The 57,671-nt window shown below is 44.7% G+C and carries 54 protein-coding genes and 1 pseudogene (1 of these 55 running past the window's edge); 28 read left to right on the plus strand and 27 right to left on the minus strand.

The features are described from left to right. From QVO88_RS08830 to QVO88_RS08865, 8 genes and pseudogenes are all read right to left on the minus strand, one after another. Positions 1 to 321 (minus strand): annotated as a pseudogene (locus QVO88_RS08830) (acetyl-CoA carboxylase carboxyl transferase subunit beta); the annotation flags it as partial. Beyond that, positions 321 to 1,691: an acetyl-CoA carboxylase biotin carboxylase subunit gene (locus QVO88_RS08835; protein ID WP_022288124.1), complete on the minus strand. Its 1,371-nt coding sequence runs from the start codon at positions 1,689 to 1,691 to the stop codon at positions 321 to 323. The gene QVO88_RS08835 and the pseudogene QVO88_RS08830, both read right to left, overlap by 1 nt. 38 nt (positions 1,692 to 1,729) lie before the next feature. Further along, positions 1,730 to 2,161, minus strand: a complete 432-nt coding sequence (gene fabZ / locus QVO88_RS08840; protein ID WP_022288125.1) for a 3-hydroxyacyl-ACP dehydratase FabZ — start codon at positions 2,159 to 2,161, stop codon at positions 1,730 to 1,732. Between the two features lie 20 nt (positions 2,162 to 2,181). Then, positions 2,182 to 2,658, minus strand: a complete 477-nt coding sequence (gene accB / locus QVO88_RS08845; RefSeq protein ID WP_022288126.1) for an acetyl-CoA carboxylase biotin carboxyl carrier protein — start codon at positions 2,656 to 2,658, stop codon at positions 2,182 to 2,184. A 15-nt stretch (positions 2,659 to 2,673) separates the two neighbouring features. Further along, complete coding sequence (gene fabF / locus QVO88_RS08850; RefSeq protein ID WP_022288127.1) at positions 2,674 to 3,906, minus strand: beta-ketoacyl-ACP synthase II; 1,233 nt, start codon at positions 3,904 to 3,906, stop codon at positions 2,674 to 2,676. A gap of 230 nt (positions 3,907 to 4,136) precedes the next feature. Then, positions 4,137 to 4,871 (minus strand): 3-oxoacyl-[acyl-carrier-protein] reductase, encoded by a 735-nt coding sequence (fabG, locus tag QVO88_RS08855; protein ID WP_022288128.1) that lies wholly within the window; start codon positions 4,869 to 4,871, stop codon positions 4,137 to 4,139. Between the two features lie 18 nt (positions 4,872 to 4,889). After that, positions 4,890 to 5,828, minus strand: coding sequence for an enoyl-[acyl-carrier-protein] reductase FabK (gene fabK / locus QVO88_RS08860; protein WP_022288129.1), 939 nt, complete (start codon positions 5,826 to 5,828; stop codon positions 4,890 to 4,892). 90 nt (positions 5,829 to 5,918) lie between these two features. Then, a complete protein-coding gene (locus QVO88_RS08865) occupies positions 5,919 to 6,926 on the minus strand; it encodes a beta-ketoacyl-ACP synthase III (RefSeq protein ID WP_022288130.1) in 1,008 nt (335 codons plus the stop codon). A gap of 413 nt (positions 6,927 to 7,339) precedes the next feature. Here QVO88_RS08865 and fabD point away from each other — a divergent pair, with 413 nt between their 5' ends. The 14 genes from fabD to QVO88_RS08935 all read left to right on the plus strand — a co-directional run bounded on the left by fabD (position 7,340) and on the right by QVO88_RS08935 (position 21,376). Continuing rightward, positions 7,340 to 8,263, plus strand: coding sequence for an ACP S-malonyltransferase (gene fabD / locus QVO88_RS08870; RefSeq protein ID WP_022288131.1), 924 nt, complete (start codon positions 7,340 to 7,342; stop codon positions 8,261 to 8,263). An 18-nt stretch (positions 8,264 to 8,281) separates the two neighbouring features. Beyond that, positions 8,282 to 8,809, plus strand: coding sequence for a hypothetical protein (locus QVO88_RS08875; RefSeq protein WP_022288132.1), 528 nt, complete (start codon positions 8,282 to 8,284; stop codon positions 8,807 to 8,809). Positions 8,810 to 8,827: 18 nt separating this feature from the next. Next, complete coding sequence (locus QVO88_RS08880) at positions 8,828 to 9,307, plus strand: dCMP deaminase family protein (protein ID WP_022288133.1); 480 nt, start codon at positions 8,828 to 8,830, stop codon at positions 9,305 to 9,307. A gap of 166 nt (positions 9,308 to 9,473) precedes the next feature. Next, positions 9,474 to 10,322: a shikimate dehydrogenase gene (locus QVO88_RS08885; protein WP_022288134.1), complete on the plus strand. Its 849-nt coding sequence runs from the start codon at positions 9,474 to 9,476 to the stop codon at positions 10,320 to 10,322. A 26-nt stretch (positions 10,323 to 10,348) separates the two neighbouring features. Further along, positions 10,349 to 10,864, plus strand: coding sequence for a shikimate kinase (locus QVO88_RS08890; protein WP_022288135.1), 516 nt, complete (start codon positions 10,349 to 10,351; stop codon positions 10,862 to 10,864). A gap of 29 nt (positions 10,865 to 10,893) precedes the next feature. Beyond that, positions 10,894 to 11,022 (plus strand): hypothetical protein, encoded by a 129-nt coding sequence (locus QVO88_RS08895; RefSeq protein WP_265290570.1) that lies wholly within the window; start codon positions 10,894 to 10,896, stop codon positions 11,020 to 11,022. A gap of 184 nt (positions 11,023 to 11,206) precedes the next feature. Next, positions 11,207 to 13,747, plus strand: a complete 2,541-nt coding sequence (locus QVO88_RS08900) for an EAL domain-containing protein (protein ID WP_022288136.1) — start codon at positions 11,207 to 11,209, stop codon at positions 13,745 to 13,747. A gap of 95 nt (positions 13,748 to 13,842) precedes the next feature. Continuing rightward, on the plus strand, positions 13,843 to 14,652 hold the full coding sequence (locus tag QVO88_RS08905) for a hypothetical protein (protein WP_288177940.1): 810 nt from the start codon (positions 13,843 to 13,845) through the stop codon (positions 14,650 to 14,652). Between the two features lie 202 nt (positions 14,653 to 14,854). Next, positions 14,855 to 15,430 (plus strand): xanthine phosphoribosyltransferase, encoded by a 576-nt coding sequence (locus tag QVO88_RS08910; RefSeq protein WP_022288138.1) that lies wholly within the window; start codon positions 14,855 to 14,857, stop codon positions 15,428 to 15,430. Positions 15,431 to 15,475: 45 nt separating this feature from the next. After that, positions 15,476 to 16,627: a BMP family ABC transporter substrate-binding protein gene (locus tag QVO88_RS08915; RefSeq protein ID WP_022288139.1), complete on the plus strand. Its 1,152-nt coding sequence runs from the start codon at positions 15,476 to 15,478 to the stop codon at positions 16,625 to 16,627. Positions 16,628 to 16,780: 153 nt separating this feature from the next. Beyond that, a complete protein-coding gene (locus QVO88_RS08920; protein ID WP_022288140.1) occupies positions 16,781 to 18,316 on the plus strand; it encodes an ABC transporter ATP-binding protein in 1,536 nt (511 codons plus the stop codon). Continuing rightward, positions 18,309 to 19,415: an ABC transporter permease gene (locus tag QVO88_RS08925; protein ID WP_022288141.1), complete on the plus strand. Its 1,107-nt coding sequence runs from the start codon at positions 18,309 to 18,311 to the stop codon at positions 19,413 to 19,415. Before QVO88_RS08920 ends, QVO88_RS08925 begins: the two co-directional genes overlap by 8 nt. Then, positions 19,408 to 20,367 (plus strand): ABC transporter permease, encoded by a 960-nt coding sequence (locus QVO88_RS08930; RefSeq protein ID WP_022288142.1) that lies wholly within the window; start codon positions 19,408 to 19,410, stop codon positions 20,365 to 20,367. The genes QVO88_RS08925 and QVO88_RS08930 overlap by 8 nt, the downstream gene beginning before the upstream one ends. Positions 20,368 to 20,545: 178 nt before the next feature. Next, the gene (locus QVO88_RS08935) at positions 20,546 to 21,376 is read left to right on the plus strand and encodes an AraC family transcriptional regulator (protein WP_022288143.1); all 831 of its coding nucleotides are present in this window, start codon (positions 20,546 to 20,548) and stop codon (positions 21,374 to 21,376) included. Positions 21,377 to 21,491: 115 nt separating this feature from the next. On the opposite strand, the gene QVO88_RS08940 is transcribed toward QVO88_RS08935, so the two are convergent. The 4 genes from QVO88_RS08940 to QVO88_RS08955 all read right to left on the minus strand — a co-directional run bounded on the left by QVO88_RS08940 (position 21,492) and on the right by QVO88_RS08955 (position 24,597). Then, positions 21,492 to 23,303 carry a beta-L-arabinofuranosidase domain-containing protein gene (locus QVO88_RS08940; protein ID WP_022288144.1) on the minus strand — a complete coding sequence of 604 codons (1,812 nt, stop codon included), beginning with the start codon at positions 23,301 to 23,303 and terminating at the stop codon, positions 21,492 to 21,494. Between the two features lie 188 nt (positions 23,304 to 23,491). Further along, positions 23,492 to 23,815, minus strand: coding sequence for a thioredoxin (gene trxA, locus QVO88_RS08945; protein WP_022288145.1), 324 nt, complete (start codon positions 23,813 to 23,815; stop codon positions 23,492 to 23,494). Positions 23,816 to 23,832: 17 nt separating this feature from the next. Further along, positions 23,833 to 24,030, minus strand: coding sequence for a ferredoxin-thioredoxin reductase catalytic domain-containing protein (locus tag QVO88_RS08950; protein WP_022288146.1), 198 nt, complete (start codon positions 24,028 to 24,030; stop codon positions 23,833 to 23,835). Between the two features lie 30 nt (positions 24,031 to 24,060). Then, on the minus strand, positions 24,061 to 24,597 hold the full coding sequence (locus QVO88_RS08955) for a flavin reductase (protein ID WP_022288147.1): 537 nt from the start codon (positions 24,595 to 24,597) through the stop codon (positions 24,061 to 24,063). Positions 24,598 to 25,071: 474 nt separating this feature from the next. Here QVO88_RS08955 and QVO88_RS08960 point away from each other — a divergent pair, with 474 nt between their 5' ends. From QVO88_RS08960 to argF, 9 genes are all read left to right on the plus strand, one after another. Continuing rightward, a complete protein-coding gene (locus QVO88_RS08960; RefSeq protein ID WP_022288148.1) occupies positions 25,072 to 26,307 on the plus strand; it encodes an argininosuccinate synthase in 1,236 nt (411 codons plus the stop codon). Positions 26,308 to 26,386: 79 nt separating this feature from the next. After that, entirely contained in the window at positions 26,387 to 26,821 is a 435-nt protein-coding gene (locus QVO88_RS08965; RefSeq protein WP_022288149.1) for a pentapeptide repeat-containing protein, read from the plus strand. A 107-nt stretch (positions 26,822 to 26,928) separates the two neighbouring features. Continuing rightward, a complete protein-coding gene (gene argH / locus QVO88_RS08970; protein ID WP_022288150.1) occupies positions 26,929 to 28,302 on the plus strand; it encodes an argininosuccinate lyase in 1,374 nt (457 codons plus the stop codon). Then, positions 28,283 to 28,726, plus strand: coding sequence for a hypothetical protein (locus QVO88_RS08975; RefSeq protein WP_022288151.1), 444 nt, complete (start codon positions 28,283 to 28,285; stop codon positions 28,724 to 28,726). The genes argH and QVO88_RS08975 overlap by 20 nt, the downstream gene beginning before the upstream one ends. A gap of 135 nt (positions 28,727 to 28,861) precedes the next feature. Continuing rightward, entirely contained in the window at positions 28,862 to 29,809 is a 948-nt protein-coding gene (gene argC / locus QVO88_RS08980; RefSeq protein WP_022288152.1) for an N-acetyl-gamma-glutamyl-phosphate reductase, read from the plus strand. A 464-nt stretch (positions 29,810 to 30,273) separates the two neighbouring features. Next, positions 30,274 to 31,530, plus strand: coding sequence for a bifunctional glutamate N-acetyltransferase/amino-acid acetyltransferase ArgJ (gene argJ / locus QVO88_RS08985; protein WP_022288153.1), 1,257 nt, complete (start codon positions 30,274 to 30,276; stop codon positions 31,528 to 31,530). 34 nt (positions 31,531 to 31,564) lie between these two features. Next, on the plus strand, positions 31,565 to 32,422 hold the full coding sequence (gene argB, locus QVO88_RS08990; RefSeq protein ID WP_022288154.1) for an acetylglutamate kinase: 858 nt from the start codon (positions 31,565 to 31,567) through the stop codon (positions 32,420 to 32,422). Between the two features lie 32 nt (positions 32,423 to 32,454). Then, positions 32,455 to 33,639 (plus strand): aspartate aminotransferase family protein, encoded by a 1,185-nt coding sequence (locus QVO88_RS08995; protein WP_022288155.1) that lies wholly within the window; start codon positions 32,455 to 32,457, stop codon positions 33,637 to 33,639. Positions 33,640 to 33,717: 78 nt separating this feature from the next. Beyond that, on the plus strand, positions 33,718 to 34,632 hold the full coding sequence (argF, locus tag QVO88_RS09000) for an ornithine carbamoyltransferase (protein ID WP_022288156.1): 915 nt from the start codon (positions 33,718 to 33,720) through the stop codon (positions 34,630 to 34,632). A gap of 120 nt (positions 34,633 to 34,752) precedes the next feature. Here the strand turns inward: argF and QVO88_RS09005 are convergent, their stop codons facing one another. The 4 genes from QVO88_RS09005 to QVO88_RS09020 form a co-directional block, all read right to left on the minus strand. After that, positions 34,753 to 34,974 carry a DNA-binding transcriptional regulator gene (locus QVO88_RS09005; protein WP_242843639.1) on the minus strand — a complete coding sequence of 74 codons (222 nt, stop codon included), beginning with the start codon at positions 34,972 to 34,974 and terminating at the stop codon, positions 34,753 to 34,755. Positions 34,975 to 35,073: 99 nt separating this feature from the next. After that, positions 35,074 to 35,586 (minus strand): hypothetical protein, encoded by a 513-nt coding sequence (locus QVO88_RS09010; RefSeq protein WP_022288158.1) that lies wholly within the window; start codon positions 35,584 to 35,586, stop codon positions 35,074 to 35,076. Between the two features lie 26 nt (positions 35,587 to 35,612). Continuing rightward, positions 35,613 to 38,072, minus strand: coding sequence for a cellobiose phosphorylase (locus QVO88_RS09015; protein ID WP_022288159.1), 2,460 nt, complete (start codon positions 38,070 to 38,072; stop codon positions 35,613 to 35,615). A 172-nt stretch (positions 38,073 to 38,244) separates the two neighbouring features. Then, positions 38,245 to 39,249, minus strand: a complete 1,005-nt coding sequence (locus tag QVO88_RS09020; RefSeq protein ID WP_265290569.1) for an aldose 1-epimerase — start codon at positions 39,247 to 39,249, stop codon at positions 38,245 to 38,247. Between the two features lie 275 nt (positions 39,250 to 39,524). On the opposite strand from QVO88_RS09020, the gene QVO88_RS09025 reads away from it, so the two are divergent. From QVO88_RS09025 to QVO88_RS09040, 4 genes are all read left to right on the plus strand, one after another. After that, positions 39,525 to 39,731 (plus strand): DUF378 domain-containing protein, encoded by a 207-nt coding sequence (locus QVO88_RS09025; protein ID WP_022288161.1) that lies wholly within the window; start codon positions 39,525 to 39,527, stop codon positions 39,729 to 39,731. 586 nt (positions 39,732 to 40,317) lie between these two features. Continuing rightward, positions 40,318 to 40,848 carry a cysteine hydrolase family protein gene (locus QVO88_RS09030; RefSeq protein WP_022288162.1) on the plus strand — a complete coding sequence of 177 codons (531 nt, stop codon included), beginning with the start codon at positions 40,318 to 40,320 and terminating at the stop codon, positions 40,846 to 40,848. 34 nt (positions 40,849 to 40,882) lie between these two features. Continuing rightward, entirely contained in the window at positions 40,883 to 41,593 is a 711-nt protein-coding gene (locus QVO88_RS09035) for an AzlC family ABC transporter permease (RefSeq protein ID WP_022288163.1), read from the plus strand. Beyond that, on the plus strand, positions 41,587 to 41,907 hold the full coding sequence (locus tag QVO88_RS09040) for an AzlD domain-containing protein (protein WP_022288164.1): 321 nt from the start codon (positions 41,587 to 41,589) through the stop codon (positions 41,905 to 41,907). The genes QVO88_RS09035 and QVO88_RS09040 overlap by 7 nt, the downstream gene beginning before the upstream one ends. A gap of 256 nt (positions 41,908 to 42,163) precedes the next feature. On the opposite strand, the gene QVO88_RS09045 is transcribed toward QVO88_RS09040, so the two are convergent. Further along, the gene (locus tag QVO88_RS09045; protein ID WP_022288165.1) at positions 42,164 to 42,955 is read right to left on the minus strand and encodes a Bax inhibitor-1/YccA family protein; all 792 of its coding nucleotides are present in this window, start codon (positions 42,953 to 42,955) and stop codon (positions 42,164 to 42,166) included. Between the two features lie 237 nt (positions 42,956 to 43,192). On the opposite strand from QVO88_RS09045, the gene QVO88_RS09050 reads away from it, so the two are divergent. Next, positions 43,193 to 45,871 (plus strand): cation-translocating P-type ATPase, encoded by a 2,679-nt coding sequence (locus tag QVO88_RS09050; protein ID WP_022288166.1) that lies wholly within the window; start codon positions 43,193 to 43,195, stop codon positions 45,869 to 45,871. A gap of 34 nt (positions 45,872 to 45,905) precedes the next feature. Here QVO88_RS09050 and QVO88_RS09055 read toward each other — a convergent pair whose 3' ends face one another. The 10 genes from QVO88_RS09055 to QVO88_RS09100 form a co-directional block, all read right to left on the minus strand. Further along, complete coding sequence (locus QVO88_RS09055) at positions 45,906 to 46,592, minus strand: ECF transporter S component (protein WP_022288167.1); 687 nt, start codon at positions 46,590 to 46,592, stop codon at positions 45,906 to 45,908. After that, positions 46,582 to 48,222, minus strand: a complete 1,641-nt coding sequence (locus tag QVO88_RS09060) for an ABC transporter ATP-binding protein (RefSeq protein WP_022288168.1) — start codon at positions 48,220 to 48,222, stop codon at positions 46,582 to 46,584. The genes QVO88_RS09055 and QVO88_RS09060 overlap by 11 nt, the downstream gene beginning before the upstream one ends. Next, entirely contained in the window at positions 48,195 to 49,061 is an 867-nt protein-coding gene (locus QVO88_RS09065) for an energy-coupling factor transporter transmembrane component T (protein WP_022288169.1), read from the minus strand. Before QVO88_RS09065 ends, QVO88_RS09060 begins: the two co-directional genes overlap by 28 nt. After that, positions 49,058 to 49,588, minus strand: coding sequence for a DUF4430 domain-containing protein (locus QVO88_RS09070; RefSeq protein WP_022288170.1), 531 nt, complete (start codon positions 49,586 to 49,588; stop codon positions 49,058 to 49,060). Before QVO88_RS09070 ends, QVO88_RS09065 begins: the two co-directional genes overlap by 4 nt. Further along, entirely contained in the window at positions 49,585 to 51,606 is a 2,022-nt protein-coding gene (locus tag QVO88_RS09075; protein ID WP_022288171.1) for a transglutaminase family protein, read from the minus strand. The genes QVO88_RS09070 and QVO88_RS09075 overlap by 4 nt, the downstream gene beginning before the upstream one ends. A 17-nt stretch (positions 51,607 to 51,623) precedes the next feature. Then, a complete protein-coding gene (locus tag QVO88_RS09080; RefSeq protein WP_022288172.1) occupies positions 51,624 to 52,592 on the minus strand; it encodes a DUF58 domain-containing protein in 969 nt (322 codons plus the stop codon). Next, complete coding sequence (locus QVO88_RS09085; RefSeq protein WP_022288173.1) at positions 52,589 to 53,521, minus strand: MoxR family ATPase; 933 nt, start codon at positions 53,519 to 53,521, stop codon at positions 52,589 to 52,591. Before QVO88_RS09085 ends, QVO88_RS09080 begins: the two co-directional genes overlap by 4 nt. Then, positions 53,509 to 55,239 carry a prenyltransferase/squalene oxidase repeat-containing protein gene (locus QVO88_RS09090; protein ID WP_022288174.1) on the minus strand — a complete coding sequence of 577 codons (1,731 nt, stop codon included), beginning with the start codon at positions 55,237 to 55,239 and terminating at the stop codon, positions 53,509 to 53,511. Before QVO88_RS09090 ends, QVO88_RS09085 begins: the two co-directional genes overlap by 13 nt. A 10-nt stretch (positions 55,240 to 55,249) precedes the next feature. Next, complete coding sequence (locus QVO88_RS09095) at positions 55,250 to 57,115, minus strand: DUF4430 domain-containing protein (RefSeq protein WP_288177943.1); 1,866 nt, start codon at positions 57,113 to 57,115, stop codon at positions 55,250 to 55,252. 195 nt (positions 57,116 to 57,310) lie between these two features. Then, positions 57,311 to 57,671, minus strand: the 3' end of a protein-coding gene (locus QVO88_RS09100) for an NPXTG-anchored protein (protein ID WP_288177944.1). The gene runs 1,928 nt beyond the window's last position; 361 of the gene's 2,289 nt are visible here — the last part of the coding sequence; its start codon lies off the right edge, out of view; it ends in the stop codon at positions 57,311 to 57,313.

The raw sequence follows: 57,671 nt of genomic DNA on the forward strand, positions 1-57,671 counted from the left end.
TGTCTTTTCCCTCAAAGCCTGCTGTTTTGCTTCATAGTCAGGGAAATCTATAGGATTTTTTGATACCATATCCTTATCAAATTCCTCAAAGCTGCCCTTATCTATGGTTATATCAAGACGTTCTTTTGCGGTAAGTCTTGAATGATAGTTACAGTGAGGACAAACCTTGCCGTTTGCCTGAAACTCCTCCATAAAAGTGACGTTTCTGCATCTTGGACACTTGAAAAGCAGACCCTTTGGGATATCGGTCTTTTTCTTGTCATCGTCCGCCTTATCGCCGTTAAATCTTACTTTAACGACAGAAAACAGATCTTCAAGCATTATTCCTTACTCCTCTCATCTGCCAAAATGTCGGTACGGTTAAGAAAACCGTTATCGTAATTGCCCTCTAAAAACTCAGGGCGTCTTATAAGCTTGAGCTGGAAATCAACATTGGTTGCAACGCCGTCTACGATAAACTCAGACAGCGCCCATGTCATTTTCGCAATAGCTTCTTCTCTGTTCTTACCGTGAACGATGAGCTTGCCTATCATTGAATCGTAATAAGGCGGTATCTCATAGCCCTGATAAACTGCGGTATCTACTCTTATTCCTGGTCCTCCTGGGATAAAGAGCGACTTTATCCTGCCAGGTGACGGTCTGAAATCAAGAAGCGGATTTTCCGCATTTATACGGCACTCTATTGCATGACCTGTCAGCTTTATATCCTCCTGCTTTATAGACAATCTCTGTCCTGATGCGATAAGAAGCTGTTGCTTTACAAGGTCAACGCCTGTAACAGCTTCTGTGATAGGGTGTTCCACCTGTATACGGGTGTTCATTTCCATGAAATAGAACTCGCCGTTTTTATCCACAAGGAACTCAATAGTGCCTGCATTCCTATAGCCGCAGACCTTAGCGGCTGTACAAGCGGCTTTGCCCATTTTCGCACGAAGCTCCTCATTCATAAAGCTTGCAGGGGAAGGGGCTTCCTCGAGGACCTTCTGATTTCTTCTCTGCATGGAGCAGTCACGCTCGCCCAGATAGATAACATCGCCGTAATTATCCGCAAGTATCTGTATCTCGATATGCTTAGGGTCTTCTATGAATTTCTCGATATAGATCTCGTCATTGCCGAAGCAGGCAAGAGCTTCCTGCTTTGCGGCGGTCATCTGTGATTCAAGCTCATCGTCGGAGTGAACGATCCTTATGCCACGTCCTCCGCCGCCTGCTGAAGCCTTTACCATAACAGGGTAGCCAAGATCTCTTGCAAGGGTATGCGCCGCATGGATATTTGAGATAGCACCGTCTGAACCCATTATAACAGGCACACCTGCTTCTTTCATTGTTTCCTTTGCCTGCGCTTTATCGCCAAGCATTTCAATAGACTCGGCTCTCGGTCCTATGAAAGTTATGCCGCACTTTTCGCACATTCTCGCAAAGGACGGATTTTCAGACAGAAAGCCAAAGCCCGGGTGGATAGCGTCTGCACCTGTTATCTCGCAGGCGGAGATTATCGCCCTGACATTAAGATAACTGTCCTTGCTTGGTGCAGGACCTATGCAGACTGCTTCGTCTGCTATCTGAGCATGGAGAGCGTTTCTGTCGGCGGTGGAATATACCGCAACAGTATGTATGCCAAGCTCTCGGCAGGCTCTTATAATGCGGACAGCGATCTCGCCTCTGTTCGCTATCAATACTTTTTTGAACATATTATGCCTCACTAATTATGACTAGAATAAGAGATACCTTACTTTATCGCAAAAGTTATCTCAGCGGAAACAGCCTTCTTGCCGTTTACAGAAGCAAGTGCCTTTCCAACGCCGATAGGACCCTTGACTTTGATTATCTCCACCTCGATATCCAGCTTATCACCAGGCACTACCTGCTGACGGAACTTACAGTTGTTTATGCCGCCGAACAGACCTATCTTGCCCTTGTTCTCAGGAAGTGAAAGCAGTGCAACTGCACCTGCCTGCGCACACATCTCTACCATAAGTACGCCTGGGGTAACAGGATAGTTCGGGAAATGTCCCTTGAACCAAAAGTCCTCAGCCTTTATATACTTTGTAGCCTTTACACGCTTGCCCACTTCAAGCTCGTTTACCTCGTCGATAAGCAGAAAAGGGTCACGGTGAGGGATTATTTCCATGATCTGCTCTTTATTCAAAACAACTGCCATTGTCTTTCCTCCAAATCAGTTTAGTCAAGTATCATTATGGTCTGATCGAACTCAACAGCGTCGCCGCTGTTTACGCATATCTCTCTTACCACGCCGTCAAATTCGCTCTGTACTTCGCTCATTACCTTCATGGACTCGATAATGAAGATAGTGTCGCCCTTCTTTATCTTGTCGCCAACGCTTACGAACGGCTTTGAATCAGGTGACGGAGCGGCATAGAATGTTCCCACGATAGGGGCTTTAACTGCCTTGCCGCCTGTTACCGGCGCTGATGTTGCCGACGCTTCTGGTGCTGTCTGGGTAGCAGGTAAAGCTGTGCCTACAGCCATTGGCATAGGCATTCCCATTGGTGCAGGAGGAGGGCATTTCTTGCCCTTTACTGTTATCACCTTGTCGCCGTCAGCTATTGTTATCTCACCGAGGTCTTTATTCTTCACGATATCGGCAAGCTTCTCTATTGTTTCAAGGTCAAACTGACCATAAATTTTTTCGCTCATATCAGTTTCTCCTTATTAGTCGCACTTCTTGATACAGATAGTAGCGTTATGTCCGCCAAAGCCCAGAGAGTTTGAAAGTGCTGCATAGACAGGCATTTCTCTGTTGCCCTCAACACAGTAGTCAAGGTCGCACTCAGGGTCAGGAGTGGTGTAGTTTATTGTTTTATGAACAAAGTCGTTCTGTACAGAAAGTGCAGTAACGATAGCTTCCATGCCGCCTGCCGCACCAAGAAGGTGACCTGTCATAGACTTTGTGGAGTTTATGACCGTCTTTCTTGCGGCTTCTTCGCCAAGAGCAAGCTTGATAGCTGTTGTTTCATACTTATCGTTAAGACCTGTTGATGTGCCGTGAGCGTTGATGTAGTTCACCTGCTCAGGCTTCAGACCTGCTTCTTCATAGGCATACTTCATTGCATGAGCGGCAGCCTCACCTGTTGGTGATGGGCTTGTCATGTGATAAGCGTCGCCTGTTGCGCCATAGCCTGCTATTTCAGCTATGATATTTGCACCTCTTGCTTTAGCGTGCTCATACTCTTCAAGGCAAAGTATGCCTGCACCCTCGCCAAGGACAAAGCCCTGTCTGTTCAGGTCGAATGGAGTTGAAGCCTTGTCAAGCTCTGTTGCCTTTGAGAGAGCCTTCATATTGTTGAAGCCGCTGAGTGCGAAATGAGAGATACAAGCCTCTGAGCCGCCGCAAAGGCAAACGTCAAGGTAGCCGTCCTTTATCTTTCTGAAAGCCTCGCCGATAGCGTGAGTACCTGAAGCGCAAGCTGTAGTGGTACAGAAATTATCGCCCTTAAAGCCTGTCTGCATTGCAACAGTGCCGGCAGCCATATTGCCTATCATCATAGGGATAAAGAATACGGACACCTTGTCAGGCTTTTCGTTGAACTTTGTGACTTCCTTTTCGGTCATGTTAAGACCGCCGATACCAACGCCGATTATAACGCCTGCTTTGAAAGGATCAACGTCCTTGAAATCAGTGCCGGCCATGGCAAGAGCCTGCTTTGCAGAGCACACAGCGAACTGTGTGAATCTATCCATTCTCTTTGCCTCTTTTTTGTCTATATACTCTGTGCAGTCAAAATCCTTGACAGCTCCGACTATCTTTACAGGGAAATTCTCAGTATCGAACTGGTCAACATATGAAAGACCGTTCTTGTTAGCCTTGATGTTCTCCCAGAACTCTTCTACGTTTTTTCCAAGAGGGTTTACTGTACCCATACCTGTGATAACAACTCTTCTCATTTAAACACTCCTTTATTTCTGAAACAATGATATATCTTATCTTTCCACGGCACATATCGAGCACATGGCTTGTGGGATAACGGGCAAACGCTGTTCGTCCCTACATTATTGCTTGATATAAAGCCAAACAATATTTTTATTCGGTCTGCATATTTTCGCTGAGCGGACACAAATTACATCATACCGAAACGCACGGCGTAAAATGCCCGTCACGGCGAGTGACCGAGTGACTACATCATAAGTCCGCCGCTTATTTCTATTACCTGTCCTGTAACGTAGCTTGCGTCCTTTGAGGCAAGGAATGATACAACGCCTGCTATCTCATCTACCTCGCCGTAACGTTTCATAGCTATCTGATTTATCATAGCCTGTTTCTGAGCGTCTGTAAGCTTGTCCGTCATAGGGGTCTTGATAAATCCAGGGGCAACTGCATTGCAGGTGATACCTCTTGAGCCAAGCTCCTTTGCAACTGTCTTTGTCATGCCGACGATAGCCGCCTTTGTTGCGGAATAGTTTATCTGTCCAGGATTGCCGTAAAGTCCTGCAACGGAAGCAAGATTTATTATTTTGCCTGACTTCTGTCGCATCATAACGCTGCCAACGAACTTTGACATATTGAACACGCTCTTCTGGTTTACAGCAACTACCATATCGTACTGTTCCTCGCTCATACGAGCCATAAGACCGTCACGAGTGATTCCTGCGTTGTTTACGAGAACGTCGATAGTGCCGAAACGAGCCTTTACTGCCTTGACTGTTTCCTCTACCTGTGCATAGCTTGAAACGTCGCAGATGAACTTTTCACACTCTACACCCTCTGCCTTTATCTTATCCATTATATCGTTATCTTGAAACATTGCCTCAGAGATGTCGTTGAGAGCAATATTATAGCCGTCCTTTGCAAGTCTGAGTGCTATTGCTGCACCTATTCCTCTTGCGGAACCTGTTATCAATGCTGTTGCCATTTTATCTTCCTCCGTCTTTTACTTGCCGAGAAGCTTTTCTGCTTCTGTGAACATTTCCTCTATCATATCCTTTGCAGGTTCGACCTTCTTTACCATGCCTGCGATAGCTCCGCAGAGGAAAGAACCTTCTTCAAGGTTGCCGTCCTGAACGGCTTTTCTCAGTGAACCGAGGGTTATCTCTTCAAACTCCTCAGGTGTGATCGTGCCGTTTGCTTCGCCGCTTGCAAGCTTCTTTGAGAACTTTGTCTTAACGTTTCTGCATGGGTGACCTGTATATCTGCCTGTTACGATGCTGTCTGTATCCTTAGCCTTTACAACAAGCTCCTTATAAACAGGGTTTATCTGACACTCCTCTGCGGCAAGGAAACGTGTGCCGAGCTGTACGCCCTCTGCGCCAAGCATGAATGAAGCGGCTATTCCTCTGCCGTCTGCTATTCCGCCTGCGGCGATAACAGGTATCTCAACTGCGTCAACTACCTGTGGTACAAGACACATCGTTGTGTTCTCACCGATATGTCCGCCTGACTCTGTTCCCTCTGCAATAACAGCGTCAGCGCCTGCTCTTTCCATTCTCTTTGCAAGAGCAACTGACGGAACGACAGGTATCACCTTTATGCCTGCTTCTTTCCATGCAGCCATATACTTGCCTGGGTTGCCTGCACCTGTTGTTACGACAGGTACGCCCTCATCTATAACGAGCTGAGCGAGGTCGTCGGCATTAGGGCTCATGAGCATGATATTAACACCGAAAGGCTTGCCGTTTACAGCCGCCTTTGTCTGTCTTATCTGATCTCTCAGGTAGTCGATAGGTGCAGAGCCGCCTGCGATTATGCCAAGTCCGCCTGCGTTTGAAACTGCGGAAGCGAGAGTATGCTCAGCTATCCAAGCCATACCGCCCTGAAAGATAGGGTATTTTATACCCAAAAGTTCAGTTATTCTTGTCTTTGTAGTAGTCATAGTAGTTCTCCTTATTGTCAAAAGCAAATTTTATGCCATAATACATAATAACAATTTATTATGTACCGAATATAAACTGTATATTTATTATCAATACTCGAAAACAGCCGCACCATAAGTAAGTCCACCGCCGAAGCCTACAAGACAAACCTTGTCGCCTCTTTTTATCCTGCCTTCTGCAACTGCGTCGCAAAATGCGATAGGGATAGATGCGGAAGATGTGTTTCCATAGCGGTCGATATATACCGGGAACTTGTCCATTGAAACGCCAAGGTGCTTTGCGGCAGTTTCGATTATTCTTATATTTGCCTGATGCGGCACTATCCAATCAAGGTCATCAGGGGAAATTTCGATCTTTGCACAAGCCTGCTCAACTGCATTTGGAAGTGCCTTTGTGGCAAACTTATAGACCTCTTTGCCGTCTTGCTTGAAGAAATAATCCTTTGTTTCAGGCATATCCATATCAAATTCCTCGGTATTGGTTCTGAAAGCGTTCTCAGACTTCAAAGCACGGGAAGCAAGATACTTTGCACCGTTTCCGTCTGCGCCAAGGAAACTTGAGTATGTAGTATCCTCTGCTGTTTCAAGGACGAAAGCGGCTGCGCCGTCACCGAAAAGCACGCAGGAAGAACGGTCGGTATAGTCAACGAATTTTGAAAGCTCCTCAGAAGCCACCAAGAGAACGGTCTTTATTCCATCTCCTGTCTGGAGATATCTCTTTGCGGTATCAAAGCCGTAAACAAAGCCTGCACAAGCAGCGTTAAGGTCAAATGCGATACAGCCTATCGCGCCTATCTCTCTCTGGATAAGGCAGGAAAGTGACGGAGTGAAATAATCCCCTGTTACTGTTGTGGCAATAATAAGGTCGATATCCTCTGCCTTTACTCCTGCGTCAGCCATTGCAGCCTTTGCCGCCATTGCTCCAAGATAGTATGTAGGCTCGCCATTTGTGATGTGTCTTTGCTTGATGCCTGTTCTCTGAGTTATCCACTCGTCGCTTGTTTCAACGATCTTTGTGAAATCCTCGTTTGTTGCGACCATTTCAGGCACATATTTGCCTATGCCCTTGATCTTTACGCCTGTTACTTTACTTCCCACTGATTTTTCCTCCTGAAAATTCTATATTATATATTGTATATTTCCGTAATTTGTGCTATAATGTTCTTGTTCCTATGGAGCAAGTCAAAATATATTATATCAAAATATAATTAGTTAATTTTTTAACTATATAACACATATCATAACATTATAATTATAAACTGTTTTTTTAGATACGTCAATAACAAATTATGAACAACTCTTGATGAATTTAAACATTTAGAGAATTTTTCACAAGTTTTAGGGCGTTAGTTAATATTATGTGTCCATTTTTGAAAATATCTTGCAAAAATTAAATCATAAAACAATAATTGAGCGGAGATAGCTTTCAGAAATTTACAGATATGAGATAAGGCGGCTTTGATATTATCAGGCGGCTATGTATAAATTTAACCACAAAGGAGTAAAATTTTATGTCAAAAAACATTTTCTTATTTTCTGGGCAAGGCTCACAGTATGTAGGAATGGCTAAGGAGCTTTGCGAAAAGTATGATGCTGCAAATGCGGTTTTCGACACAGCGGAAAAGGTGCTGGGATATGACCTGAGAGCGGTAACATTTGACGGCCCTGACACTGAGCTTAACAAAACAGTGAACTCACAGCCTGCTATAATGGCTTGCTCGCTTGCCGCTTTTGAAGCCGCAAAGGCTGAGGGCATCACATTTGACGGCGTAGCAGGTCACTCACTGGGCGAATATGCTGCTATGGTAGCCGCAGGTGTTGTAACTATGGAGGACGGCTTCAAGCTCATCAAGGCGAGAGCGGCTGCAATGCAGAAAGCCGCAGAGGCTAACAGTGGCTCAATGTATGCTATAATCGGTCTGCCTGCTGAAGAGGTCGAGAAGATATGCGAGGAAACAGAGGGCTATGTTGTTCCTGTAAACTACAACTCAGCCGTTCAGACTGTTATCGCTGGTGATACTGCGGCTTGCGAGGCGGCTGCGGCAAAGTTTGCGGAGATGAAGAAAAAGGCTATAAAGCTCAATGTTGCGTCCGCTTTCCACTCAAAGCTCATGCAGAGTGCGGCTGATGAATTTATCGAAACTGCAAAGACAGTTGAATTCAAGACTGCAAATGTAGATTTTTACTCAAACGTTCTTGGAACAAAGCTTGAGGACTTTTCTGCTATGCCTGATATGCTTGCCAAGCACATCGTTTCACCCGTTAAGTTCACTTCTGAGCTTGCAGAAATGGAAAAGGCAGGCTATGAAAACTTTATCGAGCTTGGTCCTAACAAGGTGCTTACGGGTCTTGTAAAGAAAACTCTCAAGGGCAAGAACGCTGTGAACATTGAGAACAATGCCACAATGGAAAAGGCTCTTGCTTCTCTGAGCTAAAATATCGAGGGGAGAAAAATGAAAAAGGCTATGAAAAGGGCTTTGCTGTTGGCATTGGCGGTGGCAATGCTTGTTTGTCTGAGTGCCTGTGGAAAATGTGCGTGGGAGATAAAGATAAACGGCAAGGATATACAGATACCATGCACTCTGGACGATATTGGCGAGGAATATGAATACACGCTGGATTATCCTTTTTCGGGAAACTCAAACGGCAAGGGGATATTCTCGGTGGCGCTTATGCAGGACGGCAGTATAATAGGCACTGTTAAGGTAGAAGCGGACAGTGTTGACAATATTGACAGGAAGTCGAAGATACGTCAGATAAGTGCGGCGCAAAGCAGTTCCGATAAAAAGGGAATGAGCATTGCAGGGGTAAAATGCGGTGATGACAAGACGGAAGTCAAAAAAGTTTTCGGCGAGCCTGACAGTCCTGACGCAGACGCATGGAAATACAAGAAAAGGAGCTTTTTGGCGACTTTCTTTTTTGATGATGACGGCAAGGTGACAATGCTGAGCATATCAGACATTGATGATGAAGATACCTGATAAAAGGCGGTGTATAAAATGAAACGCAATGACTACATATCATGGGACGAATATTTTATGGGCATTTCACTGCTATCTGCACAGAGGAGCAAGGATTCTCACACGCAGGTAGGGGCTTGCATAGTTTCTCAGGACAACAAGATATTGTCAGTAGGCTACAACGGTATGCCTACCGGGTGTTCTGATGATGAGATGCCGTGGGACAGGAACGGAGAGTTTCTTGACACGAAATATCCATTTGTGTGTCATGCCGAACTTAACGCCATTCTCAACCATGCGGCAGGAAGCTTACAGAATGCCAAGATATATGTTTCACTTTTTCCATGCAACGAATGTGCAAAGGCTATCATTCAAAGCGGCATAAAGGAAGTCGTTTACTGGGAAGACAAATACGCTGACACTGACGGAGTTAAGGCTTCTAAGAAAATGTTTGAGCTGACGGGGGTAAAGATACGCAGGTATATACCTACTAACCGTGAGATAACTATAAGGCTGTAAAAGGCAATTATCCTGCCGAAACAGTTTCAGGCGACAATGCGGGCGAACACTGTTCGCCCCTACTGTACATTGTGCGGTTATTAAGATTTGTGCAATAAATTGCAAGTTGCCCCTACAGATATACATTATTAATATGCGGAAATTTTTTATAAAGAAGGAATGTAAAATGTCAAGAAAATACGCTATACTTGGAGAAACGCTTAAACACACTATGTCGCCGCCTATTCACGCCAGGCTTTTTGAACTAAAAAACCGTGAATACGAGTACGAGATACTGGAGGTAAAGCCTGAGGAGCTTAAGGACAAGGCGGAGTATCTTAATTCTCTTAACGGCTACAACATCACTATTCCCCACAAGATAGGCATTATCGACTACACTGATGAGCTTGACCAATCGGCAAAGCGTTATCACTCTGTAAACTGCGTTGACAACAAAAACGGCAGGCACGTTGGTTACAACACTGACTGCGACGGCTTTCTCAGGACTGTTCGTGCAATGAATATCGACTTCACGGGAAAGATACTGCTTATAGGCTGCGGCGGAGTAGGCAGAATGATGGCAATTGAGGCGGCTCTTGCCGGGGCTGACCTTTACATTGCGGTACTGGAGAGCGATATGCCTTTGGCTAAGCAGGTAGAGAAAGAAATAAAGGCTATGAAGTCTGACGCTAGGATAACTATTGTTCTAAACACTGAGATACCGACCGACGTTCACTACGAGCTGCTTATGAACGCTTGCCCTGTGGGAATGTATCCTAAGACAAACGCCTGCCCTGTTCCTGATGAAGTTATAAAGGCGAGCGGTGCGGTATTTGACGTTATATACAACCCTCGTGAGACTTTGCTCATGCAGAAAGCCAAGGCTATGGGCAAGAACGCTGTCGGAGGCATGGCAATGCTAGTTTGGCAGGCGGTTTCCGCTCACGAGATATGGGACGGCGACGAATACACAGACGAGGAAGTTCAATCTATCATAGACGAAATGGAGATCGCTGTGGAGAAGGATTTTAAGTAAAATACATTATAATAAGGATAGTAAATATGAGACCAATATTTTTGTGCGGCTTTATGGGCTGCGGAAAATCTACTGTGGGAAAGATCTTGGCGAAAAAAATGGGCTGTCAGTGCGTTGACCTTGACAAGTATATCGAAAATACGGCAGGAATGAGCATACCTGAAATATTCGACAAATACGGTGAGGAGCATTTCAGGAAGCTTGAAACCGAGGCTCTTGCAGCATTTGCTGACATTGGCGGCGTTGTTGCAACAGGCGGCGGAGCATTGCTTTCGGAGGAGAACGGCAAGGTGGCTAAAAGATCGGGCATGGTGGTCTTTATCGACACATATTTCAACACCTGCTACGGACGCATAAAAAACGACCCTAACAGACCTATCGCTTACAACTCCACCAGAGAACAGCTTTTAGAGCGGTTTGACTATCGAAGACCTTTATATCTTGCCCACTCACACTATGTCATAAGCGGTGGTTATCCGCCTATCGTCATCGCTTCTAAGATACAAAAGCTTTACAAGAGATTTGATTTCGGGCAGGGCTGATTTATCTCTTCCCTGCAGGGGCGACCTTCATGCCCCCTGTTTTCGGGCTTATCGCAAACCATGCGAGCCTTAAGCTTATGCCCGTTTATCTTGCATTTTTCTTCATACTTCTGCTTGTGATGATGCCAAAAACGGAAAAGCTTTGTCATAATAAATAGTACGGCTTGTGCAAACAGTACCAAATTATTTGTATCTTGGATAATCAAAAATAGCTATTTATAACGAATAATCCAAAAAGTCTGCAAGCACTGATAAAAAATGTTGAAAATCCTACCGACATGTTGTATACTTATGATATGAAGACGTTATATTAAACTGCCATATGACAGAAGGGAGCTGCAAATGGACATACAGAAAACCGTGCTTGTCGTTGACGACAGCACAACGAACCGATCTATACTTTGCGACATACTACATTCTGACTATTCTGTGATCCAAGCAGAAAATGGCATACAGGCTCTTACAAAGCTAAAAAAACAGGATAAAAAAGTTGACGCTATAATACTGGACATCATAATGCCCGAAATGGACGGATATGAGTTCATGGATAAAATAAAGCAGGATAAAACCTTATCTCAGATACCTGTTATTATACTAACAGAAAAATCAGACAGAGACACTGAAAAAAAGGTGCTTGAAAGCGGTGCGTGGGACTTTGTTCCAAAGCCTTATGACGCTGATATTATAAAGCTAAGGCTCAAAAACGTTATCGCAAGAAGTCAGGTATCGCTGCTCAAAGAGCTTAATAACGTTATGAACTACGACCCTCTTACGGAGATATATTCAAAGAATAAATTTTTCAGTGCGTCAAAGGCACTTCTTAAGGCTAATCCTGACAAGCAGTTCGCTTTTCTAAGACTAGATATCGACCGTTTCAAGCTTATAAATTCATTTTTCGGCACTGCGTATGGAGACAGACTGCTAAAGCATGTTGCAAAACGTATAAGAGATTTTGCAAAAACAACGGAATGCTGTACCTTCGGTAGGATAGACGCTGACGTTTTCGGTATCTTCACCCCTTATCAGGGCAAGGAAGAAACAGTAAAGCAGATAGAGCAGGCTGTTGAAAACATGAAAAAACTGTCCGCAAGCTATAACATCATGATCGTTTACGGCGTTTATGTGGTGACTGACAGAAGCCTGCCAATATCCTTCATGTGCGACCGTGCCGCTCTTGCCGCTAAAACTGTAAAAGGGCATTATATGAAAAGCTATGCTTTTTATGATGACAAAATGCGGCTTTCTATTGAAAATGAGCAGAATATAATAAATGAAATGAGCGACGCTCTTGAAAATAATGAGTTCGTACCTTACTATCAGCCTAAATACGACGTAAAGACAAACAAGCCTGTGGGTGCGGAGGCTCTTGCTAGGTGGATACACCCTACCAAGGGATTTATCTCACCTGGTGTGTTTATCCCGATATTTGAGAAGAACGGCTTTATCTCAAAGCTTGATTTCTACATATGGGAATGCGTATGCAAACAGCTCAAGGAATGGAAAGACAGCGGAGTTCCGCTCTTCCCTGTTTCTGTAAACGTTTCAAGGGTAAACCTTTACAACCCTAATCTTTCAAAAATAATAATCGAACTTACGAAAAAGTATGACGTTGAGCCTAAGTATTTCAACATCGAGATAACGGAAAGCGTTTATACTGACGACAATGTAATGATAGATGATATCACTAGCCAGCTCAGAAATAATGGCTTTACTATCCTCATGGACGATTTTGGCAGTGGCTATTCTTCCCTGAACGTACTCAAAGATGTTCAGGTGGATATGCTAAAAATGGACATGATGTTCATGTTCAAGGCAAAGTATGACGGCCGTGCAGAAACTATAATTTCTTCTGTTATCAGAATGGCCAAATGGCTCAATATCCCTGTTATAGCAGAAGGCGTTGACAAAGCGGAGCAGGTAGAATTTCTGAAAAGCGTAGGCTGTGACTACATTCAGGGCTTCTATTTTTCAAAGCCTTTGCCTGTGGCAGAGTATGAAAAGCTTATCTCAGATCAGGAGGAACAGCCTGTGCCTGAGAACGGGACATCAGTAAACGACCTGCTGTGGGGCAAGAGCGGAGGATTGCTGGCATATATCGACAGCATCGACCAGCCTGCTACGATATATGAATGTTTTCCGGACGGCACAGTGGTAATGGTATGTTCAAACAAGGCGTTTTTACAAAAATACGGCTATGACAGCAGTGTGTACGGCAAACTCAATGTTATGAACTGCATTGACAGCGAATGCAAAGAGAAATTCAAAAGCTCTGTAAACAAGGCAATAGAGAGCAAGGACAGAGCAGAATGTGTTCTCAGTATGCACGAGATAAACGGCAGGAAGCACTGGTTCAAGACGCATTTACGATTTGTCAGCGAAATGGGTGTAAGCTCTGTACTTATAGCGTATTTCACGGACGTGACCGACATGGTGTTGACGGATAAACGCATAAACGACTATAAGAACTATATCCAAGATGAAATAGACCGAAAGCACAAGATCCTTATCGTCAGCAACAACAGCGACGCACGCTGTCAGCTAGAAGAGATACTTTCTCAGGAAAATACTGTTTTCACTGCAGAAACCATTCAGGCAGGAAAAAAGCTTCTTCTTAACGAGGATATCGACCTTATTTATTTTGACATACAGCTTATTTCCAAGGACGATGAATTTCCTCTTGACATTGATGAAAGAAGACTTCCTGTTATTGCTATAACCCAGGCTCACGGCGTACTTAAAGGCATGACAAAATTGAAGAACAGAGTTTCCGACTTTGTTATGAAGCCGTATATAGATGAGCTGGTACGCCTGAGAACGACCAATCTTATAAAGATCAATATTTCAGGCAGTGCAAACGAAAAATATTTCAGCCGAACTAAATGATTTGAAAAGTCCTCTGAGATAAACGGAGGACTTTTTTCTCTTGTTAAGCAGTCAGCTTTATTGACAAAATATACACTATCTGATATTATATAGGTATGAATGCTGAAAGCGAGGGAGAAAAAATGTATCTTGACAAGTGGCGTGTGGCAATAAGAAATTTGAAAAATTCGCTTTTTTCATATCCAAACACGGCTCAAAGCTGTTTCCCTGACCCTATCACGGACGACACAGTGTTTTACTGCGTTCAAGGTCTTGTATATGGCAGTCAAAAGTTCCCTGACGGAAAATTCATACGCAGTTCTCCTGTGACCTCGGTATACTCTGAGGACGGAAAGCTTTTTGCCAAAACAATAAACAACGTTTATGAGCTTAAAACGCCAAGCGATTATTTTGACTGCGATATTGCTGAAAATGCCGCACAAAAAACAGGAAGCAGTGAGCTTGCTGAAACAGCTAAAATGCAGAGAGAAAAGCTCAGGGCACAGCTTGATAAATTTTTCACGATCTGCCAGAGGCTTTGTGATAATGAACAGGCTGACGTTGCAAATGAGTTACCTGAAGATACTCTTGTTATATGCTATTACGGCACTGACCCACATGGAAACAAGATGTTCTACAAAAATGAAGATATGGTAGTGCCTGTTTTTGCATATGTGACCGTTGGGCTGGTCATTGATTCTGTGGGGCTTGCGGAAAGCGAGGAAAAGCTGGATTTATGGGATACGCTGGGGAGATATTATATCGACAGCGAGCTTATGGAGTTTTATGACTGTGACACGAAAAACCTTATTTTCTGCAATTTGACGAACTCTCCTATATATGTCACAATTTACGAAAGCTCCGCTGCGATGCTCTGTATGCCGAACACGGCTAAGATAGCTTCAAGAAAAGTAAAAGAAAAATAAAACTTTTATCCGTCTGAGATCTCAGGCGGATTTTTTTATTGCACAATATAGAAAAGAACGTTGAAAATTAATAGAATGTTAAACTTTTAACGTGTCATAGCAATTGAATAATCGTCGAAAGTGTAGTATAATTTTCTTATATAGTTGTTTTTTGATGTAAAATAATATATTTAACTATTTTTTGTATCGTGAGGAAAAGATCATGGAAATTTTAAAACAGCGTATTCTTAAGGACGGAGTAGTAAAGGAAGGAAACGTTCTCAAAGTCGATAAATTCCTTAACCACCAAATGGACGTCAAGCTTTTCAACGATATCGGTGAGGAGTTTGCAAAGAGATTTGCAGGAACAGGCGTAAACAAGATACTCACTATCGAGTCATCCGGTATCGGCATTGCCTGCATTGCGGCACAGCATTTTAACAACTGCCCTGTTATTTTTGCAAAGAAAACTCTCAGCAAAAATCTTGACGGCGAAATGTTCGTTACTCAAGTAAAGTCCTACACAAAGGGCGTTACATATGACGTAATGGTATCTGAAAAATATCTCGGCAAGGGTGACAAGGTGCTTATTATAGACGATTTTCTTGCTAACGGCTGTGCGCTTATGGGACTTATAGATATTGTAAAGCAGTCAGGGGCTGAGCTTGCGGGAGCAGGTATCGTTATCGAAAAGGGCTTCCAGGTTGGCGGAAAGACTATCCGTGACATGGGTGTAAAGCTCGAATCTCTTGCTATCGTTGACTCTATGGACAACGGCACTATCACTTTCAGGGACTAACGCACAAGGCGTTACCAATAAATATTTTATGGAGGAAGATCAAACATGAAGGTAAGACGTATTCTTGCGCTCGTTCTTTCTGCGGCTCTTGCTGTAACAGCTCTTACAGCTTGTACATCTGCTAAGGACGAAGCATCACAGAAGTCGGCTGACAAGCAGACGACAACTCTCAGCTATGACACTGTAAAGATCGGTGTTATACACATCGGCAACCCTGCCGACGGTTCAGGCTACACATATGCTCACGATCAGGGTATCGTTGGTATGCAGAAGGAGCTTGGACTTAAAGACGATCAGATCGTAAGAAAGAACAACGTATCAGACAGCGACCCTGCTGCTACAGAAACAGCTATCCGTGAGTGCATCGAGGAAGGCTGCAACATCATCTTCGGCACAAGCTGGGGCTATATGGACAAAATGGAATCCCTCGCTGAGGAATATCCTGACGTTTATTTCTGCCACGGCACAGGCTACAAGAACAACGGCAAGAACCTTAACAACTACTTCGGAAGAATTTATCAGGCAAGATATCTCACCGGTATCGTTGCAGGTATGAAGACAGAGTCAAATCTTATCGGTTACGTTTCCGCTATGGGCAGCGAGAACTCTGAGTGCACAGGCGGTATCGACGCTTTCGCAATGGGCGTTTATTCTGTAAATCCTGACGCTAAGGTTTATGTAAAGGTAACAAACAGCTGGTATTCACCAACAGAGGAAACAAACGCTGCAAAGGCTCTTCTTTCTGAGGGCTGCGACGTTATCGCTCAGCACTGCGACACACCTAACCCACAGCTCGAGGCTGAAAGCGCAGGCAAGTGGGGCGTAGGCTACAACACAGATATGTCTAAGGACGCTCCTAAGGCTACACTTACTTCAACTCTTTGGAACTGGTCTGCATACTACACATATCAGGTAAAGCAGATCGTAGATGGCAACTGGAAGTGTGAGAACTACTACGGCGGCATGGCTGACGGTCTTGTAGACATCGCTCCTCTGAACATGGATATCTGCACAGAGGATATGCAGAAGGCTGTTGACGAGGCTAAGGCTAAGATCGAAGACGGCTCATTCAACGTATTTGACGGCGTTATCGAAACAAACGACGGCAAAACAGTTGGTGAAGAGGGCAAAACTCTTGACGACGCTACTATCACAGGCGGAATCAACTGGTACTTCAAGAACGTTGAGGTCAAGTAATAAGGCTTAACAGCATAACAAAACATTTATACGGGCGGTGCAGGTTGCCGCCTGTTTTGTTAATGATATGAGCATACGGCAGCAGGTAATTCTGCTGTCGGTTTCTGATGACATTAGCAAATCTAAGGAAGTTCATAAAAAGGAGCTGAAAGTATGAGTGAAGAAATATCTGCTGAGATCGCTGTAAAATGCAGCGGTATAACAAAAGTTTTCGGCAGCGTGGTTGCAAACGACGGCATTGATCTTGAAGTAAAATACGGTGAGATACTTGCACTGCTGGGCGAAAACGGATCAGGAAAGACCACGTTGATGAATATGCTTTCGGGTATCTATCACCCTGACAAGGGCAATATCTACATTGCCGGCAAGCCTGAGGCGATAAATTCACCTATGGATTCTATCGAACTTGGCATAGGCATGATACATCAGCACTTCAAGCTTGTGGAGGTGTTCTCCGCCGCAGACAACATTGTGGCAGGCACAAAGGGCAAGCTTAAGAGCAAGGGCGCTGTAAGAGATGAGATAAAAAAGATATCTGAACAGCTTGGTCTTGAAGTTGACCCTGACAAAAAGGTATACAATATGTCCGTCAGTGAAAAGCAGACAGTTGAGATACTGAAGGTGCTTTACAGGGGTGCTAAAATACTTATTCTTGACGAGCCTACGGCGGTTCTTACTCCGCAGGAAACTGAAAAGCTTTTCAACATCCTGAGAAAAATGAAAGCTCAGGGCTGTGCTATCATTATCATCACCCACAAGCTGGGCGAGGTAATGGATATATCTGACAGAGTGACCATACTGCGAAAGGGCAAGAGCGTTGAAACTGTAAACACAGCAGAGAGCAGTGAAAAACAGCTCACTGAGCTTATGGTAGGCAAGGCGGTGGAGCTTTCAATAGAAAGACCTGAACCTGTGAACGTAAAGCCGATACTTAATGTAGTCGATCTGACGGTAAAGAACTCTGAGGGAAGCATTGCTCTCGATGACGTAAGCTTTGTTATAAACAGGGGCGAGATACTTGGTGTGGCAGGCATTGCAGGAAGCGGTCAGAAAGAGCTTTGCGAGACTATCGCAGGGCTTCAGAAGATAGAAAAGGGCGCAGTGCTTTACAACAAGGAGAACATCATAGGCAAGACACCTAAGGAGATAATAAATCTCGGCATAAGCATGAGCTTTATCCCTGAGGACAGACTTGGAATGGGTCTTATCGCTTCGGTGGGTATGACGGACAATATGCTTCTTAAAACATACAAGCAGGGCAAGCTTTGCTTTGTAGACAGAAAGCCTGCTAAGGCGCTTTCAAAGGAGCTTATAGAAAAGCTTGAAATAAAAACTCCGTCAACGGAACTTCCTGTAAGAATGCTTTCGGGCGGAAACGTTCAGAAGGTCCTGCTTGGACGAGAGATACACAGTGAGCCTGACCTGCTCATAACCGCATATCCTGTTCGTGGACTTGACATCAACTCATCATATCTTATATACTCGCTTCTTAACGAGCAGAAGAAAAAGAACACGGCTGTGCTTTTCATAGGCGAGGACCTTGACGTTCTTCTGGAGCTTTGCGACAGGATAATGGTGCTTTGTCACGGCAAGATAACAGGTATTTGTGACGCCAAAAAGGTCACAAAGGAACAGGTAGGCATGATGATGACAGGCTCGACAATGGAGGAGGTGCTGGGCATTGGCTGATATTATAAAAAAAGAGCCTCTTATAAGAATAGCCAAGCGTGCTGAACGCTCAAACAAGCAAAAGCTTATCATAAGGCTTCTGTCGGTGCTTCTGGCTATTTGTGCAGGCGGAATATTCATTCTTATTCTTGGCAAAGATCCGTTTTCATACTATGCGAAAATGGTAAAGGGTGCTTTTATCGGCAAGAACGCCGCAAGCCCTTTTATGCCGTTCAAAGAAACCATAAAGATAATGATACCGCTTCTTATATCTTCTCTTGGCATTACGCTTGCGTTTAAGATGAAGTTTTGGAATATCGGTGCAGAGGGTCAGATAATAATGGGCGGAGTTTTCGCTTCATACTTCGCTCTTTATCATTACGATATGCCTCACTATCTGCTTTTCATTGTGATGTTCGTTGCGGCGATGATAGGCGGAGGACTGTACGGCATTATCCCTGCATTTTTCAAGGCAAAATTCGACACAAACGAAACTTTGCTCACCCTTATGCTCAACTATATCGCACTTTACGTTATAGATTGGCTCACAAAGGGCGCATGGCAGGATCCTGAGTCAAAGGGATATCCTAAGATAGCAAGATTTGACCTTAACGCATGGCTTGACTCGCTGGGCGGTGTGCAGATAGGCTGGTTGATAGGTCTGGTGCTTGTGGTATTGGTATTTATCTATCTTAAATACACAAAGCAGGGCTACGAGATAACTGTAGTATCAGACAGCCACGCAACTGCAAGATATGCAGGCATGAGCCCTAGCAAGATAATGATAAGAACGATGTTTTTGAGCGGTGCTATCTGCGGTATCGCAGGAATGGTGCAGGCTTGCGGAACAGAACACACACTTTCAACATCTGTTGCAGGCGGAGTAGGCTTCACGGCTATCATAGTTGCATGGCTTGCAAACCTCAATCCATTCGGCATACTTGTGGTGTCATTCTTATTCGCAGTCCTTGAAAAGGGCAGCACTGTGGTATCGTCTGAATTTGTTCTTTCACCTTACTGCTCGGACGTTTTGCAGGGAATAATCCTGTTCTTCGTGCTTGGCTGTGAGTTCTTCATCAGATACAGATTTGTAACAAGAGGAGGCAGGAAAAATGACTAGACTTATTTCATTCCTTGCCCATGCGGTATATATGGGTACTCCTCTGCTTTTCGGCACAGTAGGAGAGATACAAAACGAAAAGGCGGGACACCTTAACCTTGGCGTTGAGGGAACAATGGCAATGGGCGCTTGTGCAGGCTTTATGGTAGCATACAAGACAGGAAGCCTTTGGCTTTCCATACTTGCGGCATTTCTTATGGGTGCGCTTGTTTCCCTTATCTATGCTTTTCTTACCATAACAATGATGGCGAACCAAAACGTAACAGGTCTTACACTGACTATATTCGGCACGGGACTTTCAAACTTCATAGGCGAGCAGATGATATCCGCTTCACCTACAGGCAACCTCAAACTGCCTGACGGAGTGATGAGCAGTCTGAAAAACATTGACATACCGCTTCTCAGCAAGATACCTGTTCTTGGAGAGGTGCTTTTCTCACAGAACATTTTCACATATCTGAGCATTGTTATCGCTGTGATAATGTTTATCTATCTGAAAAAGACTAAAGTGGGTCTTAACCTTAGAACTATCGGTGAGAATCCTGCTGTTGCGGACGCTGTGGGAATAAGCGTTGTGAAATACAAATACATAAACGTTCTTATCGGTGGAGGAATATGCGGAATAGGCGGAGCGTTCTGCTCAATGGTAATAAACGGCGGTGTTTGGATGGCAAACAGCGTGAACGGTCTTGGCTGGATAGCTGTAGCGCTTGTTATCTTTGCTGTATGGAATCCTGCAAGGGCTATTTACGGAGCGTATATTTTTGGTGCATTCATGGTGCTGAAATACTACTTCCCGAAAAACCTCGGCTTCACTGTTCCTGAGTCATTCTTTGATATGCTCCCATACCTTGTAACGGCTCTTGTTCTTATCATCACTTCAGTGAAAAAATCAAGAGAGCGTTCACAGCCACAATCCTGCGGTATAAATTATTTCCGTGAGGAGAGATAGGATCTCGAAGCTTGGCATTGTTTTCAAAGTGTAAAATAATTCTCAAGCCCCTACAATATATTACAGATAATACCTAAAGCAACATATTTAAAAGCTCTGCGTTTTGCAGGGCTTTTATTTTTGCCCTAGTGACAAAATGCAAAAGATGTGATATAATCAGATAAAAAGGGGTGAGAAAATGCTCAATATATACGAAAAATGCCCACAACCTAGGTTTTTCACCTGCGGCTGTCTTGAGAATGATGGCGGTTTTCTGCACATCAGGAGAACGCTTAACTGTGATGTGCTTATTTTTGTGACAGAGGGGACGCTTTTTATCACAATGAACGACACCGATCTTGCCGTGTGTCCGGGAGAATATGTCCTCCTGCCCTCCGGCACAGAACATTGGGGCACAAAGCCATGCGCAGGCAGGCTTTCATATATGTGGGTACACTTCTCTGCTCCGAAAACCCGTGGAGAAAGCTGCCCTGAGAGCGGCTTTGCATACGTTATCCCTGAGCATTTCACCGCCGCAGACCCTGGACGTGTGAGCATCATTTTCAGACAGCTTCTTGACTATCAGCGACAGGAAAGGCTTTACACTGAAATGCTCCCTGTCTGCACACTTTCAATGCTTCTTATGGAGATAACACAGCAATATCTTGCCGCTGGGAATGAACATGAGATATCCCCGAAGATATACAACATCTGCCAATGGATAAGATCGAACTGTCAGAAAAAGCTCACGGCAGAGATGATAGCACGGCATTTTCACTACAACGCTGAATATCTTTCCCTTATCTTCAAGAGGGAAACAGGCTGTACGCTTATAAAATATCTAAGCCGCACTAGAATAGACATCGCCAAAAGGCTTCTTGAAACGGAGGGCATAAGTATAAAGGAAACCGCCTATTCAAGCGGTTTTTTTGACGAAAAATACTTTATGAGGACCTTTCGCAAGCTTGAGGGCATGACGCCTATGCAATATCGTGAGGCATTTAGGAAAAGGAATATAAACAGTAAATAAAAGAAGCGATACCACACGGCTTTTTGTGCGGTATCGCCTTTATTTTATATTAACTAAAGGTTGATAAAACAAGTGAGCGGACACTGGTTGCACCTACAGGAGGTTTGATAAAAACTTACTTCTTCTCAGAGAAATAAACTGTGTATTCCTCGTCCATAACGTCGTAAAGTGGCTTGAATGTGATGTTATATTCCTGTCTCTTTGTGATATACTCGTTCTGCTTCCATGGGAATGTGCTGTAGGTGTGTTCTATCTGTGGCTCGAAAATATCGGCAGGCTTTGAGTAGTCACCGTGTAGACCGCAGTCACAGCCTGTTATGCCTGCAAGAACTATCGGCCCGTCAACTGCTGCCGCAAGGTATGGCATATCTTCAAGACGCTCCATTCTTATTTCTGACGGGAAGAAAAGACCAACTGTGTCGTTCTGCCACTCACCTGCCAGCTTTATATAGCCGTTTGCGATCTCAGCCTTTACTGCATTGCCGTTCACTGTCACTTCAGGCTCACCGCTTACCCATTCAGGCAGGCGAAGCTTCAGAACAAAAGCTGTCTTTTCTTCACAGCTTACTGTGAACTTCATTGACCAGCGTGACATTGTGAAGTCAGAATGTTCGTCAAAGAAAGTCTGGCTGTTGTAGTTTTTCATATCAGTTGTCTGCTCAATATGAACAGGCTTGTCTGATACTGTGATATCAGCCTTTGAAGGTATATACTGGCTGACAATAACGCCCTCACTGTCTGTAAAATAGACAAGGTCAGGATAAAGAGTCTGAGCCTGCACCATTGTTCCGTGACAGCACCAGAAATCGTGGGTCTTGCTGCCCCATTTTTTCTTTGAGCCGTGTTTAAGAGGCAGGAAATATGTTGGCATACCGGTAGAAGCGTTCTGCTGTGCAAGGAAGCCGTTATAAAGGCAACGCTCGATATAATCTGCATACTTTGTGTCACCTGTCCACTTGAAGAGGTAGTCGGCAGTTCTTACGAGGTTGTATACAGTGCAAAACTCCTGATCTGACGCACCAAGGAAATGACCCTGCTGATGAGGTGGCACCCAGAACTCACCTGAGTTTGCACCGCTTGTGGCGTATGTTCCACGGTCTGTGACAGCGCACTTGAAAAATCTCTCTGTGCGCGTTTTCCACTTTTCATCCCCTGTTATCTCATACATTCTTGCCGCACCATGAGAAAGCGGGATACCTGCGTTTGCGTGGTCGTTTGTGAGAGCGTCGCCGCCCTTATCAAGAGTATCGAAAACGCAGTTTCCGCTGTAGCGTTCGGCAAGCTTCATATACTTTTCGTCTTTTGTTATGCCGTAAAGGTCAGCCCAGACTTCGAGCATACCGCCCTGCTCGCCCTTATAAATGGCGTCGGGTGAACGTTTCAGCATCTCGTCTGTCCAATGAACATACCAATCTGCAAGCTTGCCCACAACGTCAAGAGCCTGCTCATTGCCTGTGTATTTATACACGTCAGTAAGACCCATGACAGTTTTGTGCATTACATACTGAGGTGACCACACATACTGACCTCTTGCCATCAAATCGAAATACTTTTCAGGGATAGAGCCTATCCACTCGCCGCCATTGAGCTTCTGACAGCGTGCAAGCTCGCTTATTATCTTATCAAGCTTTGCTTTAAGCTCAATATCCTCATTTGAAGCGCAATAAGCTGCCGCCGCAGACAACCAATGACCGAGAAAATGACCTCTCAACTGGCAGGTAGGAGCTTCCCAGCCCCAGTGGAGCTTTGCTCCTTCAGGATCGTTCGCCACCTGAAGCCCCGGCATTACAACGCCTGCTTCTAGGTAGAAATTCTGCAAAAGGCAAGTGGAGTCAAGCTCAAAAAGGTAGTTTCTGTTAAGGTCGGCTCTTTCACGAAAAAGTCCTGAAAGAAGCGACACATTATGACTGTTCACTTTATCAAGCATAGAAGATACCTCCGAAATTTTATTTTTTCTATACTTGATTATAACAGCAAACCGCATATCTTTCAAGTGGACAAAACCCGAGATTTTATGGACAAAGCTTAGGTATTCATAGCCCAATTACGATACAACAAAAGAAATGGGCGACCACAGGTCGCCCATACGCTTTGTTATGTTATGATAAACTGTTTTTACTTCGCCTTTGCCGAAGCCACAAAAGATTTGAGCTCCTCCTCAGACATATAGCCGACAGTTGAAGCAACTACCTTGCCATGTTTCACAACAAAAAGGGCAGGTATGCTCGAGATACCGAAAGCGGCTGCAAGCTCGTTTTCATCGTCAACGTTGACCTTCCCCACCTTTACAGAACTGTCCTCCTCAGAATACTTATCCACCAGCGGTGAAAGCATTTTGCACGGACCGCACCATGCTGCCCAGAAGTCAAGCAGGACAGGCTTTTCCGAGTGCATTACTTCGTTTTCAAAATTATCCTTTGTTATGACCTTTACTGACATTTTTCACAGCTCCTTTTCTAATCCTTGCTTTTGTAATAGAGCATACAATGGCAGAAGCCCTCAAAATTCGGGTCGGCTATCTGCTCACGGAACTCTTTGCACATACACTTGTTTTCCTCTGTGCGCTGTATCCTGCACGGACAATAGCCACCTGTGCGTTTAAGCCCCTCTTTTATGCTCTTTACCATTTCTTTATCATCATTAAGACGTACCATTACTACCTATCCTTTGCAGATATGCTTAGATTATTCCTTGACAAATGCCTTTACTATCTCGCCGATATACTGATAGTGATAATCCTTGTCAGAATACCATTTCTCATCGTTTTCAGTATCAACAAAGCACTCAGGCTTCATCTCCTGAACATAAGCCTTTTTGCACACAAGCACCATATCAGCTTCCGCAAAAGCTGTTACCTCCACGCCGTTTTCAGACACGAACACAGGGGTCAGACCTGTTTCCTTTGCCTTGTCGCAGTCACGTCCACTATGTGAGCCACAGAATGAAAGTGCCTTTTTATACTCCTCTTTGAAAAAGCTTATGGTGAAATATTCTGCCTTGTCGATAAATTCCTTTGTATATCTCTGTGGTCTTATAACTGTGGTGAAGGTGTTCTTTCCCCACATAACGCCTGCAAAGCCCCATGAAGCTGTCATTGTGTTCCAGCCACTCTCGTCGCCTGCTGTTACAAGAAACCACTCCTTGCCTATCTTTTTGTATGGATTGAAGTCAATAGCGTCAAGCTTTTCTGTTACCTCTTTGAAACCGTTGAAACTGCTCATTTTCATTACCGCCTTTCAGTATTATGTCAGACTTATCATACTTATTGTACACCAATATCGTATAGAAAACGTCTGAGTATATTATATATCATTTCTTATGAAATTGCAACCCCTTGAAAACACTGAAATATTGTACAAAAATCGTTAAACAGGGCTTTTTTGTGTTGCTTTTTTTGAAGAATAGTGATATAATTGAATTAAGTATTTGTAAAGCTGTTTTTGTGTTTTTGGTTTAGCTGTTTTATTTTATGCCGTTACAATACTTGATATGTATATCTTTTGAAGTTTATACAGAATAAATTGTATATTGTCTAAAAATATACATTAAAAAGCCTTAAAATGTGTATAAATATAAAATTTTTATGCAAAAGCACTTGACAATGCTGTATAAAGGTGTATAATAATTTTATCGGCATGAGAGCCGTGAAAATATTATACAAACATACTTACTACAAACAATGGAGGAATTTTGTTATGGCAAAAGAGATCAAAAAGGTTGTCCTTGCTTATTCCGGCGGACTTGATACATCTATCATCATTCCGTGGCTCAAGGAAAACTACAACAACTGCGAAGTAATCGCTGTTTCAGGAAACGTTGGTCAGGGCACAGAGCTTGACGGCCTTGAGGAAAAGGCTATCAAGACAGGCGCTTCTAAGCTCTATATCGAGGACCTTACAGAAGAGTTCATCGAGGATTATGTATATCCAACAGTACAGGCTGGCGCTGTTTATGAGAACCAGTACCTCCTCGGCACTTCATTTGCTCGTCCGATCATTGCAAAGAGAATAGCTGAGATCGCTATCAAAGAGGGAGCTGACGCTATTTGCCACGGCTGCACAGGTAAGGGCAACGACCAGGTTAGATTTGAGCTTGCTATCAAGGCTTTCGCTCCTGATATGGAGATAATCGCTCCTTGGAGAATCTGGGATCTTAAGTCAAGAGAGCAGGAGATCGAGTATGCTGAGGCACACAACATTCCTCTGAAGATAAACAGAGAAACAAACTACTCAAAGGACAAGAACCTTTGGCACCTTTCACACGAAGGTCTGGATCTTGAAGATCCTGCAAACGAGCCACAGTATGAGAAGCCGGGCTTCCTTGAAATGGGCGTTTCACCTATCATGGCTCCTGACAAGCCAACTTATGTAACTATCCACTTTGAAAAGGGTATCCCAACAGCAGTTGACGGCGTTGAGATGAACGGCAAGGAGCTTGTTACAAAGCTTAACGAGCTTGGCGGTGCAAACGGTATCGGTCTTGCTGACCTTGTTGAGAACAGACTTGTTGGTATGAAGTCAAGAGGCGTTTATGAAACTCCAGGCGGAGCTATCCTTTACAAGGCTCATGAAGTTCTTGAAACTATCACACTTGACAAGGAAACTGCAAGAGTTAAGCAGTATCTTTCAATCAAGTTTGCTGACATTGTTTACAATGGTCAGTGGTTCACTCCTCTCCGTGAGGCTATGAGCGCATTTGTTACAGAAACACAGAAGACTGTTACAGGTGACGTTAAGCTCAAGCTTTACAAGGGCAACATGATAAACGCAGGTGTAACATCTCCATACACACTTTATGATGAAGAAGTTGCTACATTTGATGAGGACAATGTTTACAATCAGGCTGATTCAGCAGGATTCATCAACCTCTTCGGTCTGCCTATCAAGGTAAGAGCTAAGCTCGAGCAGAAGAGAAACGCTAAGAAAGACTAATAGCGACGCTCTGGTCAGCAGAGCATAAAGGTGTATAACCTTAAAAAGTTTGTATAATATTTTTCACGGAGGTTTTGATATGTCAGATAACAACAGCATTTTTGAGCCTGCAATAGACAAGAAGGTCGAGATCTCTTATGACAGCCTGCCGAACTCCTCTTTTGAGGACGTAAACCTCGGCGGAGCAAAGTTCTCGAACGTAAATCTTAAGGAAGCCGTTTTCGATGACGTTAACATGGACGAGACACATTTCAACAACGTCAGCATGAAAGAAAGCGACTTTGCAGATATGTATATGGTAAACACAAAGTTCTTGGGCGTAAATCTCAGCAACTCGAGATTTGGCTGCTCTATCATGAACAATGTTGAGTTTAAAAATCCTGATCTTAAGAACTCACAGTTCATTCACTGTGACCTTACAAACGTTGAGATAAACGATTGCAAGATAGACGGTCTGAAGATCAACGGCGTGGATATCCAGAAGCTGCTTGAACAGCACGAAAAGGAAATTTGATCCGCACTTATTGAAATGTATTGGGGCAGGATGATCCTTTGGGGTCATTTTGCCCATACATTTTTTATATTTGATAACTTGAAATAAACATAAAGGACGGTTTTAAAATGGCAGGAAAAATGTGGGCAGGAAGATTTACAAAGGAAGTTGACGAAAGAGTCAATGATTTCAATTCATCTATTTCCTTTGACGCAAGAATGTACCGCTATGATATAGAGGGTTCTATGGCGCACGCCACAATGCTGGGCGAGTGCGGTATAATCGAAAAGCACGAAAGCGAAAAAATAGTCCAGGGACTTAAGGGTATTCTTGCGGATATCGACGAGGGAAAATTACAGTTCGACCCTACTGCAGAGGACGTTCATATGTTTGTTGAGGCTGAGCTTACCAAAAGGCTTGGCGACACAGGCAAAAGACTTCACACGGCAAGATCAAGAAACGATCAGGTGGCACTTGACGTGAGAATGATACTCAGAGCCGAAACAAAAGAGATAATCGAGCTTGTGAAAAAGCTTGAGCACACTATCCTTGACATTGCAGAGAAAAATCTCACAACTGTTATGCCGGGATATACTCATCTTCAGAGGGCACAGCCTATCACATTTGCTCACCACCTTATGGCGTATGCAAATATGCTTCTGAGAGATATTTCAAGACTTGAGGACAGCTACAAGAGAACAAACATCATGCCTTTGGGAAGCGGTGCTCTTGCATCTACAACTTACCCTATAAACAGACAGAGAGTGTGCGATCTGCTTGGCTTTGACGAGATAACACAGAACTCACTTGACGGCGTTTCGGACAGAGATTTCTGCATCGAGCTTTGCTCAGCTATCTCACTGCTTATGATGCACCTTTCAAGATTTTCAGAGGAGATAATACTTTGGTGCTCATGGGAATTCAAATTCATCGAGCTTGACGACGCTTATGCAACAGGCTCGTCTATCATGCCACAGAAGAAAAACCCTGATGTTACTGAGCTTATCAGAGGCAAGACAGGCAGAGTTTACGGCGACCTTAACACACTGCTCGTTATGATGAAGGGTCTGCCACTTGCATACAACAAGGATATGCAGGAGGACAAGGAAGCTATCTTTGACGCAATCGACACTGTTAAGCTTTGCCTTAAAACGTTTGACCCGATGCTTGCTACAATGAGAGTTATCCCTGAGAACATGAGAAACGCCGCAGCCAAGGGCTTTATAAACGCTACAGACTGCGCTGACTATCTTGTTAAGAAGGGTATGCCTTTCAGAGACGCTTACAAGATAACGGGCACTCTCGTTCACACCTGTATTGAAAAGGGCTGCACACTTGAAACTCTCCCATTGGAGGAGTACAGGAAGCTCACTGACAACTTTGACGAGGACGTTTATGACGCTATCAGCCTTGACACCTGCGTAATGCAGAGAAAAGCGGCAGGCGGTCCTGCTCCTGAGTCTGTAAAAGCTCAGATAGAATATGTCAGAAATAAGCTTTGATAAACACCGCTCCCCTGTTAAGACGGCACTGCTATATCTTGTGCTGTGGGAGCTTGCGACAGTTATAATGTGGCTTTTTACGGCTAAGCTTTTTGTGATATATCCGCTGTTTGCGGTGGGATTTACGGTGGTGTACCCTGTGTGTACATGGTGGACTTGCTACCGACACGCTAAGAACTACGGCTTGAAATGGTATGTTGCGCCTGTGATGATAGGGGTTTCGGTGATAGAATATATCTTCGTGGAGGAAGCAAGGTCGGTAGTGCCGAACTTTATCGTACTCACTGTGTTGACCGCAGGCTTTGCCGCAGGTATTGGAAACTGCTTTGCGGATAAGGACGCAATAAACGCCGCAAAGGAAGATAAAAAGCGTAAAAAGCTGAAAAAAGAACCTGAATACAAGAACATTTTGGACGATAATTAAAAGTATGCAGACGGCTAAAGAGCTGTCAGCCAAACGGACGAACACTGTTCGCCCCTACAAAAGTTTGCATTTGCATGAGCATACAGATTATTGACAGACAAAATCATAAAGTTTTATAGAAGGATATGAAGAAAAATGAAAACAAGAGTTTTTATTGATGGCAAAGAGGGAACAACGGGACTTCAGATATATGAGCGTTTTCAGAACAGAAATGACGTTGAGATAATGCTCATTGACGAGGAAAAGCGTAAGGACGTGAACGAGAGAGCAAAGATGATAAACTCATCGGATATCACTTTTCTCTGCCTGCCTGACGCAGCGGCAATAGAGGCGGCTTCACTTTGCACAAACCCTGATGTTAGGATAATAGACGCTTCTACCGCCCACAGAACAAACCCTGCTTGGGACTATGGTTTTCCTGAGCTTTCTGAAAAGCATAGAGAGAATATCCGCAATTCAAAAAGAGTTGCAAACCCAGGCTGTTATGCAAGCGGCTTTATAAGCCTTGTTTATCCTCTCGTAAAGGAAGGAGTGCTTCCTGAGGATTATCCTGTTACCTGCCACGCAGTTTCAGGCTACAGCGGCGGCGGAAAGAAAATGATAGCCGCTATGGAAAGCGAAAATAAAACAAAGGAAATGTATTCTCCACGTCAGTATGCACTTGGGCAGAAGCACAAGCATATCCCTGAAATGCAGGCGGTGTGCGGACTTAAATATAAGCCTATGTTCAATCCGATAGTGGATGACTATTATAATGGTATGGTTGTTTCTGTGCCGCTGGTGACAAGATGTTTGACAAAAAAGTATACACCTGAGAATATCCATGAAATAATGGCGGAGCATTATCTTGGTCAGCATTTCGTTAAGGTAATGGAGCTTGGTGGAACAAAAACGCTTCCTGACGGATTTATCGCAGCGAATACATTGGCAGGAACAAATAATATGCAGATATTCGTCTGCGGAAATGAGGATCAGATATTGCTTATGTCGAGATTTGATAACCTTGGAAAAGGCGCAAGCGGCGCAGCAATACAGAATATGAATATAATGTTGGGGATAAACGAAGCAACGGGGCTGGAATAACAAAAAAGCAAAAAACAAACCAAAAGCACCGCACAAAAAAATCGCCGGTGCAGGGCGGCGTTAGCCCTGCCGAGGGACGGGGGCGAGCAGCCCCAGCGGGGGCAAAATAAAGCCAAAAGCAAAATCAAACCCAACAGGGGGCAGAGCCCCCTCCACAAAAGTACGGTCTAAAAAAAGCGGCGGACAAAAAAATAAAACAAACCGAAGTAAAATTTCTCAACCAAGCCTAAAAACCAACAAAACTCCGCCGCTTTTGTCATTTGAACAGCGAAGCGTCTTCAAATGACTCGCCAACGGCGACAATAAGCTCCCCCACAAAGGAGAGCAATCCCCGACCAATGAGTGCGAATATAAAAGTGCGGAAAAAATAAGCGGGCAAACGCTGTTCGCCCCTACAGAAATAATTAATAGAAAAAATCTGTCCTGATCTAATTAGTGTGAAAATTTTGTAAGGAGTTTTGAATATGAAAGAGATATCAAAGAAAAATTTCGACGGCTATAAGTATGTAGACGGCGGCGTGTGTGCTGCAAAGGGCTTTAAGGCTAACGGTCTTTATTGCGGCATAAAGGAAAACCCTACAAAAAAACCTGACCTCTGCCTTGTGGAGTCTGACGTTATGTGCTCTGCCGCCGGCGTTTTTACTCAGAACAAGGTCAAGGGTGCTCCTGTTACTGTTTCTCAGAAAAATCTTGCTAAAACAGGCGGCAAGGCTAAGGGCTTTATCCTCAACTCCAAAAACGCTAACACCTGTAACGCTGACGGCGAGGAAAAGGCTTACAAAATGTGCGAGATGACTGCCGCTAAAATGGGCGTTAAGCCTGAGGAAATTCTTATCGCTCAGACAGGCGTTATCGGTCAGATACTCCCTCTCGAGCCTATCGAAGCTAAGATAGACGAGCTTTATGAGGGACTTTCCTATGAGGGAAACGAAAAAGCCGCTATTGCTATCATGACTACTGATACAGTGAAAAAGGAAGTGGCTGTTGAGTTTGAGCTTGACGGCAAGATCTGCCACGTTGGCGGCATGGGCAAGGGCAGCGGTATGATACACCCTAACATGGCAACTACGCTCAATGTTATCACCACGGACTGTGCTGTATCTTCCGAAATGCTCAAAAAGGCTCTTACTGATATCGTCAAGATAACATATAACTGCCTGTCTGTTGACGGCGACCAGTCAACGAACGATACCTGTGCTATTATGGCTAACGGACTTGCAGGAAACCCTGAGATAACAGCCGAGGGTGAGAGCTACGAGGTGTTCAAAAAGGCTCTTTATATCGTTATGATGAACATTACTAAAATGCTCGCAAAGGACGGCGAGGGCGCAACTAAGCTTCTTGAATGTACTGTTACCGGTTCAAAAGACCTTGACACCGCCATAATCGTTGCAAAGAGCGTTATATGCTCGCCGCTTTTCAAGTGTGCAATGTTCGGTGCTGACGCTAACTGGGGCAGGATACTCTGCGCTGTTGGATACGCTGAAGCTGATTTTGACATAAACAAGGTGGACGTTTCACTGTCATCAAAGGCAGGAGAGATACACGTTTGCCACAATGGTGCAGGCATAGAGTTCTCTGAGGAAGTGGCTAAGACCGTTCTTCTTGAGGACGAGATAACCATAAGCGTTTCTATCGGCGACGGCAACGGCACTGCCACTGCATGGGGCTGTGACCTTACATATGATTATGTTAAGATAAACGGCGATTACAGAAGCTAAGACATAAAATCAGTATAGGAAAGAAGAATGAGAAATGGACATAAGCAATAAAATCAGAAGTCAGATACTTATTGACGCTCTGCCGCACATTCAGAAATACCATGACAAGATAGTTGTTGTAAAATATGGCGGCAACGCTATGACAAACGCTGAGCTTAAAGAAGCTGTTATGAGCGATATCGTGCTTCTAAGTGAGGTAGGCATAAAGGTAGTTCTTGTTCATGGCGGTGGTCCTGAGATAAATGCAATGCTCAAAAGAGTCGGCATTGAAAGCAAGTTCATAAACGGTCTGAGATACACTGACGCTGAAACTATAGATATCGTTAAAATGGTGCTTTGCGGCAAGGTAAACAAGGAGCTTGTTTGCGCTTTGCAGCTTCATGGCGGAAAGGCTCTCGGTCTTTGCGGCTGTGACGGACAGATGATACTTGCGCAGAAGCTTGACAGCGAAGTTGACCTTGGTTTTGTGGGCGACATCAAAAAGGTGACGACAAAGCCTATAGTTGACGCACTTAACAACGGTTATGTTCCTATAATCTCCACAGTTGGCGTTGGCGAGGACGGACAGTCTTACAATATCAATGCTGACACTGCGGCGGCTAGGATAGCCTCCTGCCTGAGAGCGGAAAAGCTTATCCTTATGACGGATATAGTTGGTCTGCTGGAGGACAAGGACGATGATTCCACACTTATCCCACAGGTAAACGTCAGCGATGTGCCTTATCTCAAAAAGAAAGGCATCATAAGCGGCGGAATGATACCAAAGATAGACTGCTGTGTTGAAGCCGTAAGACGTGGCGTTAAAAAGACCACTATCATTGACGGCAGAGTACCGCACTCGATACTTATCGAGCTGCTCTCTAACGAGGGTATCGGTACACAGTTTATATAAAATATCAATACATATTGAAAAGAGTGATAAAAATGAACACCATAGAACAGTTCAACGAACACGTTATGCAGACCTATGGCAGAATAGGTCTTGTTATGGAAAGCGGTCATGGTCAGACGGCTGTTGGCGAGGACGGAAAAGAGTATATCGACTTCGGCTCCGGTATCGGCACAAACAGCCTTGGCTACTGCGACGAGGATTGGGTGAACGCTATCTGCGATCAGGCACACAAGATACAGCACACCTCAAACTACTATTACACAAAGGTACAGGCTGACTTTGCAAAAAGACTTTGCGAGGCAACAGGCTATGAGAAAATGTTCTTCGGCAACTCGGGCGCAGAGGCTAACGAGTGCGCTATCAAGCTTGCAAGAAAATACAGCTTTGACAAATACGGCAAAGACGCTGAGAGAAATATCATCATCACCCTTGTAAACAGTTTCCACGGCAGAACGCTTTGCACTCTTTCTGCAACAGGTCAGGAGGTTTTCCACAACTACTTCTTCCCGTTCGTTGGTGGATTTGAGAATGTTATCGCTAATGATATTGACGATCTTATGGACAAGCTCAACAAGCTTGACAACAAGGTTTGCGCAGTAATGTTCGAGTTTGTTCAGGGCGAGGGCGGAGTTATACCTCTTCAGCAGAGCTTTGTGAACACTATCATGCTTGAGTGTGCAAAGAGGGATATCCTCACTATCGCAGACGAGGTACAGACAGGTGTTGGCAGAACCGGCAAGCTCCTAACATCTGAGCTTTACAACGTAAAGCCTGACATAACCACACTTGCAAAGGGTCTTGCAGGCGGTGTTCCAATAGGCGTGTGCCTTGCTAACAAGAAGTGCAGCGAGGTACTTGGCAAGGGTACACACGGCTCAACATTCGGCGGAAACCCTATTTCCTGTGCAGGTGGAAACGCAGTTCTTGACAAGGTGACAAAGCCTGAGTTTCTTGAAGAAGTTCGCAAAAAGGGCGAATATTTCAGAAAAAAGCTCGCAGAAATAGACGAAGTTGAAGGCGTTGACGGACTTGGTCTTATGATAGGCGTAAGGCTCAAAACAAAGAAAGCCGCTGATGTGCTTAACAAGTGCTTTGAAAACGGACTTCTTATTCTCACAGCAAAGGATAAGCTGAGATTTTTGCCACCGCTGAATATCTCATATGAGCAGATAGACAAGGGACTTGCTATACTGAAAAAAGTTCTTGACGAGAAATAACAAAGTGTGTAGGTGCGAACAGTGTTCGCCCGTTTGATACGCAATACCAAATAAAAATCAAATTACGGAGGAAATATTATGAAACATTTACTTAAAATGCTCGACCTTTCCAAGGAGGAAATTCTCGACATTCTCAATCTTGCAGACCAGCTCAAATACGAAAACAAAAACGGTATCGAGCATCACATTCTTAAAGGCAAAACTCTCGGAATGATATTCCAGAAGTCCTCTACCCGTACAAGAGTTTCTTTTGAAACAGGTATGTATCAGCTTGGCGGTCAGGCACTTTTCCTTTCAAACCGTGACCTCCAGATAGGCAGAGGCGAGCCTGTTCAGGACACAGCCCGTGTTCTTTCACGTTACCTTGACGGCATCATGATCCGTACTTTTGAGCAGAAAGAGGTTGAGGATCTTGCTAAATATGGCTCTATCCCAATAATAAACGGTCTGACAGACTTCTGCCACCCTTGTCAGGTGCTTGCTGACCTTATGACTATCAGAGAGTTCAAGGGACGCTTCGAGGGTCTGAAAATGTGCTACATAGGCGACGGCAACAACATGGCAAACTCGCTTATCGTTGGTGGACTTAAGGTAGGCATGGAAGTTTCTATCGCTTGCCCTAAGGATTATCAGCCTGCTGCTGAGGTTCTTGAATTTGCCAAGGGCTACGGCGACAAGTTCTCAATGACAGACGTTCCTCTTGAGGCTGCAAAGGACGCTGACGTTCTGTTCACAGACGTTTGGACTTCAATGGGCGAGGAAGCTGAGACAGAGAAGAGAAAGATCGCATTTAAGGGCTATCAGATAAATGACGATATCATGGCTGTTGCAAAGGCTGACGCAATGGTTCAGCACTGTCTGCCTGCTCACCGTGAGGAGGAGATAACAGAAAAGGTATTCGAGGCTCACGCAAATGAGATATTCGAGGAAGCTGAAAACAGACTTCATGCACAGAAAGCCGTTATGGTCAAGGTAATGGGTCCGCAGGAATAATTCGCATATGACAAAAGCCGTCCACGCTGGTGGGCGGCTTTTTTGTGTTGAACACATCAAAAAGGTCTTTGATGTGACGGGATAAAAAGATCCGCAGTCCTCAAAGAACTGCGGTCATAGTTAAATAACATTTTCATTTACGATATGGTAGCTTTGCAGAATTTCTGGGTCAAACTGAATGAGTGAGATCATTCTGCGTGCAGGACCGATAGGCTGGTTCGTACCTGTTTCCCACGCCTCAACAGTTTTTGTCGAAACTCCGATCACTGCGGCAAATACCGCCTGCGTAAATCCCAGCTTTTTTCGGATCGCTTTTATATCTTCAGCAGATATATCAGGCAAAGGCTCTATTCTAAGAGTTGTTTTTTAGCAGAAATTTTACCTTTTTCGTAGTCAACTGCCTCGTTAAGTCCAGTAATTATGCTGTCAAACACATTCATATTAAAGCTGGTCTCCTTCGTATTTATTATTGAAGTTGTAATATACTTTCTCATTTGGAAGCACTGCCTTAATCGGATAAACTGACATCCCAAAAGAATCTGTAAAAATAACATCTTCTCCAATATGTTTTTCAAGAAACTCATCAGAAAAATCAGATATTAAACCAATGCTGATAGCTCCATTCCTTGTAAAATTCAATCCTTCAATTTGTATACTCTTTTCAATCAAAGAACAATCTGAAGTGTGAAAAAAATTCAACAACATTTTTTGAATATCTCGTTCGATTTGAATCTGATTATCAAGATAATATCTGATTGCTTCTTCTTGTTCAAATGAAATTACAGCATCTTTTTGATTTGAGTATATACATAGATACAGGTCAAAAGTTTTATCCCATAATGTAATGATAAAGCTCTTCTTTGTGTACCAATCTGTTTTTTTAATCAAAGTTCCTAATACAGGATGCTCAATTGTAGTTGGTTTATTTTTTTTCTTTGTCTTTCCAAAAAACATAATCTCGCCTTTAAAATTTGTATGGCTTAGCCCATTACTACCTCAACATTTACTGTTGCACCATTTTCAGCTACAGGGAGAACATTGCCCTCTACTGCCTTGCCGTCAACAGTTACGCTCTTTACGCCCTTGCAAACGTGGTCAGGGTTCTTAACAGTGATGTTGTATGTTGCACCTCTGTACTGACGTGTTGCTGTCATGCCGTCCCACTCGTGAGGGATAGATGGATCTATCTTCAAGCCGTCAAAGTCAGCCTGTACTCCGAGAATGTACTGTGAGATAGCTACCATGTTCCATGCGGCTGTACCTGTGAGCCAGCTGTTCTTGCCCTCGCCGAATCTGCTTGCGTCCTTACCAGCTATCATCTGACCGTATACATAAGGCTCTGTCTTATGAAGATCAGATATCTCCTCGTTGAATGCAGGAGCTATCTTGCTGTAATACTCGAACGCCTTGTCGCCTCTGCCTGCATATGCCTCTGCACAGATTATCCAAGCATTGTTGTGTGTGAAGATACCGGCATTCTCCTTATATCCGCCTGGGTATGTGGATATCTCACCATACTGGATATAATACTTTGAGTATGCAGGGTTGTTAAGAACAAGACCATACTTTGTATTGAGGTACTTGTCGATAGAATCAAGTGTCTTGATGTCAGCGCCCTCGTCCTTGCCTATTTCAGACATAACTGCGAAGCCCTGTGGCTCGATGAATATCTTACCCTCTTCACATTCCTTAGAACCCATTTTTGCGCCTGTGGAATCGTAAGCTCTCAGGAACCAATCGCCGTCAAATGCAGATTCCATAACGTTCTTCTTCATCTTGTCTATCTCAGCCTGTGCTGCGGCAGCCTCATCGTCCTTGCCAAGGTGCTTGAGGATAGACACATAGTTAGGGCCTGTGTATGTAAAGAGTGTTGCCACCATTACAGACTCAGCTACCTTTGAGTAGCCGCCCTCAGCTGCAAACTTAGGGTTTGTATAAGTCTGGAAGCTCTCGCCCGGAGTATCAGAATAGCATGAAAGGTTGATACAATCGTTCCAGTCAGCTCTCATTGCAAGTGGCAGACCGTGAGGGCCGAGGTTATTTACAATGTGATAGAATGATACCTTAAGGTGGTCGAGCATTGGCTTAGCCTTTGACTCGTCATTATCGTATGGTACCATTTCGTCAAGGATAGACCAGTCGCCTGTTTCCTTGATGTATGCGGAAACTGAAAGGATCATCCACAGTGGGTCGTCTGAGAAGTCGCCGCCGATATCGGAGTTGCCCTTCTTTGTAAGAGGCTGATACTGATGATAGCAGCCGCCGTCAGGAAGCTGTGTAGAAGCGATGTCGATGATACGCTGTCTTGCACGGTCCGGTATCTGATGAACGAAACCGAGGATATCCTGGTTTGAATCTCTGAAGCCCATTCCTCTGCCGATACCGCTCTCGAAATATGATGCGGAACGTGAAAGGTTGAATGTTACCATGCACTGATACTGGTTCCAGATATTTACCATTCTGTTTACCTTATCGTCAGGTGTGTCAACATTGATAACGCTGAGAAGTCTGTCCCAAGTTGCCTTGAGCTCTTCAAGACCTGCGGCTACCTTTTCAGGAGTGTTATACTGCTCGATCATTGCGAGAGCCTTTTCCTTATTGATAGTAACTCCGTCAGCCTCGAACTTCTTGTCAACAGGCATTTCAACATAGCCGAGGATAAATACAAGAGTCTTTGACTCGCCCGGAGCAAGTGTTATCTTCTTGTAGTGTGAAGCGATAGGTGACCAACCGTCTGCAAATGAGTTGTTAGCCTTGCCTGCTTCAACAGCCTGTGGGTTATGGAAGCCGTTATAAAGACCGATAAATGAATCTCTGTCTGTATCATAGCCGTCTATCTCGTCATTTACTGTATAGAATGCAAAGTGATCTCTTCTGTCTCTGTATTCTGTCTTGTGATAGATAGTTGAACCTACTACCTCAACACGACCTGTGCTGAAGTTTCTCTGGAAGTTTGTGCAGTCGTCCTGAGCGTCCCAAAGGCACCACTCTGCAAATGAGAAGAATGAGAATGTTTTTTCTTCATTGCTCTCGTTTGTGAGAACTACCTGCTGAACTTCGCCGTTATAGTTCTGAGGAACAAAGAATGTAGCCTCAGCCTTAAGTCCGTTCTTCTTACCTGTGATGATAGTATAGCCCATACCGTGACGGCACTCATAAAAATCAAGCTCTGTCTTTACCGGTGACCAGCCCGGATTCCAGATAGTTTCGCCGTCTTTGATATAGAAATATCTTCCGCCCATGTCGATAGGCACGTTGTTGTAACGGTAACGAGTTATTCTTCTCAGTCTTGCGTCCTTATAGAAGGAATAGCCTCCTGCTGTGTTGGAGATAAGTGAGAAGAATTCCTGTGTGCCAAGATAGTTTATCCATGGATATGGCGTTCTTGGATTGCTGATGACATATTCCTTTTTCACGTCATCAAAATGACCAAATTTCATCAATAATTTCCACCTTTCGTAATTTATCTATTGTTAATTAATTTCTTAATTATAACCATTGTGAAGTGTATAGCCGTCACAAAGTGATCAAGCCAACGGGCGAACGCTGTTCGCCCCTACATTTACAGAGCTGTTACATAACTCTCATTCTGCATAATGATAGTTTTTTCTATTATTCAGTAAAGAATCTCTGCCAGCACTTGAATGTGTGACCCTTTGTTATCTCCTCATATCCGCTCACTTCGTTAGGCAGGCTGAGATTAGGAGAGTTTATCATAGCTGTCATTGGTTCAGGGCAGAAATATCCTTTATTGCCCTTATCGTTCCACATATTCCAGAACTTAAATTCTTTTGACACCTCGTTGCAAACCTTATGACCATTGTCAGTATCCACAACATAAGAGCCATAGAAATCCTTGCCGTCAAGCTTGTTCATGCCTGCGGTATACATATCGTTTGAGATATTATTCAGAGTAGGCATTTTTGTACCCTCTTTATATTCAAGGTCTTTCTTTTTAAGAGGCAAAAGCTTTTCTGTTGGCAGACATCTCTTGTCAAGCTCGCACTTTTCGATTATCGGCACGCACATTCTCATTGATTCCTCCCTGCCGCCGTCGCACATTGGCGCATTAAGGCAGGTATGAGTACATATAGAAACAGGCAGAGCCTTGTCGCTGTTGTTTGTCAGGTATATCTCCTGCAAAAGACCGTTTTCAGAAAGCGTAAACGTATAGGATATTTTAAAATCCACCGGAAAATAAGAATACATCTCGTCATTCTTGTCAAAGGTATAAGAAGTAACAAGCACAACTTTTTTATCCTGTGTTGAATAACACTCTATTTCGTGTTCTCTCTTATGCACCCAGCCATGGATAAAATTATCAAGCTTTTTCTCATTTACAGGCATTTGATACACTGCGTCAGAGGTCTTTATAATGCCCTTATCAAAGCGATTAGGCAAGAAAAGAGTAGGCAGTCCCCATATCTCTCTCGCCTTATTTATAGTCTTGAGAGTGCAGTCATCACGATATCTGAACACCTCTATGCCGTTTTCCTCGTCACGAAGCCTCAGCACAGCAGCACCAAGTTTTGGTGCGATAACGCAGGAATACTTTCCCGACTGCATTCTGACACATTCCGTATCTTTAAACATGAATTTAAGGTCTATATTATTCAAAAAAGTAACGCCCCCATAGTGCAAAGCGATGATCTGCCTCCCGCTTTACCATACATTTTTACTTAAACGATTAACATACAATCATTATAACATAGCCCGTCGCTTTTGTCTAGTACAAAACGCAGATTTTTATATAGAATTTTAGCTGTGTTTTTTAGTAGTTTTTTACCAAACGTTTAATGAATAATCCAAAAAAAATATGACAATACTACAATCAACAGCCCGCTGACAGACGGACTGCTCTATATCTTAAACAACCAAAGGAGGAGTTTCTCATGATAGATAGGATCGCACTGCTGCTTCTCATAATAGGCGGCATAAACTGGGGGCTTGTGGGCATTTTCCAGTTCGACCTTGTGGCATTTCTTTTCGGAGGCGCTGCAGCGATACTAAGCAGGATCATCTACGTTTTGGTAGCTATTTCGGCTATCTGGTGCATTTCACTGTTTTTCAAAGACAACAGACTTGTCACCGAGCAGTAGTCCCCTGCAGGTCATGGCGGCAGGAGAGGGAGCTTGTTTCAGAGGGCAGCATTTTATCACGGGTTTGCCTGCTGCATATTCTAAAATCGGCTCTCTTTCCTGCTGTCATGACCTTATTTTTTTGTTTTAAACATTAAAATTTGAACATCACAGACGCTAAAAATGGATAAGATATTTTACTTTTTTAAGTCGAATTAAGTTCAGACCTCACGCAGATGTCATTGTTAGCATAATGTCAACGAAATATTTGTGCAAAATCCCGAATTTTCAGAAAATTAACAAGTTCTTTGCAACTTTTTCTTGACTATCGCTACAAAAGAGGTTATAATTTAATTGATGTTAAGGATATTGAACATAATTTGTTTGATTTAACATCCGTTTTGTTGTCTCCTTTCTTTTGTTCTACACATAGTTTTTTTTATTTTCTGCTGAGCACCGTTGCTCAGCATTTTTTTTGCCCATTTTATGCACACGTTGAAAAATTCATATTTTAGAGTTATAATGTTATTTTATGGACTAATAAAACAATATGTCAGTTCTTACCTGTCAAAACGTTTTCGTCGTGAGAGAAAGGAGTAAATAGAATATGAGATATCTTATAGTTGTTGATATGCAGAATGATTTTGTCACGGGCAGTCTTGGTTCAAAAATGGCAGAAATGATCGTTCCTGCTGTCTGTGAAAAAATACGCAGTTACAAGGCTCAGGGCAGCACTGTATTCATGACCCTTGACACGCATTTCAAGGATTATCTTGAAACGCCTGAGGGAAAAAAGCTCCCTGTGGAACATTGCATAAAAGGCACCGAAGGCTGGCAGCCTGAGACTCAGGTAGCTGAGGCTATCGGTGGAAGCGCAGAGGTCTATGAAAAAGCCACATTCGGCTCGGCTGAGCTTGCACAGCACCTTGCTGAAATAACAAAGGCAGGGGACGAGATAGAGCTTTGCGGACTTTGCACAGACATTTGCGTGGTATCAAACGCTTTGCTAATAAAAGCTTTTTGTCCTGAATGCGAGGTCATAGTTGACGCAAACGCCTGCGCAGGAGTAACGGAAGAAAGCCACAAGGCGGCACTTGTTACAATGGCATCATGTCAGTGCAGGATAGATAATTTTTGATTTGAGGGGGAACACCGCTTCGGCGGAATGATTTATGAGTGGTTTCAAAAAAGGTCTTAAAGACGGCATACCTATTGCTTTGGGGTATCTTTCGGTATCTTTTACATTCGGACTTCAAGGCGTAAAAGGTGGTCTGAGCTGGTGGGAAACTGTGCTTATCTCTATTTGCAACGTGACCTCGGCAGGTCAGTTCGCAGGACTTGACATTATGCTGTCGGGGGGCGGTTTCTGGATAGAAATGGCTTGTGCCCAGTTTATCATCAACCTGAGGTATGCCCTTATGTCAATATCTCTTTCACAGAAAGCTGATAAGTCACTGTCGGGAATACACCGCTGGCTGGTAGGCTTCGGAGTGACAGACGAGATATTTGTCATGGCAATGGGAAATATAGGGGAAGTTTCAAGGCAGTATATGTATGGGCTTATCGCTTTACCTGTAGCAGGCTGGTCGCTGGGGACTCTTATAGGTGCGGCGGCAGGAAAAATACTTCCTGAGATAGTCATAAGCGCACTTAGTATTGCAATATACGGAATGTTCCTTGCAATAATAATACCGCCTGCAAAGAAAAACAAGGGCATTGCAATGGCGGCGATATTTGCGGCTCTTCTTAGCTGTTGTTTCAAGTGGCTGCCTATTCTTAATAAGGTATCTGGAGGATTTTCCATAATAATCTGCACCGTTCTTTCCGCAGGGATAATGGCGGCTCTCATGCCTGTGAAAAATGAGGAGGACGGTCAATGCTGAGTATAAGAGATTTCTTCATTTATCTTTTCATTATGGCAGGAGTGACCTATCTTATTCGTGCCCTGCCATTGGTGATATTCAAGGGCAAGATAACAAACAGATTTGTGCAAAGCTTTCTTTACTATGTGCCATATGCTGTGCTTGGAGCAATGACGTTCCCGTCCATACTATTCTCAACGGGGAACCTTGCGGCTTCCATAGCAGGACTTATAACAGCCTGTGTGCTTGCATTCAAGGAAAAAAGCCTTATCATAGTTGCGGCATTTGCCTGCCTTGCAAGCTTCTGCGTGATACTTATTTGTCAGCTTATCTAAATGTAGGGGCTGGCGTCCTCGACAGCCCACTGGCTCATGCAGGACAAGCTTGTTGAACACAAGCAGTATATTGCTGAGTATGGTCTTGATATGCCTGAGATCAGAGATCGGAAATGGGATATCTGATAAAAAAGCCTTTCTATTAATTAAATATACCCACACAAAAAGGGACTTCCGTTTATTCGGGAGTTCCTTTTTTGTGCATAAAAATATCCCCCGCCATATGACGAGGGATAAAAAGTGCTAAGTCTATAAATTACTTTCTGTTGTTTGCTATCTTTGCAAGGAGATTCAGTATTTTAAGATAAAGATAAATAACGCCTACGATAAGACCATAGCTTGCATACCATTCATACTGAGCAGGAAGCCCCTGTTCAACTGTCATCTGGATAGTTTCAAAATCGCACATAAGAAGCGCTGCGGCGATAAGAACGCCAATAACAGCGAAAAGTATGCCGATAGGGCCGTTGTTTATTGCAACGATCGAAGTGTAGATAGCTGAATGAGGTGCGAGCCATGCAAGAAGCATGAAAAGCAATCCGCCTATGATAGAGACCCAAAGGCAGGTGATAAGAGCAGTTTTCATTCTGCTTCCCACACGAACGCCCTTTGAATAGATAACTGCAAGCACTGCAACTGTGAGAAGCGTCAGTGTAACGGCTTCAACTATTATACCTTTCCACTGCATTGCGTAGATCATTGACATAAAAGTGAGGGCATATCCCATGCCTGCGGAATAGATAGAGCCTGTTACCGCCGTTGTTTTCGGAGCGAATGAAGCCACAAGTCCTGCTATTGCTGTTGCGATAATAGCGCCGACAAAGATAGTATACTCAGTGGAAAAAGCCTGCGCACCGCCTCCGAAGAAGTTGTGAATGTAAAAATATGCTCCCATGCCTGCGGCGAAAACTGCAACAAAATACAAGGTCTTCATTGCAATGCCCTTATAGCTTGCCGCCTCCATGCCGTAAGTGGACTGTGCGAAAGAGCGTAGCTTTTTCACTCGTGGATTTGAATAGCTTTCAGAAAAATTATTATAATCGTTCATGAATTTGCCTCCTTTATTTTTTTCGCCAATATTTATTTTCATGGCTTATATACTATTATACATATTTTCTTAAAAAAGTCAATATGATTTTTCAGGCAACAACGCAAGGTTCTTTTTTGGGACTTGTCCGCATATGATGTAAGCAAAGGCAAAAGCACTGAAAAATCTTGTGCAGTCAAAACGTTTCGCACAATGTTATCAAGGCTATGCCAAAAAAATCGGAAAGGAAGATACATTGTGCTGGATATACTTGAAAAGAAGCTTACGGAAAACCCGACCACAAGAAAGGGGCTAACAACTGCGGAAGCTGAAAAGCGGCTCAGTACAGACGGAGAGAACCGCCTTGCCAAAAAGAAAAAGACCTCTGCGGCGAAAATTTTTGCAGGACAGTTTCATGACGTTATGGTGATGATACTTCTTGTGTCGGTGGTGATATCCGTAGCACTTGGGCAATATGCTGACGCTGTGCCTATCGTGCTTATAGTTATCATTAACGCTGCGCTGGGATTTATTCAGGAATACCGCTGTGAAAAAACTCTGGAAAAGCTTGAAAATATGACCGCTCCCACCGCCATGGTATACCGTGACGGCAGGCTTGTGAAAATTCCTGCATCGGAGGTCGTGGCAGGAGATGTTTTTACTCTCGAAGCAGGTGACAGAGTGCCGTGTGACGGCTACATAAACTCATCAAGGGCGTTATCATGCGACGAATCTGCACTCACTGGCGAAGCTGTGCCTGCGGTAAAGAAATGCCGTACATCTGAGATAGATTTTACCGCTTTGAACAAGGATTACATGGTATACATGGGAACAGTTGTCACAAAGGGAGTTGGCGAGGTCACAGCGGTGGCAACAGGTGAGCGAAGCCAAATGGGCAAGGTCTCAACCATGCTTGATGAGATAAAAGAGCCTGAAACTCCATTGCAAAAAAAACTCGGAGAGCTTGGCAGAACTCTTGCTATCATCTGCCTTGCAGTGTGCGTGGTAGTCTTTATTGCAGGCGTACTAAGGGGCGAGCCTGTTCTCAATATGGCAATGACAGGAATAACCATAGCCATTGCCGCAATACCTGAAGGCTTGCCTGCCACTGTGACTATAGCGCTTGCCCTTGCGGTCAGAAAAATGCTAAAGCGTCAAGCACTTGTACACAGACTTCATTCAGTGGAAACTCTTGGCTGTGCCACTGTTATCTGCACTGACAAGACAGGCACTGTGACAATGAACAAAATGACAGTTACTGATATTTTCACCTGCACCGAAAAAAGCCGTGCTTACGGCGTAACAAAAGAGGGAGCAAGCTTTGATGAGAAAGCCCTCAAAGCATGGGAAAGCCCTGACCTTGGCAGGATACTTTTGTGCGGCGCAGCCTGCAACAACGCAAGGCTCTGCCCGCCTGAAAAGATAAAAAAGCGTGACAGGGGCGGCAGGCAAAGCGAGCTTTGTGCAGAGGGCGACCCTACAGAAACAGCTATACTCATAGCCTGCGCAAACTCAGGTATAAACGTCAGCTCCCTTGGTTACAGACGAACTGACGAGCTGCCATTTGAAAGTGAAACACGCTCCATGACGGTAATATGCGCTGACGAAAAGGGGGTCACAACGGCATTCAGGAAAGGCGCTTTTGACGTTATCATAAAAGAATGCAGCCACGTTTTTTCTGACAGCGGCGAGCTTATACCATTTGGCGGAGCAATGAGAAAACAGGCTTTTTACAAGTGCGATGAATACGCTTCAAAAGGTCTGCGTGTGATAGCATTTTCACAGCAGGTGGACGGGGAATGGGCTTTTCTTGGACTAATGGCAATGAAAGACCCTCTCAGGGCTGAAGCCGCAAAAGCGGTGGCGGAATGTCAGCGTGCAGGCATAAAGACAGTTATGATAACAGGCGACCACAAGCTCACCGCTCAGGCTATTGCAAAAGAAGCCGGCATTATGAAAGCAGGCTCTATCGCTTTGACAGGCGACGAGCTTGACAGAATGGACGACAAACAGCTTGACGAGGTAATAGAAAACTGCCGTGTGTTTGCAAGGGTGACACCTGAACACAAACTCAGGATAGTAAAGGCATTCAAAAGCCGTGGGCACGTTTGTGCAATGACAGGCGACGGGGTAAACGACGCACCTGCTATAAAAGAAGCCGACATAGGTGTATCAATGGGAATATCAGGCACAGAGGTCACAAAGCAGGCGGCTGACGTGATACTTCTTGACGATAATTTTGCCACCCTTGTGAACTCCGTTGAGGAGGGCAGGACCATATATCAGAACATAAGAAAATTCGTGCGCTACCTTATTTCCTGCAACATAGGCGAGGTCATAACAATGCTCGGTGGAATTATAATGGGACTTCCAATGGTACTGCTTCCAGCGCAGATACTTCTTGTAAACCTTGTTACAGACAGCCTGCCTGCAATTGCGCTGGGGCTTGAACCTGCGGAAAGCTCGGTAATGAAAAAGCCCCCTAGGAAAGAGGACGACAGCTTTTTCAGTGGCGGACTTATGTGGCATATCGTAATAAGAGGGCTTCTTATCGGTATCTGCACCCTTGCAAGCTTCACTGTTCTGCTCACTAACACCCATTCTCTCGGCACTGCAAGGACAGGTGCGCTTATAACACTTGTACTTAGTCAGCTTATCCATGTGTTTGAATGTAAATCGGAAGATAAGACGCTTTTCACTGTGCCTTATCTTTCAAACCCATTCCTGCTTTTCTCTGTATTCATATCAGCGGCAGCGCTGTTTGCAGGCATATGGCTCCCTGTTCTGCAAAAGGTATTTTTCACAGCCGTTCCGAGCCTTGGAGAGTTTCTTGTGGCGGTGGCAGCGGCGGCTATCGTGCCTGTTGGGGCAGGCATAATACCAAAGCTTTTTATGGGCAAAAAGTCCCCTGACGTAACAGTGAACATTGGGCAGTGATAACAAAAGACCGACAGGGCAAAGCTTTGTCGGTCTAATTTTTTATACCATATTTTTTATCCAGCCTTTTAAATATCCTGCCAAAAGGTTTTGATAAAACCAGCAGGAAGAACACGTTGGAAACTGCGTATATAAGGGTGAAAAAAGCTGACGAGCCAACAAGGGCAAGGTATCTGCTGAGAATAAAGGCATTATCAGCCCACAGACAGCTCCACAAGTCCATGATAAGAGAGAACGCCGTTCCTGAGATTATACCGAAGGTCACAAGGAGTGGCTTGCTTTTTATAAGCTTATCAGCCAACATTCCTGCAAAATATCCGGTCAGACCCCAAACAAGCATTTGAAAAGGCGTCCACGCACCCTGTCCGAAATAGAAGTTTGAGATAAGTGCAGTCATTGCGCCTGTCATAAAGCCCGATTCTCTTCCCATATAAAGGGCGGTGATAATGACTATAGCGGTGCATGGCTTAAAGCCCGGCAGAAAGCTGAAAACTATCCTGCCGAAAACGGATAATGCGGTCATGGCGGCTATTATCACAAGTTGTGTGCTGTCGGAGTGTTTTTTCTCAAAGTGGAGAAAATAGCCTGCCACGGTAAGAATGGCAAGTGCTGCGGTGACGAAAGAATAGAAGCGTTCTCTGAAAAACATTATACCGCCAAAGCACACAAGGGGTATGACAAGAAGATAGATAAGCCCTGACACAAGTTTTTTACTGCTCATATTGACCTCTTTTCACCATTGCGAGCCGTTCTCTTACGGCTGTTGACGTCACCGCACCACTGAAAAAGCCCCTTGTGAGCCTTGCGGCGGCGGTGGTGTAAAAGCGATTTTGGGAGAAAAACTCCACGGCATTATCCTCGGCGACTATCTTTCCGTCAAAAAGAAGTCCGCACCTGTCGCAGTATTGTGCGGCAAATTCAAGGTCATGAGTCACGAGAAGTATCGTCCTGCCCTCGTCTTTTAGGTCCAAAAGAATATCACCAAGAGCCTTTTTAGCGAAACTGTCCATGCCCTTTGTACACTCGTCGAGGACTATTATTTTCGGGTCAGCAAGAAGAATTTTTCCAAAAGCACATTTCTGTATCTCGCCGCCGCTGAGATCCCAAGGGTGGCGGTCAAGAAGATGTTCTATGCCCATGCGCTGTGAAACATTTTCCACTGTGACTTTGTCACCGCTTTGCAAAAGATCCTCACGGACGCTTTCTTTTACAAACATCGTCACAGGCTCTTGGGGCAAAAATGCAAGCATTTCACGGAAAAGCGAGCCGTTTTTATAGGCTTTCTGCTTTTTACCGAAAAGTGAAACAGTGCCCATATAAGGCTTGCAAAGTCCGCATATCACACGCAGGAGCGTTGATTTTCCGCCGCCGTTTGAGCCTAAAAGCCCATAGCACTCCCCTTTTCTGATACCAAGATCACAGCCTTTGAGGATATCGGGGGAGTTTTTTTCATATCTCTGCCACAGATTTTTGCACTGAAGGGCATACGGCTCAACACGTTCTGTATCAGTGACAGCCTGCTTTGGAATATCCGTCACGCCAAGCTTTTCAAACTTCGCCCTGCCTTGTCTTACATTGAGGGGCAGGTCGTCGCAAAGCCTTGCGAACGCCTTGGCGGTTTCGGGAAGAAAACCCTCCAGAGCGTTCTTCACAAAATATTTTGCAGTCAAGGTAGGCGTACCGAAAAACTCGGTCTTGCCATTTGCAAGATACAAAATTTTGTCGCAGGAGTCAAAAAGCTCCTCGGGGTCATGCTCGGCAATGATGATAGTCACGCCCATTTCTTTGTTAAGGCGGTCTAAAATGCCAAGAAGCTCCCTTGCGGCAACGGGGTCGAGCTGTGCGGTAGGCTCATCAAGAAGCAGGATATCAGGGTCTGTGGCCATGACGGAACACAGAGCGACGAGCTGTTTCTGACCGCCCGAAAGTGTGGAGATATCCCTGTCATAGAGCGACTCGATACCGAAAAAAGCCGCCATTTCACCAACACGGCTTTGTATCTCACCACTTTTCACACCAAAGCTTTCAAGCCCGAAAGCAAGCTCAGCCGATACTTTGTCGCACACCGTCTGGCTGTCAGGGCTTTGCATTACAAAGCCTATCTTTTCGGCACTTTCTCTATCAGAAAGCTCGCTTCTGTCCTTGCCCATAAGGGTGATGTTTCCGGAAAGCTCGCCCCTTGGGGAAAGCTCTCTTTTCAGAAGCCTGAGCAAAGTAGATTTTCCGCTTCCCGAAGCACCGCAGAGCATTATTTTTTCGCCTTTTTTCACTGAAAAAGTGCAGTCAGAAATGGCATAGTCCGTGCTTTCGTTATATTTGAAAGCTACATTTTCGCAAGACAATATTTCCATTTTATGCTCTCCTTTACTTCAAGAATAAACGGGAAAACGCATAGTAATGCGAACATTCCCACAGGAAAAACGCTGTTTTCAAGCTTTATCACAGGGTAAAAAGCGGCGGACAGCTCGCCCCTTGCGGAAAATATCAGCACCAATGCAAAGATAACTGCAAAAACCGCCACAAAAATGCTGTCCCATGCTCTGAACTTGAACGAGTGTGCAAAGCTTCGTTTCTGGATACCATAACCACGGGCTTTCATTGAAGCGGCTGTGTCCGCTCCCCTTTCAAGCGTGCCTGCACAAAGGGCTGTGAACACTGTGCAGTCTTTTTTCAGGCGGTCAAAACGGCTGTCGGAGATGTTCGCACCAGAGCAATTCAAAGCGTCCAAAAGCTGTCTGTGAAGCCTTTTGAGCTTTGGGATAAGGCCCATTGTCATTGTTATCACAAGGGCAGCTTTTGGCGTTTTTCGGCCGAAAATGTATAGGAGCTTTTCCCTTGTAAGCACCTTTCCAAGAGCTTTGCACCACATTATCACAGCGGTGAGGGATAAGCCGGCGGTCAAGCCATAAAAAAGGGCTTCCTTTGTGTAAGCCTTGCCGTTTACGAAAAGCAGCGGCGTTACGCCCTTATGTGAAAAAAGTGGATTTGTGACAGTCAAAACGGCGGTAAGAAAGATGTAGAAAGCAAGGTCTGATGCGGTCTGTCTACAGCTTTGAGTTATGGCACAGAACAGGAATGCTCCCACTGCCGAGCATATACCAACGGCTGGTGAAAAGCAGAACATTGTCACCGCAAGCACAGTCGCAAAATACACAAGGGCGGTCAAAGGGTGAAAAGCTGACAACCTCATTTCACCGCCTCCTTTGTGTAGTCGCAAACGTAGTAAAACTCCACGCTGTCACCGTCATGGAGGACATACTGTGAACAGCCCTTATCGGGGCTTTCGCCATTTACCGTATAGGTCCACCCTGAGGACGGACCGCAGGAAAACTCGTAGATATTGTTTATGCCACGGACATACACAGTGTTGTAAATATTATCCTCTGAGCCTTGATAATCAAGGGGTATCTTCTCACACCTTGTAGCTTTTTCCAACAGATCAAAGGCGGTGTCGCCCTCACGGAGGACATATTTTTCCGCAGGCATAACAATGCCGTCTGAGGGAACATAGCACTCGTCACGAAGATTTTTGTCAAGCATATCGTAATTATCCAAAATATCAGAGCAATCCACTGTCAGAGTGACAGTGTGAGCGGCATTTGCGGTATCGTCGCTGTGCAGGCTGTAATACTCGTCAACGGACTGAATATCAACGCCCTTTATGACCGCTGCCACTGCCAAAATTATGACTATGAGCAGAGCGATATCCTTTTTCACTTTTCTGCTCCCTCCTGAACTTTGAGCTTTTTGGCTTTCTTTGCCTGATCTGCGAAATTTTTAACCACTGCTATTTCCTCTTTGGTTATTTCGAGCCTTGAAAATCTCGCCCTTTCGTATATTTTCTCGCACTCTGCAAAGCTTTCCGCCATATCAGCGCCAAAGGTCTTTTTTATGCTCTCGGAAAGCTCTCTTGGCGTATGGTCTGAGAAATTCCTGCCGCAAAGCTTTTTTCTGCCTGCAAAGAACAGCTTCTCCACCTTTTTGCTGTCAGGCAGAGCGGCAAACTTTCTTTTTCTTACCAAAGCTATTATTGCCACAATAAGGCAGAGTATAAGTATTACCGCACCTATAACGATATATACCGCATAGCTTTTCTCCGCAGGTTTAGTCTTGTTCTCCTCAAAGATCTCTTCCCTTGGTTTGTCCTCGTCCTCGGGAGCAAGGGCTTCGCCGCCTTGGTTGGTGGGCTTTGCTTTTACAGAGCTGTCGTCAGTTTTTATCATGCCAACATAATCGGGGCAGACCTCGAAAGGCTGCCAGCCTATGCCGTCTTTGTAATACTCCGCCCAATAGTGGAGCTGTTTTGAAGTGACGGTCAGGGCTGAGTTATCTGTAAGGCCTTTGGTCATATCTGATGTGATAAAATATCCTCTGCAAAGTCTGGCAGGAACGCCCTTTGCACGGAAGATCTTCACAGCAGCGGCAGCAAAATCCTCCTCGCCCCCACGGCAAGTTACCTCAAGCATATCTGCAAAAGAGCTTTCGCCCCCATAGGTCTTTGACCTGTCAAGCACTGTGTCTGACACAAAAAAGCTTAGCATATCAGACCGCAGTTTACCCTGAGAACCTTGCAGATCAAAATGGTTTGCGGCAAGCTGTTTGTCCTCGGCTGATATGTCAAGGCAGGTGGAATAAACATAGTCACGATAACCCTTTTCTGCGGCAAGATAATCCGCAGGCTCAGAAGTGCGCAGGGTATCAAAAGTGCCAAAAGGCTTTGTGAGATAGCCTTCCGACACCGCAAGCCTGTAATAGCTTTTGGTGTTCTCAAAGCTTTCGCCTATTATCTTTGGGTCGGAAAAAGCGTTCTCTGCGGCGGTCATACCATAGGTATAAAGGGGCTTTGCGCCATTTTTGATGTTTACTGTAACATTGCCGCTGTCGGATATATCAATGGCATTGTCAAGCAAAGCGGTCTGAAAAGCCGGTGAGAAATCAAGCTTATCAAGCCAATAAAACTCGTCTGAGTAGGCATATTTCTCTTCCCCACTAAGCTCCCCCCACACGCCGTTAGTTTCTTTCTCAAAACGGCTCTCCATAAGATACAATGGCTGTGGGTGCTCCATTATGATCTCATACTCACTTTTCGTATTAAAGCGATCGGCAAAGGCAAAGTCGGCAAGCTTATCAAAAAGCCCTGTCAGGCAGGCTATAAGCACTGCGCAAAATGCTGTAAGTATAAGCACAAAGGGCTTCAAATCGCCTTTTATGCTGCCGGAAAACGTCAATGCAAGGATACCGAGCGCCACTTCTGCAGTGGCGTAGTACAGAGGGATATCAATAAAGATACCTGCGCACAAAAACAGCGCAAGCATCGCCACTGTAAAAACTCTGCTGTCAAGACGGCTGAAAATGCTCTGCACTGTGGAAACTATCACTGCACCCACGCAAAGAGCAAACCAAGGGTCTGAGCTTTTTTCCACAAGCATTTCCACTACTCCTGCGCTTTTACCGTGGGCGGTCAAGACGCAGTTTAAAAAACCTGCAAGGCTTGTTAAAAACTTCTTGTGGAATATCACCGTCGACAATAGTGCGGAGAAAAATGGTATAGGCAAAGTCTTTTTTGATACCCCTGCAAGGGCTGTCAATATGCACACACCTACCAGAACAAAGGCTCGCCAGCCCATACCAAGCGACAATGACAGCAGGAGCATTGTCACTGCACCAAAAAGGCTCCGCATGATATAAACACCCTTTGAAAAGTGCTTTTCCACATAGCAAACACTTGCTGTCAAAATTGTCACCTCTTTTACTATTTTATCTCGATAACACGGCTTATGCCGCTTCTTTCAAACAGCTCTGAAAACTCCGTCAGTCGCTCTTTTCCCTGCTCAGGCTGTGAAGAAAGAAGGCTGTCCAGAGCGACAGTGAAGCTGTCTGTGCTGTCAATATGCTCGAAAACTTTTCTCTGCTGAGAAAAGCTGTAAAACGCCATGTAATGCCCTATACCGCCGTCTGAAAGATACATTGAAAGGCTCAGTGCCTTTGCGGCAATGCGGTCATAATCCGTTGCGAGGACATTTCCGCCTGTTTCAACGTAGATACAAAGGCTGTCAGTAACAGGCTCGCCATATTCACGGACGTAGATATCACCAAGGCGGAAGGACAGTTTCCAGTGCACCGATTTATAGCTGTCCCCCTGACGATATTCTCTTATTCCAATAGGCTCGCTGTGGTCAAAGCCCTCGTTTTCATTGCTGAAAAAGTCGCTTTCAAGGGCTTCCTTGAGATTTGCTTCCTCGCTCTCATCTATCTCTGCAGCATCAGGCATTATGTTCACACTGCCCTTTATTTCGCACTGCGCCTTTTTCCATGTTAGCCCTGTAAAGTCAAAGGCTCTAAGTGTCAGAAACTCTGCTTTTATCTTTCCGCAGGTGTCGCTTTTTACAGTGATATCCACCTGAGCAGGCTCTCTGCTGATGATAAAATGCACCTTTATATCATCGCACTGTCCTGTGAGCATATTTCTAAGCCGCAGTTTACCGCTGTATTCGCCGCAAGTTCCTGTGAAGATAAATTTAAGGCTCATGTCCTTATTTTTCAAGCCTGTGCCGTCGCTTACCAGTGTTGCTGACAGCTTTTTCTTCGAGAATATATTTACACATACTGACAATACAAAAAGCACTGCGCACAAACCAAGCACCGTTATGCCAATGGGCTTTTTCAGCACAAAAAGCAGTATGCCCAAAGCTGTGCAAAGGCAGAAGCATAGCCTCTTCATCTGCGTTTTTCCTCATTCTCAGGGCATTTTACGCTGCCAAGTATCTCGTCAAGCACACTTTCTGCCGCAAGTCCTGAGAGCCTGCCCTTTGCAGAAAGTGATATCCTGTGGCTGCAAACATGGGCAAAAAAATCTCTTACGTCCTGGGGAACGACATATTCTCTGCCCTTATAGCATGCCCACGCCTTTGCTATCCTGCAAAGTGCCAAAGCACCTCTTGGGGATACACCTAGAGAAATATTTTCATTATGCCTTGTGGCGTCGCAAAGGTCTGAGATGTAGTCATAAATGCTGTCGTCAACAAAAACTGCCTTTGCCTTTTTCTGCATTTCTATAAGCTTTTCAGCGGTGCAGACGGCTTTCACATCTACCAGTGGGTCTGAACTGCTTCGGTCTGACATTATGCTTCGCATTGCCGCCTTGTCAGGATAGCCCATTGAAAGCTTTATCATAAATCTGTCAAGCTGTGAAACAGGCAGTGCCGCCGTGCCAACTGTGCCTGTAGGGTTTTGTGTTGCTATCACTGCAAAAGGCTCAGGCAGAGGATATGTTCTGCCGTCAACTGTGCAGGCCCGCTCCTCCATGACCTCCAAAAGGGCAGATTGCGTCTTGCCTGAGGTTCTGTTTATTTCGTCTGCAAGAAGTATATTCGTCATTGCCGCACCGCTGTGAAAAGTAAAGCCCTGTGCCTGTCTGTCAAAAGCCGTATAGCCTGTGATGTCGGAAGCCACGGTATCAGGGGTGAACTGTATCCTCTTTGTTTCAAGCCCCAAAGCCTTTGAAAACGCCACCGCAAGAGTAGTTTTTCCCACGCCCGGAACGTCCTCCATAAGCACATGACCCTGCGCCAAAATTGCGGCGAACACCATATCCACCACTTCGTCCTTGCCGATTATGACCTTTTTCACTTCATCTGTTATCTCACGCATTTTTTACCCTTCTTTCTTACCACTGTGAAAACTCCCACTGCGCACAGCACCGCTGCCGCAGATATCACATACACTGTCACGTTTTTATCCTCCGCCTCTTTTATTATCTCGTCAGCAGAAGTGACCTTTTTCCGCTCGCTTTCAGGAAGCTTTTTTATCCTCTCTGCGGTCTTTTCCAAAAGCTCCTTTTTGTCTTTTCCAACACTATCAACAGGATAAAGCTCACGGCTTATGATACTGTTAAGGTCTGATATCTCACTGTAAAGCTCGTTCGCTTTAGCGTTCATTTCTTCAAGCTCTGATATTATCTTATCCCTGTCGGAAAGGCTCTCGTCAGCCTTTGCATGGGCTAAAAGCACAGCCGTAGCAGTGCAGTCCCCCGAAGTAACACCGTTTTTTCTCAGGGCTTCAAGCTTGTTCCTGTCGCTTTTTGTAAAGCCTTTCTTGCCCTTATATATTTCCGTTTTCTCGATACTGTATACACAACCGTTTCCATGATCTGTCTGTGCAAGCTCCACTGTGAAAGCCCTGTCGCTCAAGGTCAGGCTGTATTTTTCTGCCGCATTTTCAAGCTCTGCACCGTATCTCACATATGTGCGTTCGTCACAATCAAGGTCATTGAAAAGCTTCAAGGCTTTTTCTGCGCTCTCCTCGTCTGAGATATCCGAAAGCCTGCCGTTTATGCCGTCAAGCTTTTCACGCTGTAGAACTGAAAGCTCCTCTCTCATATCGTAAATACGTCGCATCGTAAGTTCAAAACGCTTTTGTGCCGCAAGTGCGCAAAGCGCCTGCCCTGTGGCAAGCTCGTCAGAATCGCCGCCCTTTTCATGTGAAAATCCACCGTCGCTGTTCTGATAGGAAAGCAGGGCGGTCAAAAGGTCGGCATTTTTCACAAAACGGTTGTCAGCTTCGGGGGCGATACCAAGTGAACAAAGTGCTATTACTACCTGCGAATCAGCTTCTGCGCTTCCGAACGTACCTGAGCTGTCCTGCTTGCCGCTTAGATACTCCACCGCTTTGTCAACGCTTTTTCTAACATCGTCACGGGAAAAATCATTGTAATATGGGGCGATCGCCTGCAAAGCCATTGCGGTGATGTCGATATCGCTTTCACCTTTTGACAGCGAAAAGCCGCCATCGGTATTCTGTGAAGAAACTATCTTGTCAAGTATACGCTCTCTGTCAAACTCTGCACCCTCTGGGGTCTTGTAGCCCATTGTATCAAGGGTCAAAAGTGCAAATATCCATCCGTTAAGGCCCTGTTTGCCTACGGAATTATTTTCATCTCTGCCGTAAACACCGCCTTTTACAAGGTCTATGCCCCCAAGGTCGGCAGGGTCGCCTCCCATTGCGGAGGCTGTTATAGCGCACCTCTGCCACTCGGTAGCGTTGTCGGTATCTGAAAGAGCTTTCACACGCTGAGAAAGTGCAGTGAGATAAGCCTCATAGTCCTCCTCAAAACCAAAGCGTGAAATGCCTATGGCTAGCCAATCGGAGCTTCCTATGCCTGCGTTTTGCAGAAAATCCCCCGAAAAAATGCTCTCGTCCTGAGAAATGCCCATTTTGTCACGCTGCCACTGACAGACCTTTTCTGCGCTTTCAGTTATCCTGTCCCTTTTATCTGCGTTATCTGCATTCACCGCAGGAACATTTGTCAGAAGCATTACTGCCCCTGCAAACACCGCCACTAATCTGCCAAGAAAACCTCTCGTTTTCAACGATATCCTCCTACCATGTTTTGTCATAGCTATCCTGTGAACCTGTTATATCTCTGCCGTAGGCAACTGTGAACGCAAGCCTAACAGTGTCGCCGTCGGTGAAGTTCACCTTGCCCATGCCGTATGCAGGCATATTGCCGTTCACAGTGTACACCCAGCCTGAGCCGTAGGTGTAGTCAAATTCTCCAAGGCTGTCGGCATACTGTGTGCCACTGTCTGCAATGCCATCATTTTTTACAAGCTCCGCAAGCTCGCTGTTTACTGCTCCACCTGAAAACGCACCGCTTTTGTGTATTCGGCTTAGATATCTCTGATCGCCCTTGCCTGTAAAGTCACCTGTGAAGCCGTTTTGCTGAAGAAAACGCTCTATAACGTCAACGCCTGTGTCCCCCTCGTATATTGCCACCTCTGAGCCTGCGGCAAGCTGTCCAAGCCCTATGGTATCGGCGTCAAAGCTCATTGTTATAACGCCTGTCTGCTCGCCCTTTTGTGCGCTGACAGAATTTATGGTATAGGCATGATCCGCATATCTGCCCTCGGGGTCATACACCCTTATTTCAAGAAGATTTGCCCCGCCTGAAAGCTGGAGATAATAGGCTGAGTTCCTGTCCTGTGCGATACACTCAACAGAAAGCCCATTGAGCCAGACCTCGGTCTTGTCGGCATATATCCTTCCGCCCTTATAGTCCTGTGCGTTAAATCTGAGGGTGAAGCCCGAGCCTTTCACTGTCTGTCCGTTGGTGACGTTTATATACGTTATCTCAGGTCTTGTGGTATCGTCAGCAATGGGTACATAGGTGACAGTGAAATATCTGTCTATATTTTTGTCACCGTCTTTTGCATAAAGCCTTATACGGTTATCACCGCTTTGGAGGGTGCAGGTATAATTATCTCTGCCCGAAAGCTTTTTGCCGTTTAGAATAACGCTTAGCTTTGCACTGCCGCTTTGACCTTTCATTCTCGCATAGAAGCTAAAATCGGCGTCATTTACAGTGCGGTCATAAAGGTCGGTATCGATGGAAAACTCCGCAGGAGTGTATTTTATCTTAAAGCTTTTTTCAGCCTTTGAGCCGTCCTTTTCCGCAGAGAGAGTTATAGTATTCTCGCCCTCAGAAAGCTGTGCGGTAAAAGTTTCACCGCCTGAAAGCTTTTCTCCGTTGACTTTAACCGTCAAAGGTATTTTATCACTGCCGTAAAAAGCTGTGGCTGAAAATGTTATGCTTTCTGTGTCAGTATCCTTATCCGCAAGGTCGGTGTCAAAGGTTATCTCCTTTTTGTCAAAATAAACTGTATAGTCCTTATAAGCCCTTTTCACCTGACCGCTTTTGTCGGTATAAGTGCAGGCAACACGGATAGTGTTTTTTCCTGCGTGAAGGGAAACGCTGCCCGAAAACTGATTTACAACGCTGTCGTTCACAGTGACCTGAACTTTCTGCACTGTGAGAGCTTTGTTTTTATGTGTTATTGTGAACTTATACAGGGCTTTTTTTACACGCTCGCCCTCTTTTATAGAGGTGGTGAAATATTCTGTGTCGGTGTTCTTTGTGACAGTTTCGGTCTTGCTGTCAGGCTTTTTCTTTACCTCGTCAGACTTATTTTCACCTTGGACATTTATGGTAACATTCGTGTTCCCGCCATTTACTGTCGGGGAATTTCCGTCGATTTTGTCAGCCTGCGGAGAGCTTTCTGTTGTATCTGTATTGCTGTCGCTACTATCAGTGTTATCACTGTCATCTGCCTGTGAGCTGTCCATATCTGAGCTTTCGTCCTTTGGCTGAGAGCTTGTTTCATAGCCCTCTCCGCCCTGTCCGTCCTCCTCCGCAAGGCTTTCAGACAGTGCTGAAAACGGATTTTCAGGGGTCTTATAACTGCTCATATTATAAAAACGCATACACAAAAAAGCCGCTGCGATAAAAAACGCCGCTGCTGACAGCATTATTATTTGCCTGTTTTTTTGTGTATGCTTTTTCATAATATTCTCACTTTTCATATCACAGAAAATGCCCGCCCCCTGAAAATAGAGGGCGAGTATCCTGCAAAATAACTTATATCTTAATTGTCTTAATTTTTTTTACTTTCTCTTTCTTGAAACTGTAAGAGCTCCGCTGATAAGAAGTGCAAGACCTGCTACGCAAACGCCTGCTGTCGCACCTGTGTTAGGGTTAGCCGCACCTGCGTTATTTGCTGTCTTTGATGAGCTGTCAGCCGCCTTTGATGTGTCAGCACTGCTTACTGACTCTGCGGCTGATGAAGTGGCAGAAGATGTATCCTCAGAGTTTGCAGAAGATACTGTGCTTTCGGAAGATACGTCAGATGAGCTTACAGAGTTTTCTGCTTCTGATGAAGAGCTTGGTGTCTTGAGTTCTTCAAGCTTTTTTTCTGCGGCCGTAAGAGCGTCAACATTGCCTACATATTCCTTAAGGTCGCCAAGA

The organism is Ruminococcus sp. CAG:57, from assembly GCF_000435935.1.
Classification (GTDB): domain Bacteria; phylum Bacillota; class Clostridia; order Oscillospirales; family Ruminococcaceae; genus Hominimerdicola; species Hominimerdicola aceti.

What these genes read in the sequence shown, in the direction of transcription:
- QVO88_RS08835 (WP_022288124.1), bottom strand. Translation starts at nt 1,691, where the DNA reads ATGTTCAAAAAAGTATTGATAGCGAACAGAGGCGAGATCGCTGTCCGC.
- fabZ (WP_022288125.1), bottom strand. Translation starts at nt 2,161, where the DNA reads ATGGCAGTTGTTTTGAATAAAGAGCAGATCATGGAAATAATCCCTCAC.
- accB (WP_022288126.1), bottom strand. Translation starts at nt 2,658, where the DNA reads ATGAGCGAAAAAATTTATGGTCAGTTTGACCTTGAAACAATAGAGAAG.
- fabF (WP_022288127.1), bottom strand. Translation starts at nt 3,906, where the DNA reads ATGAGAAGAGTTGTTATCACAGGTATGGGTACAGTAAACCCTCTTGGA.
- fabG (WP_022288128.1), bottom strand. Translation starts at nt 4,871, where the DNA reads ATGGCAACAGCATTGATAACAGGTTCCGCAAGAGGAATAGGTGCAGCA.
- fabK (WP_022288129.1), bottom strand. Translation starts at nt 5,828, where the DNA reads ATGACTACTACAAAGACAAGAATAACTGAACTTTTGGGTATAAAATAC.
- fabD (WP_022288131.1), top strand. Translation starts at nt 7,340, where the DNA reads ATGTCAAAAAACATTTTCTTATTTTCTGGGCAAGGCTCACAGTATGTA.
- QVO88_RS08875 (WP_022288132.1), top strand. Translation starts at nt 8,282, where the DNA reads ATGAAAAAGGCTATGAAAAGGGCTTTGCTGTTGGCATTGGCGGTGGCA.
- QVO88_RS08880 (WP_022288133.1), top strand. Translation starts at nt 8,828, where the DNA reads ATGAAACGCAATGACTACATATCATGGGACGAATATTTTATGGGCATT.
- QVO88_RS08885 (WP_022288134.1), top strand. Translation starts at nt 9,474, where the DNA reads ATGTCAAGAAAATACGCTATACTTGGAGAAACGCTTAAACACACTATG.
- QVO88_RS08890 (WP_022288135.1), top strand. Translation starts at nt 10,349, where the DNA reads ATGAGACCAATATTTTTGTGCGGCTTTATGGGCTGCGGAAAATCTACT.
- QVO88_RS08895 (WP_265290570.1), top strand. Translation starts at nt 10,894, where the DNA reads ATGCCCCCTGTTTTCGGGCTTATCGCAAACCATGCGAGCCTTAAGCTT.
- QVO88_RS08900 (WP_022288136.1), top strand. Translation starts at nt 11,207, where the DNA reads ATGGACATACAGAAAACCGTGCTTGTCGTTGACGACAGCACAACGAAC.
- QVO88_RS08905 (WP_288177940.1), top strand. Translation starts at nt 13,843, where the DNA reads ATGAATGCTGAAAGCGAGGGAGAAAAAATGTATCTTGACAAGTGGCGT.
- QVO88_RS08910 (WP_022288138.1), top strand. Translation starts at nt 14,855, where the DNA reads ATGGAAATTTTAAAACAGCGTATTCTTAAGGACGGAGTAGTAAAGGAA.
- QVO88_RS08915 (WP_022288139.1), top strand. Translation starts at nt 15,476, where the DNA reads ATGAAGGTAAGACGTATTCTTGCGCTCGTTCTTTCTGCGGCTCTTGCT.
- QVO88_RS08920 (WP_022288140.1), top strand. Translation starts at nt 16,781, where the DNA reads ATGAGTGAAGAAATATCTGCTGAGATCGCTGTAAAATGCAGCGGTATA.
- QVO88_RS08930 (WP_022288142.1), top strand. Translation starts at nt 19,408, where the DNA reads ATGACTAGACTTATTTCATTCCTTGCCCATGCGGTATATATGGGTACT.
- QVO88_RS08935 (WP_022288143.1), top strand. Translation starts at nt 20,546, where the DNA reads ATGCTCAATATATACGAAAAATGCCCACAACCTAGGTTTTTCACCTGC.
- QVO88_RS08940 (WP_022288144.1), bottom strand. Translation starts at nt 23,303, where the DNA reads ATGCTTGATAAAGTGAACAGTCATAATGTGTCGCTTCTTTCAGGACTT.
- trxA (WP_022288145.1), bottom strand. Translation starts at nt 23,815, where the DNA reads ATGTCAGTAAAGGTCATAACAAAGGATAATTTTGAAAACGAAGTAATG.
- QVO88_RS08950 (WP_022288146.1), bottom strand. Translation starts at nt 24,030, where the DNA reads ATGGTACGTCTTAATGATGATAAAGAAATGGTAAAGAGCATAAAAGAG.
- QVO88_RS08955 (WP_022288147.1), bottom strand. Translation starts at nt 24,597, where the DNA reads ATGAGCAGTTTCAACGGTTTCAAAGAGGTAACAGAAAAGCTTGACGCT.
- QVO88_RS08960 (WP_022288148.1), top strand. Translation starts at nt 25,072, where the DNA reads ATGGCAAAAGAGATCAAAAAGGTTGTCCTTGCTTATTCCGGCGGACTT.
- QVO88_RS08965 (WP_022288149.1), top strand. Translation starts at nt 26,387, where the DNA reads ATGTCAGATAACAACAGCATTTTTGAGCCTGCAATAGACAAGAAGGTC.
- argH (WP_022288150.1), top strand. Translation starts at nt 26,929, where the DNA reads ATGGCAGGAAAAATGTGGGCAGGAAGATTTACAAAGGAAGTTGACGAA.
- QVO88_RS08975 (WP_022288151.1), top strand. Translation starts at nt 28,283, where the DNA reads ATGTCAGAAATAAGCTTTGATAAACACCGCTCCCCTGTTAAGACGGCA.
- argC (WP_022288152.1), top strand. Translation starts at nt 28,862, where the DNA reads ATGAAAACAAGAGTTTTTATTGATGGCAAAGAGGGAACAACGGGACTT.
- argJ (WP_022288153.1), top strand. Translation starts at nt 30,274, where the DNA reads ATGAAAGAGATATCAAAGAAAAATTTCGACGGCTATAAGTATGTAGAC.
- argB (WP_022288154.1), top strand. Translation starts at nt 31,565, where the DNA reads ATGGACATAAGCAATAAAATCAGAAGTCAGATACTTATTGACGCTCTG.
- QVO88_RS08995 (WP_022288155.1), top strand. Translation starts at nt 32,455, where the DNA reads ATGAACACCATAGAACAGTTCAACGAACACGTTATGCAGACCTATGGC.
- argF (WP_022288156.1), top strand. Translation starts at nt 33,718, where the DNA reads ATGAAACATTTACTTAAAATGCTCGACCTTTCCAAGGAGGAAATTCTC.
- QVO88_RS09010 (WP_022288158.1), bottom strand. Translation starts at nt 35,586, where the DNA reads ATGTTTTTTGGAAAGACAAAGAAAAAAAATAAACCAACTACAATTGAG.
- QVO88_RS09015 (WP_022288159.1), bottom strand. Translation starts at nt 38,072, where the DNA reads ATGAAATTTGGTCATTTTGATGACGTGAAAAAGGAATATGTCATCAGC.
- QVO88_RS09025 (WP_022288161.1), top strand. Translation starts at nt 39,525, where the DNA reads ATGATAGATAGGATCGCACTGCTGCTTCTCATAATAGGCGGCATAAAC.
- QVO88_RS09030 (WP_022288162.1), top strand. Translation starts at nt 40,318, where the DNA reads ATGAGATATCTTATAGTTGTTGATATGCAGAATGATTTTGTCACGGGC.
- QVO88_RS09035 (WP_022288163.1), top strand. Translation starts at nt 40,883, where the DNA reads ATGAGTGGTTTCAAAAAAGGTCTTAAAGACGGCATACCTATTGCTTTG.
- QVO88_RS09040 (WP_022288164.1), top strand. Translation starts at nt 41,587, where the DNA reads ATGCTGAGTATAAGAGATTTCTTCATTTATCTTTTCATTATGGCAGGA.
- QVO88_RS09045 (WP_022288165.1), bottom strand. Translation starts at nt 42,955, where the DNA reads ATGAACGATTATAATAATTTTTCTGAAAGCTATTCAAATCCACGAGTG.
- QVO88_RS09055 (WP_022288167.1), bottom strand. Translation starts at nt 46,592, where the DNA reads ATGAGCAGTAAAAAACTTGTGTCAGGGCTTATCTATCTTCTTGTCATA.
- QVO88_RS09060 (WP_022288168.1), bottom strand. Translation starts at nt 48,222, where the DNA reads ATGGAAATATTGTCTTGCGAAAATGTAGCTTTCAAATATAACGAAAGC.
- QVO88_RS09065 (WP_022288169.1), bottom strand. Translation starts at nt 49,061, where the DNA reads ATGAGGTTGTCAGCTTTTCACCCTTTGACCGCCCTTGTGTATTTTGCG.
- QVO88_RS09080 (WP_022288172.1), bottom strand. Translation starts at nt 52,592, where the DNA reads ATGAAGAGGCTATGCTTCTGCCTTTGCACAGCTTTGGGCATACTGCTT.
- QVO88_RS09085 (WP_022288173.1), bottom strand. Translation starts at nt 53,521, where the DNA reads ATGCGTGAGATAACAGATGAAGTGAAAAAGGTCATAATCGGCAAGGAC.
- QVO88_RS09095 (WP_288177943.1), bottom strand. Translation starts at nt 57,115, where the DNA reads ATGAGCAGTTATAAGACCCCTGAAAATCCGTTTTCAGCACTGTCTGAA.